Source organism: Litchfieldella rifensis (genome assembly GCF_042646605.1).
Taxonomy (GTDB): Bacteria; Pseudomonadota; Gammaproteobacteria; order Pseudomonadales; family Halomonadaceae; genus Litchfieldella; species Litchfieldella rifensis.
In genome coordinates this window covers 32202-89007 of record NZ_JBHRUG010000019.1, presented here as the reverse complement: position 1 = coordinate 89007, position 56806 = coordinate 32202, and the positions used below count along the sequence as shown (strand labels likewise).

53 protein-coding genes and 1 other RNA gene (1 of these 54 running past the window's edge) are annotated in these 56806 nt (G+C 62.7%); 29 read left to right on the top strand and 25 right to left on the bottom strand.

Annotated features, from left to right (window positions below):
- The 5 genes from ACFOEV_RS09745 to argC form a co-directional block, all read right to left on the bottom strand.
- Positions 1–28 carry the 5' end (the start) of an amino acid ABC transporter ATP-binding protein gene (locus tag ACFOEV_RS09745; RefSeq protein ID WP_386773330.1) on the bottom strand. It extends 746 nt beyond the left edge of the window, so the window shows 28 of its 774 coding nt (coding positions 1–28); its start codon is at positions 26–28; its stop codon lies off the left edge, out of view.
- 9 nt (positions 29–37) lie between these two features.
- A complete protein-coding gene (locus tag ACFOEV_RS09740) occupies positions 38–709 on the bottom strand; it encodes an amino acid ABC transporter permease (protein WP_386773328.1) in 672 nt (223 codons plus the stop codon).
- 110 nt (positions 710–819) lie between these two features.
- Positions 820–1602: a transporter substrate-binding domain-containing protein gene (locus ACFOEV_RS09735; protein ID WP_386773326.1), complete on the bottom strand. Its 783-nt coding sequence runs from the start codon at positions 1600–1602 to the stop codon at positions 820–822.
- A gap of 121 nt (positions 1603–1723) precedes the next feature.
- Complete coding sequence (gene erpA / locus ACFOEV_RS09730) at positions 1724–2092, bottom strand: iron-sulfur cluster insertion protein ErpA (protein WP_386773324.1); 369 nt, start codon at positions 2090–2092, stop codon at positions 1724–1726.
- Positions 2093–2192: 100 nt separating this feature from the next.
- Positions 2193–3227, bottom strand: coding sequence for an N-acetyl-gamma-glutamyl-phosphate reductase (gene argC, locus ACFOEV_RS09725; RefSeq protein ID WP_386773322.1), 1035 nt, complete (start codon positions 3225–3227; stop codon positions 2193–2195).
- 137 nt (positions 3228–3364) lie between these two features.
- On the opposite strand from argC, the gene ACFOEV_RS09720 reads away from it, so the two are divergent.
- The 6 genes from ACFOEV_RS09720 (at position 3365) to ACFOEV_RS09695 (ending at position 10051) form a co-directional block, all read left to right on the top strand.
- Entirely contained in the window at positions 3365–5116 is a 1752-nt protein-coding gene (locus tag ACFOEV_RS09720) for a chloride channel protein (protein WP_386773320.1), read from the top strand.
- Between the two features lie 58 nt (positions 5117–5174).
- A complete protein-coding gene (hemJ, locus tag ACFOEV_RS09715) occupies positions 5175–5606 on the top strand; it encodes a protoporphyrinogen oxidase HemJ (RefSeq protein ID WP_386773317.1) in 432 nt (143 codons plus the stop codon).
- Positions 5607–5626: 20 nt separating this feature from the next.
- Positions 5627–6448, top strand: a complete 822-nt coding sequence (gene thiD, locus ACFOEV_RS09710) for a bifunctional hydroxymethylpyrimidine kinase/phosphomethylpyrimidine kinase (RefSeq protein WP_386773315.1) — start codon at positions 5627–5629, stop codon at positions 6446–6448.
- Positions 6445–7134 carry a thiamine phosphate synthase gene (gene thiE / locus ACFOEV_RS09705; RefSeq protein ID WP_386773313.1) on the top strand — a complete coding sequence of 230 codons (690 nt, stop codon included), beginning with the start codon at positions 6445–6447 and terminating at the stop codon, positions 7132–7134. The genes thiD and thiE overlap by 4 nt, the downstream gene beginning before the upstream one ends.
- Before the next feature lie 74 nt (positions 7135–7208).
- On the top strand, positions 7209–8498 hold the full coding sequence (gene hemL, locus ACFOEV_RS09700) for a glutamate-1-semialdehyde 2,1-aminomutase (protein ID WP_386773311.1): 1290 nt from the start codon (positions 7209–7211) through the stop codon (positions 8496–8498).
- Between the two features lie 11 nt (positions 8499–8509).
- A complete protein-coding gene (locus ACFOEV_RS09695) occupies positions 8510–10051 on the top strand; it encodes a bifunctional aminoglycoside phosphotransferase/ATP-binding protein (RefSeq protein WP_386773309.1) in 1542 nt (513 codons plus the stop codon).
- 42 nt (positions 10052–10093) lie between these two features.
- Here ACFOEV_RS09695 and ACFOEV_RS09690 read toward each other — a convergent pair whose 3' ends face one another.
- Positions 10094–10768 (bottom strand): LuxR C-terminal-related transcriptional regulator, encoded by a 675-nt coding sequence (locus tag ACFOEV_RS09690; RefSeq protein WP_386773307.1) that lies wholly within the window; start codon positions 10766–10768, stop codon positions 10094–10096.
- Positions 10769–11165: 397 nt separating this feature from the next.
- Between ACFOEV_RS09690 and rdgB the strand changes: the two genes are divergently transcribed.
- The 4 genes from rdgB (at position 11166) to ACFOEV_RS09670 (ending at position 14567) form a co-directional block, all read left to right on the top strand.
- Entirely contained in the window at positions 11166–11765 is a 600-nt protein-coding gene (gene rdgB, locus ACFOEV_RS09685) for an RdgB/HAM1 family non-canonical purine NTP pyrophosphatase (protein ID WP_386773305.1), read from the top strand.
- Positions 11762–12928 (top strand): radical SAM family heme chaperone HemW, encoded by a 1167-nt coding sequence (gene hemW / locus ACFOEV_RS09680; protein WP_386773304.1) that lies wholly within the window; start codon positions 11762–11764, stop codon positions 12926–12928. Before rdgB ends, hemW begins: the two co-directional genes overlap by 4 nt.
- 45 nt (positions 12929–12973) lie before the next feature.
- Positions 12974–13648: an OmpA family protein gene (locus tag ACFOEV_RS09675; RefSeq protein WP_386773302.1), complete on the top strand. Its 675-nt coding sequence runs from the start codon at positions 12974–12976 to the stop codon at positions 13646–13648.
- Between the two features lie 67 nt (positions 13649–13715).
- Entirely contained in the window at positions 13716–14567 is an 852-nt protein-coding gene (locus tag ACFOEV_RS09670) for a 23S rRNA (adenine(2030)-N(6))-methyltransferase RlmJ (RefSeq protein WP_386773300.1), read from the top strand.
- Positions 14568–14574: 7 nt separating this feature from the next.
- Here ACFOEV_RS09670 and mnmE read toward each other — a convergent pair whose 3' ends face one another.
- The 4 genes from mnmE to rpmH form a co-directional block, all read right to left on the bottom strand.
- On the bottom strand, positions 14575–15948 hold the full coding sequence (gene mnmE, locus ACFOEV_RS09665) for a tRNA uridine-5-carboxymethylaminomethyl(34) synthesis GTPase MnmE (RefSeq protein ID WP_386773298.1): 1374 nt from the start codon (positions 15946–15948) through the stop codon (positions 14575–14577).
- Positions 15949–16050: 102 nt separating this feature from the next.
- A complete protein-coding gene (gene yidC, locus ACFOEV_RS09660) occupies positions 16051–17742 on the bottom strand; it encodes a membrane protein insertase YidC (RefSeq protein ID WP_386773296.1) in 1692 nt (563 codons plus the stop codon).
- 96 nt (positions 17743–17838) lie between these two features.
- Positions 17839–18216, bottom strand: coding sequence for a ribonuclease P protein component (gene rnpA / locus ACFOEV_RS09655; protein WP_386773294.1), 378 nt, complete (start codon positions 18214–18216; stop codon positions 17839–17841).
- 13 nt (positions 18217–18229) lie between these two features.
- On the bottom strand, positions 18230–18364 hold the full coding sequence (gene rpmH, locus ACFOEV_RS09650) for a 50S ribosomal protein L34 (protein ID WP_010626003.1): 135 nt from the start codon (positions 18362–18364) through the stop codon (positions 18230–18232).
- Positions 18365–18932: 568 nt separating this feature from the next.
- Here rpmH and dnaA point away from each other — a divergent pair.
- The 6 genes from dnaA to ACFOEV_RS09620 all read left to right on the top strand — a co-directional run bounded on the left by dnaA (position 18933) and on the right by ACFOEV_RS09620 (position 26787).
- A complete protein-coding gene (gene dnaA / locus ACFOEV_RS09645) occupies positions 18933–20411 on the top strand; it encodes a chromosomal replication initiator protein DnaA (RefSeq protein ID WP_386773291.1) in 1479 nt (492 codons plus the stop codon).
- 78 nt (positions 20412–20489) lie between these two features.
- Entirely contained in the window at positions 20490–21593 is a 1104-nt protein-coding gene (dnaN, locus tag ACFOEV_RS09640) for a DNA polymerase III subunit beta (protein WP_386773289.1), read from the top strand.
- A gap of 86 nt (positions 21594–21679) precedes the next feature.
- A complete protein-coding gene (gene recF / locus ACFOEV_RS09635; RefSeq protein ID WP_386773287.1) occupies positions 21680–22783 on the top strand; it encodes a DNA replication/repair protein RecF in 1104 nt (367 codons plus the stop codon).
- A 3-nt stretch (positions 22784–22786) separates the two neighbouring features.
- Entirely contained in the window at positions 22787–25207 is a 2421-nt protein-coding gene (gene gyrB, locus ACFOEV_RS09630) for a DNA topoisomerase (ATP-hydrolyzing) subunit B (protein WP_386773286.1), read from the top strand.
- A 165-nt stretch (positions 25208–25372) separates the two neighbouring features.
- Positions 25373–26071: a transposase gene (locus ACFOEV_RS09625; protein WP_386773284.1), complete on the top strand. Its 699-nt coding sequence runs from the start codon at positions 25373–25375 to the stop codon at positions 26069–26071.
- Entirely contained in the window at positions 26071–26787 is a 717-nt protein-coding gene (locus ACFOEV_RS09620) for a transposase (protein WP_386773282.1), read from the top strand. The genes ACFOEV_RS09625 and ACFOEV_RS09620 overlap by 1 nt, the downstream gene beginning before the upstream one ends.
- Before the next feature lie 141 nt (positions 26788–26928).
- On the opposite strand, the gene gmhB is transcribed toward ACFOEV_RS09620, so the two are convergent.
- From gmhB to glyQ, 4 genes are all read right to left on the bottom strand, one after another.
- The gene (gene gmhB / locus ACFOEV_RS09615) at positions 26929–27492 is read right to left on the bottom strand and encodes a D-glycero-beta-D-manno-heptose 1,7-bisphosphate 7-phosphatase (RefSeq protein WP_386773280.1); all 564 of its coding nucleotides are present in this window, start codon (positions 27490–27492) and stop codon (positions 26929–26931) included.
- Positions 27493–27581: 89 nt separating this feature from the next.
- Positions 27582–27890, bottom strand: a complete 309-nt coding sequence (locus tag ACFOEV_RS09610) for a hypothetical protein (RefSeq protein WP_386773278.1) — start codon at positions 27888–27890, stop codon at positions 27582–27584.
- A gap of 210 nt (positions 27891–28100) precedes the next feature.
- The gene (glyS, locus tag ACFOEV_RS09605; protein ID WP_386773276.1) at positions 28101–30167 is read right to left on the bottom strand and encodes a glycine--tRNA ligase subunit beta; all 2067 of its coding nucleotides are present in this window, start codon (positions 30165–30167) and stop codon (positions 28101–28103) included.
- A 2-nt stretch (positions 30168–30169) separates the two neighbouring features.
- Positions 30170–31117: a glycine--tRNA ligase subunit alpha gene (gene glyQ / locus ACFOEV_RS09600; RefSeq protein WP_386773274.1), complete on the bottom strand. Its 948-nt coding sequence runs from the start codon at positions 31115–31117 to the stop codon at positions 30170–30172.
- 158 nt (positions 31118–31275) lie between these two features.
- Between glyQ and rfaD the strand changes: the two genes are divergently transcribed.
- Both rfaD and waaF read left to right on the top strand, forming a co-directional pair.
- The gene (gene rfaD, locus ACFOEV_RS09595; RefSeq protein ID WP_386773272.1) at positions 31276–32232 is read left to right on the top strand and encodes an ADP-glyceromanno-heptose 6-epimerase; all 957 of its coding nucleotides are present in this window, start codon (positions 31276–31278) and stop codon (positions 32230–32232) included.
- Positions 32225–33256 carry a lipopolysaccharide heptosyltransferase II gene (gene waaF, locus ACFOEV_RS09590; protein WP_386773270.1) on the top strand — a complete coding sequence of 344 codons (1032 nt, stop codon included), beginning with the start codon at positions 32225–32227 and terminating at the stop codon, positions 33254–33256. The genes rfaD and waaF overlap by 8 nt, the downstream gene beginning before the upstream one ends.
- Here the strand turns inward: waaF and ACFOEV_RS09585 are convergent.
- The 3 genes from ACFOEV_RS09585 to ACFOEV_RS09575 all read right to left on the bottom strand — a co-directional run bounded on the left by ACFOEV_RS09585 (position 33253) and on the right by ACFOEV_RS09575 (position 36846).
- Complete coding sequence (locus ACFOEV_RS09585) at positions 33253–34920, bottom strand: sulfatase-like hydrolase/transferase (protein WP_386773268.1); 1668 nt, start codon at positions 34918–34920, stop codon at positions 33253–33255. The genes waaF and ACFOEV_RS09585 overlap by 4 nt on opposite strands.
- Positions 34921–34993: 73 nt before the next feature.
- Positions 34994–35758, bottom strand: coding sequence for a glycosyltransferase family 2 protein (locus tag ACFOEV_RS09580; protein WP_386773266.1), 765 nt, complete (start codon positions 35756–35758; stop codon positions 34994–34996).
- Entirely contained in the window at positions 35755–36846 is a 1092-nt protein-coding gene (locus ACFOEV_RS09575; RefSeq protein WP_386773264.1) for a glycosyltransferase family 9 protein, read from the bottom strand. Before ACFOEV_RS09575 ends, ACFOEV_RS09580 begins: the two co-directional genes overlap by 4 nt.
- Positions 36847–36888: 42 nt before the next feature.
- Here ACFOEV_RS09575 and ACFOEV_RS09570 point away from each other — a divergent pair, with 42 nt between their 5' ends.
- A complete protein-coding gene (locus ACFOEV_RS09570) occupies positions 36889–38019 on the top strand; it encodes a glycosyltransferase family 4 protein (protein WP_386773262.1) in 1131 nt (376 codons plus the stop codon).
- Here ACFOEV_RS09570 and ACFOEV_RS09565 read toward each other — a convergent pair.
- The gene (locus tag ACFOEV_RS09565) at positions 38011–38721 is read right to left on the bottom strand and encodes a 3-deoxy-D-manno-octulosonic acid kinase (RefSeq protein WP_386773260.1); all 711 of its coding nucleotides are present in this window, start codon (positions 38719–38721) and stop codon (positions 38011–38013) included. The genes ACFOEV_RS09570 and ACFOEV_RS09565 overlap by 9 nt on opposite strands.
- Between ACFOEV_RS09565 and ACFOEV_RS09560 the strand changes: the two genes are divergently transcribed.
- The 3 genes from ACFOEV_RS09560 to waaA are packed head-to-tail and all read left to right on the top strand — an operon-like array spanning position 38720 to position 42538.
- Complete coding sequence (locus ACFOEV_RS09560; RefSeq protein WP_386773258.1) at positions 38720–39805, top strand: glycosyltransferase family 9 protein; 1086 nt, start codon at positions 38720–38722, stop codon at positions 39803–39805. The genes ACFOEV_RS09565 and ACFOEV_RS09560 overlap by 2 nt on opposite strands.
- The gene (gene hldE, locus ACFOEV_RS09555) at positions 39795–41225 is read left to right on the top strand and encodes a bifunctional D-glycero-beta-D-manno-heptose-7-phosphate kinase/D-glycero-beta-D-manno-heptose 1-phosphate adenylyltransferase HldE (protein WP_386773256.1); all 1431 of its coding nucleotides are present in this window, start codon (positions 39795–39797) and stop codon (positions 41223–41225) included. Before ACFOEV_RS09560 ends, hldE begins: the two co-directional genes overlap by 11 nt.
- Positions 41225–42538 (top strand): lipid IV(A) 3-deoxy-D-manno-octulosonic acid transferase, encoded by a 1314-nt coding sequence (gene waaA, locus ACFOEV_RS09550; RefSeq protein WP_386773255.1) that lies wholly within the window; start codon positions 41225–41227, stop codon positions 42536–42538. Before hldE ends, waaA begins: the two co-directional genes overlap by 1 nt.
- Before the next feature lie 4 nt (positions 42539–42542).
- Here waaA and rpiA read toward each other — a convergent pair whose 3' ends face one another.
- Positions 42543–43214, bottom strand: coding sequence for a ribose-5-phosphate isomerase RpiA (gene rpiA / locus ACFOEV_RS09545; protein WP_386773253.1), 672 nt, complete (start codon positions 43212–43214; stop codon positions 42543–42545).
- A gap of 199 nt (positions 43215–43413) precedes the next feature.
- On the opposite strand from rpiA, the gene ilvA reads away from it, so the two are divergent.
- Entirely contained in the window at positions 43414–44928 is a 1515-nt protein-coding gene (gene ilvA / locus ACFOEV_RS09540) for a threonine ammonia-lyase, biosynthetic (protein ID WP_386773251.1), read from the top strand.
- 368 nt (positions 44929–45296) lie between these two features.
- Here the strand turns inward: ilvA and ACFOEV_RS09535 are convergent, their stop codons facing one another.
- The 3 genes from ACFOEV_RS09535 to ACFOEV_RS09525 form a co-directional block, all read right to left on the bottom strand.
- Positions 45297–45899 carry a 5-formyltetrahydrofolate cyclo-ligase gene (locus ACFOEV_RS09535; protein WP_386773868.1) on the bottom strand — a complete coding sequence of 201 codons (603 nt, stop codon included), beginning with the start codon at positions 45897–45899 and terminating at the stop codon, positions 45297–45299.
- A 66-nt stretch (positions 45900–45965) separates the two neighbouring features.
- Positions 45966–46150: non-coding RNA, 6S RNA (ssrS, locus tag ACFOEV_RS09530), on the bottom strand.
- Positions 46151–46199: 49 nt separating this feature from the next.
- Positions 46200–46502 carry a cell division protein ZapA gene (locus ACFOEV_RS09525; RefSeq protein ID WP_386773249.1) on the bottom strand — a complete coding sequence of 101 codons (303 nt, stop codon included), beginning with the start codon at positions 46500–46502 and terminating at the stop codon, positions 46200–46202.
- A gap of 256 nt (positions 46503–46758) precedes the next feature.
- Here ACFOEV_RS09525 and ACFOEV_RS09520 point away from each other — a divergent pair, with 256 nt between their 5' ends.
- From ACFOEV_RS09520 to ACFOEV_RS09505, 4 genes are all read left to right on the top strand, one after another.
- Complete coding sequence (locus ACFOEV_RS09520) at positions 46759–47325, top strand: UPF0149 family protein (RefSeq protein ID WP_386773247.1); 567 nt, start codon at positions 46759–46761, stop codon at positions 47323–47325.
- A gap of 9 nt (positions 47326–47334) precedes the next feature.
- Positions 47335–48672 (top strand): Xaa-Pro aminopeptidase, encoded by a 1338-nt coding sequence (pepP, locus tag ACFOEV_RS09515; RefSeq protein WP_386773245.1) that lies wholly within the window; start codon positions 47335–47337, stop codon positions 48670–48672.
- Between the two features lie 112 nt (positions 48673–48784).
- On the top strand, positions 48785–49990 hold the full coding sequence (gene ubiH, locus ACFOEV_RS09510) for a 2-octaprenyl-6-methoxyphenyl hydroxylase (RefSeq protein WP_386773243.1): 1206 nt from the start codon (positions 48785–48787) through the stop codon (positions 49988–49990).
- 116 nt (positions 49991–50106) lie between these two features.
- A complete protein-coding gene (locus ACFOEV_RS09505) occupies positions 50107–51324 on the top strand; it encodes a UbiH/UbiF/VisC/COQ6 family ubiquinone biosynthesis hydroxylase (RefSeq protein ID WP_386773242.1) in 1218 nt (405 codons plus the stop codon).
- 72 nt (positions 51325–51396) lie between these two features.
- On the opposite strand, the gene ACFOEV_RS09500 is transcribed toward ACFOEV_RS09505, so the two are convergent.
- The 3 genes from ACFOEV_RS09500 to gpmI form a co-directional block, all read right to left on the bottom strand.
- Positions 51397–52680, bottom strand: coding sequence for a S41 family peptidase (locus tag ACFOEV_RS09500; RefSeq protein WP_386773240.1), 1284 nt, complete (start codon positions 52678–52680; stop codon positions 51397–51399).
- A 101-nt stretch (positions 52681–52781) separates the two neighbouring features.
- Positions 52782–53924, bottom strand: a complete 1143-nt coding sequence (locus ACFOEV_RS09495; RefSeq protein ID WP_386773238.1) for a murein hydrolase activator EnvC family protein — start codon at positions 53922–53924, stop codon at positions 52782–52784.
- Between the two features lie 21 nt (positions 53925–53945).
- Positions 53946–55520 carry a 2,3-bisphosphoglycerate-independent phosphoglycerate mutase gene (gpmI, locus tag ACFOEV_RS09490; protein ID WP_386773236.1) on the bottom strand — a complete coding sequence of 525 codons (1575 nt, stop codon included), beginning with the start codon at positions 55518–55520 and terminating at the stop codon, positions 53946–53948.
- A gap of 291 nt (positions 55521–55811) precedes the next feature.
- On the opposite strand from gpmI, the gene ACFOEV_RS09485 reads away from it, so the two are divergent.
- Together ACFOEV_RS09485 and secB are read left to right on the top strand one after the other, a co-directional pair.
- A complete protein-coding gene (locus tag ACFOEV_RS09485; RefSeq protein WP_386773234.1) occupies positions 55812–56234 on the top strand; it encodes a rhodanese-like domain-containing protein in 423 nt (140 codons plus the stop codon).
- A gap of 45 nt (positions 56235–56279) precedes the next feature.
- A complete protein-coding gene (secB, locus tag ACFOEV_RS09480; RefSeq protein ID WP_386773233.1) occupies positions 56280–56792 on the top strand; it encodes a protein-export chaperone SecB in 513 nt (170 codons plus the stop codon).
- The last annotated feature ends 14 nt before the right edge of the window (positions 56793–56806 follow it).

Sequence of the window (56806 nt, the reverse complement as noted above, 5' to 3'; positions counted from 1 at the left end):
TTTCTGAAGCTGACTTGGGTTGGCTCATGAGGTTTCCCTATTGTCCGACCAGGCCCTTGCGTTCCAGCGTACGCAGGACGAGAGAAAGGCTCCAGGTGATGGCCAGATACAGCAATGCCACCATCAGATAGACCTCGAGGGCGGTGAAGGTGGTGGCGATATAGACCTGGCCTTGGCGGACCAACTCACCGACACCGATGACCGAGAACAGCGAGGTGTCCTTGATACTGATGATGGCCTGGTTGCCCAGCGGCGGTATCATGCGCCGCAAGGCTTGCGGCCAGATGATGTAACGGAAGGCTTGGGTACGCGAGAGTCCCAGCGACAGGCCGGCTTCGCGCTGACCGCGCTCGATGGACTCCACCCCGCCACGCACGATTTCCGAGATATAGGCCCCCGAATTGACGGCGATCGCAGCGATGCCTGCCACCAGGGCGTTGATGGGACCGCCGAGGATCTGCGGCAGGCCGTAGAAGATGAACAGCACCTGCACCAGCACCGGGGTGCCGCGAAAGACCTCGATATAAAAGCCTGCCGGTAGCCGTAACCAGTGGAGGGGGCTGATCCGTAACAGGCCGAAGATGATACCGATCACGAAACCGATGGCCAGGCCACCGAAGGAAATCAATAGAGTATAGGGAATCCCCGGCAGTAGATGGGGAATCGAAGCCAGGGCGGCTGCCCAGTCGAATTCAAAGGTCACGTCCACGTGAAAATCTCCCGCTGCGACGAGTCAGGCATGCGCTGTCTGCGTATCGGTGGGACACACAGCAGCGGGGCCGGGTGTGAAGACCCGACCCCGCGCGTTGTGCCAAGGGATTATTCGTCGTCAGGGGCACTGCCGAACCATTTGGCATGGATCTCGTCGTAGGTGCCGTCCTCGCGCATGGAGGCCAGGGCCTCGTTGGTGGGTTCCACCCATTCGCTGCCCTTGTGGAAGACAATGCCATATTGTTGCCCCTCGTAGAGAGGACCTACCACCTTGGTGCGGCCTTCCCCGCGGGTCTGGGCAAAGTAGCTGACATTGGGAGCATCGTAGAAGACGGCATCGACACTGCCGCCGAGCAGCGCCATGAACATGTCGCTGGTCCCTGGATAGGGCGTGATGTCGGTATCCCCACCGAACTGTTCCTGCAGGAAGTCGTGGCTGGTGGAGCCGATCTTGGTGGCGATACTCATGCCCTCCAGATCCTCGATGGTCTCGACGCTGTCGTTGTCGGCACGCACCAGGATCTTCAGACCACTATCATAGTAGGGGTCGGAGTAGTCGACGATTTTGGCACGCTCTTCGGTGATGGTAATGCCCGCGATGGCGATTTCCTGATTACCGGTCTGCACGGCCGGGATGATGCCGTTGAAGTCCATGGTTTCGAGATTGATCTCGAAACCGGCACGCTTGGCAACCTCGCGGATGATGTCCATGTCGAAACCGACCATCTCACCGGTTTCCTGGTCCATCATTTCGAAGGGAACGAAGCTCGGGTCGGTGACGACATTGACCACTGGCTTGTCGGCGAGAACCTGCGCTGACAGCCCAAGCCCCAGCACCAGGCACGCCAGCAGCGAAGCGGTCTTGATGGTATTTTCGATCACTAGTCTCATTGGCTTCCCCACTAGATATAGTGTTTATCGTCTCGCCTTTAACCATGGCGAGTCCGGGGGAAAGCGTCAAGTTGGGGGTGCTGCGCGGGACATTAGAGGGAAACCATGGCCCAAGCGAGGCTCAGACCATGAACGAGGCACCACAACCGCAGGTGGTGGTGGCATTGGGGTTCTTGATCACGAAGCGCGCTCCGGCGAGGCCTTCCTCGAAGTCCACGGTGGAGCCGACCAGGTACTGGTAGGACAACGGGTCCACGACCATGGCAACGTCGTTGAATTCGATCAGCGTATCGTCGTCGCTGGTGTCGTCGGCGAAGTCGAAGCCGTATTGAAAGCCCGAGCAGCCGCCGCCGGTCACGTAGACGCGCAGCTTGAGGGCGGCATTGCCCTCCTCGGCGATCAATGCGCGCAGCCGCCCCTGCGCGCTGTCGGTCAACAGCATCGGTTTGGGCGTGAAGGAGGCTGGCTCGAAGGATTCGGCACTGCTCATCGGAGAGCTCCCGGGTGTTGGGAAATGTTCAATAACCATATTATCCGCAAACCCCAGCAAAAGGGTCAACTTTATGCCGGGGTCATGTGTCGATTCGGAATCAGGGCAACAGGGCCGGGGCCTGAAGACCAGCCATCTCGTCGAAGTCGAACATCAGGTTGAGATTCTGTATCGCTTGGCCCGACGCCCCCTTGACCAGATTGTCGATCACCGCCAGGACCACCACCGTGTCACCATCGCCAGGACGGTGCACGGCGAGGCGGCAAATGTCCGAGCCTTTGACGCTGCGAGTCTCGGGGTGGCTGCCGGCCGGCATCACGTCGACCGCCGGCTCGTCGGCGAAGCGCTTCTCGAACAGCGCTTGCAGGTCGCCCGGCTCGCTGGTGAGGCGACCGTAGAGGGTGGCGTGGATGCCACGAATCATCGGCGTCAGATGGGGCACGAAGGTCAGCCCCACCGCTTGACCGGCCGCCTGACTCAGCCCCTGGCGGATTTCCGGCAGGTGACGATGACCACTGGCGCCGTAGGCTTTCATCGACTCGCTGGCTTCGGCCAGCAACGAGGCGACCTTGGCGCCGCGCCCGGCACCGGTGACGCCGGACTTGCAGTCGGCGATGATGTGCTCGTTGTCGATCAACCGCTGCTCCAGCAGCGGCAGCAAGCCAAGCTGGACGGCGGTAGGGTAGCAGCCCGGTACGGCGATCAGCCGCGCCTGGCGAATCGCATCGCGATTGACCTCGGGCAGGCCGTAGACCGCGGCGTCGAGCAGTTCGGGGGCACCATGCGGCTGGCCATACCAGTGCGCCCATTCCCGGGCATCGCGGAGACGAAAGTCGGCGGACAGGTCGATGACCCGCGTACCACGCTCGATCAGTTCCCCGGCCAGGGCATGGGCCACGCCATGCGGAGTGGCGAAGAAGACGGCGTCACAGGCGGCGAGACGAGCCGGGTCCGGCTCGGAGAATGCCAGGCCGGGATAATGACCGCGCAGGTTGGGATAGAGTTCGTCGACCGCCAGCCCCGTCTCGGAACGCGAGGTGATCACGTCGACGTCGACCTCGGGATGGCTTGCCAGCAGGCGCAGCAGTTCGACGCCGGTATACCCGGTGCCGCCGACGATACCTACCTTGATCACGATGGACTCCTTCAGATGGCCGGTTGAGACGTGGTTCGTTCCGATATGATACACCTTAAATAGGGGTGATATCTTCTCGCACGCTTGACCTCTCGCCGAGTCTCGAGCGGCGCCGACTTCCACAAGGATGCGGTATCGTGCCACGACTACGCTTGCCCGATCTGAGCCTGGAGCGCTTTCGCCGCCAGCTCGCCAACGTCGATGCCCTGCCCCAGTTATGCGTCCTGGGGCTGGCCTCCGGGGTGGTCACCGGCAGCCTGATGGTGGGCTTTCGTCTGCTGCTCGATCTGGGTGCTCTGGTGTTCATGCCCGAGGGCGACCCCGAAGCCTTCGAGGCGCTCCTCCCCTGGGCCAGGGCCAGCCTGCCACTGGTGGCGGTGGCGATGATCGGCCTCTGGCTGTGGCGTCAGCCCCCGGCGGCGCGCAAGCTGGGCATCGGTCATGTCATCGAGCGCCTGACCTATCATCAGGGCAGGTTTCCCCTGCGCAACTGGATCAACCAGTGGTGGGTCGGTGTCGTCTCGGTTCTCGGCGGCTTGTCCGCCGGTCGCGAGGGGCCGGCCATCCATCTGGGCGCCGCGGCGTCCAGCGGGCTGGGCCAGCAACTGCGTCTGCCGCACAACAGCTTGCGGGTGCTGGTGGCTTGCGGCACGGCGGCGGGCATCTCGGCATCGTTCAATACGCCCATCGCCGGGGTCATCTTCGCCATGGAAGTGGTGATGATGGAGTACACCATCGCCGGGTTCATGCCGGTGATCCTGGCCTCGACCATGAGCGCCTTGGTGGCGCAACTGGTATACGGCACCGAACCGGCCTTCCGGGTCCCCAGCGTGACGCTGGGCTCGTTGTTCAATCTGCCATGGATCGTGGTCACGGCGCTGGTGATCGGCCTGTTGGCCGGGGCTTTCATCCATGTGGCCAAGAGCGGCGAACGTCTGGCGGCCTGGCCGGTGTGGGGAAAACTGGCGGCGGTGGGTATCGCGACTGCCGCGGTGGCGTGGTGGTATCCCGAGGTGCAAGGCATCGGTTACGACACCCTGGCGGCGTCCCTGGCCGGCGATCTGGCGGTGGATGTGCTGCTGGCGCTGGTGGTCGCCAAGCTGTTGCTCACTGCCTTCACCGTGGCGTGTGGCGTGCCCATCGGCATCATCGGGCCGGTATTGGTGGTGGGAGCCACGGCGGGTGCCCTGAGCGGCATACTGGGGGGCTGGATCTGGCCCCAGGTGTCGGCCGATCCGGGATTGTTCGCCATGCTGGGCATGGCGGCGATGATGGGAGCGGTGCTCCAGGCGCCGCTGGCGGCGTTGATGGCCCTGCTGGAACTCACTCATCATCCCGATATCATCCTGCCCGGGATGCTGGCGGTGGTGATCTCCAGTCTCACGGCCAGGCAGCTTTGTCGCTGCCAGGGCTTCTTCATCACCCTGACGCGCCATGGCCTGCACCCCTTGCAGCAGCCCCTGATGCAGGCATTGTCGCGCGTCTCGGTGCCGGCGGTCATGGAGCGCAACCTGGTGAAAACCCGGCGCCTGATCAGCCGTGACGAAGCGCAGGCGCTGCTGGATGGCAAGCCCACCTGGATCGTGATCGTGCGTTCCAGCGACGATGCGCCGACCCTGGCGCTCAAGGCCGCCGACCTGGCCCGGGCGCTGCTCGATGAGTCGCTATGGGAGAACGAGGAACGGTTGGATCTGCTCGAGGTGCCCGGCCAGCGACTGGAGATGGCGCCCATCCATTTGCAGGCTACCCTGACCGAAGCCTTCGAGCGCTTGAACAACCAGGCCGTGGATGCGTTGTATGTGGAAAACACCTCGACGCCGATGATGCGGCGAATTTCCGGTATCATCACCCGTGATGCCATCGAGAACTACTATCGTTATAAGCCATGAACGGTGGGGCGACCCATGACCTCGTGGGCGTTCGTCCGATTTCGACCGAGGAGCGGGAATGTATCCATGGATCAAGGCGTTGCATCTGGTTTTCGTGGTGACCTGGTTTGCCGCGCTGTTCTACTTGCCACGCCTGTTCGTCTATCACGCCATGGCTCGGGACAAGGACGACCAACAGGCCATCGACTACTTCCGGGTCATGGAACGCAAGCTTTACCGTGGGATCATGCTGCCGTCGATGATCGGCGTGCTGGTGTTCGGACTGTGGTTGTTGTCGATGGTGCCGGGTTTCATGAGTCAGGGCTGGTTGCATGCCAAGCTGGCACTGGTGGTATTGCTGATCGGCTATCATCATGTCTGTCTGGCCTATATGAAAAAACTGGCGGTGGGAGATTGCCACAAATCCCATGTGTTCTTTCGCTGGTTCAATGAGGCACCGGTCATCGCCTTGCTGGCGATCGTCATTCTCGCTGTGGTCAAACCGTTCTGATGGGGGGCGAGTGGCTGACGATGCGACATTTGCCTGTGGTACTGGTGTTGTCGGGTCATGACCCGACCGGCGGCGCCGGCCTGGTGGCCGATGCCGAGGCGGTCGGCACCTGTGGTGGCTGGCCACTGACCGTGCCGACGGCGCTGACGGCGCAGAGCTGTCACGATGTGAGGGCGGTGATGCCGTGCCGAGGCGACGACATGCGCGCGATGGTCGCCGCGCTGGCCGAGTTCGAGGTCGCTGCCATCAAGGTCGGCTTGATCGCGAGTCTCGAGTCGCTGGACGCCGTGGTGGATATCGTCCGTCGCTATCCCGGCGTGCCGCTGGTTGTCGATCCGGTGCTGAAGGCCGGTGGCGGCAAGGAGTTGTCGACCCTGGAACTACGCGATGCCTTTTGCGAGCGACTGTTACCGCTGGTGGATATCCTCACCCCCAACCGGCTGGAACTGGCGCGTTTATCGGGAGAAGTGGTGGACAACGACACCGATCGGGCCGTGGCCTTGCTGTCGTTGGGCTGCCAGGCGGTGTTGGTCACCGGGACCGACGCCCCCCGGGAAGACACGCTGCCCGATCAGGTTGTCCACACCCTGCATACTCCGGACAATGGACGTCAGTGGCACTGGCCACGCCTTGCCGGCAGCTTTCATGGCTCGGGCTGTACGCTGGCCGCGGCGTTGGCTGCTCGGCTAGCGGCTGGCGAGAGCCTGGTCCAGGCCTGCGAGCAGGCCCAGGATTATACCTGGCAGTCGCTCAAGCATGGTTGGCGTCCCGGCTCCGGCCAGGCGTTGCCGCGGCGCCTGTGGCGTCATCCCGATCTCGCCAACCAACAGGATTCATCATGAACCATCACGACTGGACCCGTGGGGTCTATGCCATCACCGATGCCGAGTTGCTCCCCGACGATGCGCGGCTGTTCGCGGGTAGCGAGAGTGCATTGCGCGGCGGCCTGGCGTTGCTGCAGTATCGTGACAAGTCGACGGATGACGGCAAGCGCTGGCGTCAGGCGGGTGCCTTGGCGGCGTTGTGTCGGGATTACGGCGTGCCGTTGATCGTCAATGACGACACCGCCCTGGCGCTGCGTTTGCGCCGGGCCGGTCACGACAATGTCGGTCTGCACCTGGGCCAGGGCGACGGTGAGCTGGCCGTGTCACGCCAGCAGCTCGGTCCTCACGCCATCATCGGTGCGACCTGCCATGGGCGATTGGATCTGGCCGAGCGGGCCGTGCGTGAAGGGGCGAGCTATCTGGCCTTCGGGCGTTTCTTTGCCTCCAGCACCAAGCCCGGCGCGCCCCCGGCCGCGTTGTCGCTGCTCGCCGAGGCCGCCGTGTTCGGCCTGCCGCGGGTCGCGATCGGCGGTATCGGGCGTGACAATATTCTCTTGGCACGACGCGCCGGGGCGGAGCTGTTGGCCTGCGTGCATGCCGTGTTCGGTGGCGAGGATATCGAAGCCCGGGTGAAGGAGTTGAATCGACGCCTCGCGCAGGAACCGGGGCCAATAGCGGCGACTCATAGCTTATCCACAGGCTAGCCACGCCAAGTTATCCGCATTGTCCAAAGAGTTATCCACAACCTGTTTTTATCCTTGAGACGCAAGAGGCTTCCATGATCACTTCCGCACAGCTCTTCGAACAGGCTTGTCGTCACATCCCCGGTGGGGTCAATTCGCCGGTGCGCGCCTTCAAGGGTCTGGAGCGGCCGCCGGTATTCATCGAGCGTGCCCAGGGTGCCTATCTGTTCGATGTCGAGGGCAAGCGCTATGTCGATTATGTGGGGTCCTGGGGGCCGATGATCACCGGTCATGCCGACCCGGATGTCCTCCGCGCCGTTCGCGAGCGCCTCGACAACGGCTTGTCCTTCGGCACGCCGACGGCCATCGAGACCACCATGGCCGACCTGATCTGCGAGATCATTCCCAGTATCGAACTGGTGCGCATGGTCAATTCCGGCACCGAGGCCACCATGTCGGCGATTCGCCTGGCACGCGGCTATACCGGTCGCGACAAGATCGTCAAGTTCGAGGGTAACTACCACGGCCATTCGGATTCGCTGCTGGTCAAGGCCGGTTCCGGTGCCCTGACCCATGGCGAGCCCAGTTCGCCGGGGGTGCCGGCGGCGCTGGCCGAACATACCGTGACCCTGGCCTACAACGATATCGAGGCGGTGGAGGAATGCTTCGCGCAGATCGGCGACGAGGTGGCTTGCATCATCGTCGAGCCGGTGGCCGGCAACATGAACTGCATTCCACCGGTGCCCGGTTTCCTGGAAGGTTTGCGCCGGGTCTGCAACGAGTACGGCAGCGTGTTGATCTTCGATGAGGTCATGACCGGCTTCCGTGTGGCCCTGGGCGGCGCTCAGGCGCACTTTGGCGTGCATCCCGACCTGACTTGCCTGGGCAAGATCGTCGGCGGCGGCATGCCGGTGGGGGCCTTCGGCGGCAAGCGCGAGATCATGTCGCATATCTCACCGCTGGGACCGGTCTACCAGGCGGGTACCCTGGCCGGTAACCCGCTGGCCATGGCGGCGGGTATCGCGCTGCTGTCCAAGATTCGTGAACCCCACTTCCACGATGCCCTGACGAGTCGAGTCGAGACGCTGTGCTCGGGGTTGCGGGAGCGGGCCGAGGCAGCGGACGTGGATATGATCACCCAGTCCGCCGGGGGCATGTTCGGGTTGTTCTTCACGGCGCAATCGCGTGTGGATAACTTCGCCCAGGCGACGGCCTGCGATGCGGCTGCCTTCCGACGCTTCTTTTCGGCGATGCTCGATCAGGGGGTCTACCTGGCGCCTTCGGCATACGAGGCCGGCTTCATGTCCAGCGCGCATGCCCCGGAGGACATCCAGGCAACCCTCGATGGTGCCGAGAAGGCGTTCGCGATCCTGAGCCGGGCCTGAGAGCCGCTATCGTGAACGAGGCGCTGATCAGGGCACTCCAGGATCCTGGCTGCTACGACCATCCGGTGAACGGGGTCGAGATCCGCGAGACGCATGTTTCGTGGATCGTGCTTACCGGTGACTACGCCTACAAGATCAAGAAGCCACTGGATTTCGGCCGTTTCCTCGACGCCTCGACCCTGGAGCGGCGACGCCGACTCTGCGAGCAGGAGGTACGTCTCAACCGGCGTCTGGCACCGCACCTGTATCTGGCGGCGGTACCGATCTCCGGCACGTCCCGGAAACCGCGCATGGGAGATGCCAGTGCTCCCATCGAATATGCCGTCAAGATGCGTCAGTTCAGCGATCGTCACCTGTTCAGCAATCTACAGCGCAGTGGTGAGCTGTCGTTCGAGCTGATCGACGACTTGATCGACCAGTTGGTGGTCTTTCACGAGCAAGCCGCAAGGGTCGAGGAGGACAGTCCGCTAGGCACCGCCGACACGGTGCTTGGCATCGTGGTCAGGGAATTCGCATTGATCATGCAGCGCCTGCAGGACGCCACCGATCGACAGCGCCTGCAGGGGGTGGCGTTAAGGGTCGAGGAAGCCCATACGCGCTTGTACGACACCTTCGAACGGCGCCATCGCGAGGGTTTCGTGCGCGAGACGCATGGCGATATCCACCTGGGCAATGCCGTGCGTCATGAAGGACGCACTCTGATGTTCGACGGCGTCGAGTTCAACGACGAATTACGCTGGAGCGATGTCGGTTGCGATCTGGCCTGCCTGTTGATGGATCTCGAGGCCAAGGGCGAGGTGGCCTTCGCCAACCATGCGCTGAATCGCTACCTGGAATTGTCGGGTGACTACGAACTGGTGCGCCTGCTTGGCTTTTACAAGCTGTACCATGCCGTGGCACGTGCCAAGGTCACGATGCTGCGCGACCCGCAACCGGATCTCGCCGAATATCATCATTATCTGACGCTGGCCGAGCGCTACGCCGACTTCCAGTTTCCGTATCTGGTCATCGGCATCGGTGTCGCGGGCAGCGGCAAGAGCCGTTTCACCGGCGAGATGGTGCGTCGCCTGGGAAGCGTACGCGTGCGCTCCGATGTCGAGCGCAAGCGTTTGCACGGATTTTCTCCACAGGTCGATAGTTCCCGACAGGGTGTGGATATCTATACGCCGGAGACGACCCGCCGTACCTACTGGCAGTTGGCGAAACTCACCGGGGTACTGTTGGAATCCGGGTTGCCGGTGTGTATCGATGCCACATGCCTGCGTCGCGAGCAACGGGATCTGCTGCGTCACCAGGCCGAGGCACGGGGTCTGCCGGTGCTGATGGTCAGCTTCGAGGCCGATGACGCCACACTCAGAAGGCGCATAGAAAAGCGAGCCCGGCGTGGTGGCGATTCCTCGGAAGCCAGCCTGGCGGTACTCGAACGCCAACTCGCCAATCGCGAGCCCTTCTCCGATGACGAGCGACGCCAGCTGGTGCATCTGGATACGACAGCAGACAATGCCGCCGCGACCCTGGTGGAACTGATCCGCCAGCATATGCGCCTGGCATGAGCCGTTGGTGTTGCTCCTTTTTCGTCGCCGCCTGATTCGTTATCAATTGTGCTGTTTATGTCTGCTCAGGTTGGGGGGAATTGCCACCAGATTGTGACGTGCCCAGTTCATGGCCTGGATTCGGTTGTGGACCTTGATTTTGCGGAAGATGTTATAAAGATGCGATTTCACGGTGTGCTCACTGACGAATAGCCGATCGGCAATCTCGGAATTCGAGGCTCCCGAGCCCAGCAGGCCGATGATTTCAAGCTCACGATGGGTCAAGCCACACACGGGACGGTAGGCATTGCGCTGTTGGCGACGGTAGAAATCGATGAGTCGCGTCATCAGGGTTCGCGACATCCAGAGATCGCCTTCCAGTAGCTTGCTGATGCCCTTGCAGATCAACATCAGGTCGTCACTGCGGTAGAAGACTCCCTGCAGATGCAAGGTGGCCAGCACATCGGCCGAGTGGTCCTCGTCCCGGAGGTTGAAGGCGGCCATGGCGATGTTGTCATGATCGACGACCTTCGCTTGCCATGCCTGCATGGTATCGTCATCGACGTGATCTGCATCGAGCAGCAGTACGGCTCGATCCTGCTTGATTTCCTCGATGTCGTCGTGTGGCGCAACCGCTGTCACCGGGCAGTCGAGCTGCTCGTGGATGTAATCGATGAAGAGTTGTGATTGTGGGTTGCTATCTGTCACCAGTAGCACCATCCCTTTTCCTTGGCCCATGAGGTCTGCTCCCCACTTATGATGCGCTACAGGTTGTTGGTATGATGTACATAGAGAAACTACCTCATAAGCGTTGACCCTGAATGCAGTTTTGTAAAGTTGAGTTACAGACATATTCTTGTGCGGACTACTCGGCACGATCGGTTGGTAACGGAGTTTTGATTTAATAATGGGTAAAAACAATAAGTTACTTTGTGGTTGGCTGCTGGGTATTACACTAGGTTATGCCTATTGACTAGTAAATTCATCACAGCCTCAATGTATTAGAATTGTTAACTAGTACTTTTGGATTAGTCGAACAGCTCTTTTCTGATGTAATACAACCGACTGATTTATCAACTTTTTCTTTCTGTGGCGACAAAGTAGAATGTCCTATCCCTTGAACCAGGAACGTGAGATGCCGACGACACACCCCTTGGTGTTGGCGAGCGGCAATCCCGGTAAGCTGCGTGAATTTCATGACCTCCTGACCCCGTTGGGCTTTGCCGTTCGCCCACAGGGGGACTACGCCGTGCCCGAGGTCGAAGAAACCGGCAAGACCTTTGTCGAGAATGCGCTCCTCAAGGCACGAGAGGCCTGCCGTGTCAGCGGTCTGCCGTCCTTGGCCGATGATTCAGGGCTGGAAGTCGACGCCTTGAATGGGGCGCCCGGCATCCATTCGGCACGCTTTGCCGGTGAACCCCGCAGTGATGAAGCCAACAATCGCAAGCTGCTGGAAGCGCTTGCCGAGATCGCCGAAGGCGAGCGTCGGGCGCGCTACTGGTGCGTGCTGGTGTATCTGCGTCATGCTGACGACCCTGTCCCGCTGATCGTCCAGTGCGCCTGGGAAGGTGAGATTCTCGCCCATCCACGCGGGGAAGGGGGGTTCGGTTACGATCCACTGTTCTGGATTCCCGAGTGTGGCATGAGTGCGGCCGAGCTGTCCGCCGAGGAAAAGAATCGCTTGAGCCACCGCGGTCGGGCCATGCAGGCGCTGGTAGAGCGACTCGCCATATGACATTGCCGCCGCTGTCGCTCTATGTCCATGTGCCCTGGTGTGTGCGCAAGTGTCCCTATTGCGATTTCAATTCCCACGGCGTGGGTCATGGGGCGGAGCTCCCTGAGCGGGCCTACCTGGCAGCCCTGCTCGCCGATCTCGACGATGACCTGTCGCTGGCCCAGGGGCGGGAGCTGATCAGCGTGTTCATCGGCGGCGGTACGCCGAGCCTGATGTCGCCATGGTTCTACGATCGCTTGTTCACGGCGCTGGCCGAGCGGTTACCCCTGGCTCGCGATATCGAGATCACCCTGGAAGCCAATCCTGGCACCGTCGAGCAGGAGCGGTTCACTGGCTACCGGGCGGCGGGGATCAATCGTCTGTCGCTGGGCGTGCAGAGCTTCCAATCGACTCAGCTCGCCGCCCTGGGGCGCATCCATGGCGGAGAAGAGGCGCGGCTGGCCGTGCATAGTGCACGATGCGCCGGCTTCGATAACCTCAACCTCGATCTGATGCATGGCCTGCCCGGGCAGGATCTCGAACTGGCGCTGGCCGACCTCGACATGGCTCTGGCGCTGTCGCCGGAACACCTCTCCTGGTACCAGCTGACACTGGAACCCAACACCGAATTCCATGCCCATCCGCCGGGATTGCCCGAAGACGACATCTTGTGGGATATCCAGGATGCAGGGCACGAGCGCCTGGAAGACGCCGGTTTCACGCGTTATGAAATCTCGGCCTATTCACGGGCGGGCCGGCAGTCGCGCCATAACCTGAACTACTGGGCATTTGGCGATTATCTCGGGATCGGCGCCGGGGCGCATGGCAAGATCAGTACGTTCGGTGACGGTGGTCGCCTGCGTATCGAGCGACGCTGGAAGAGCCGGCAGCCCGAGGCCTATCTGCGCCGTCGCAACGATCCCCGTGGCTTTGTCGCCGGGCATACCGAAGTGAGTGACACTGACCTGCCGCTGGAATTTGCCATGAACGCCCTGCGGCTGGTCGAGGGGGTACCGCTTCAGCAGTGGCGGACCCATACAGGGCGAGCGCCCCAGGCACTGCAGCAGCGCCTGGTCGAAGCACGCAAAAGAGGACTTCTTGTGGAAGATGCCGCGCGACTGCAAGCATCTCCCCGAGGTCTATTATTCTTGAACGAACTCCTGGCCATGCTCGACGAAGACTGAGGTCAGGGCGTTTATGATCCCGTGAATCCAAGGAGCGGCAACACAATGCCCAAGACATTTCGACTGATCTATCCACTCGCGGCAGCGATGTTGCTGGTGGGATGCGCCACCAGCGATCCCTATGGTGGCCAGACCCAACGCAGCAAGACGCTGACCGGAGCCGGTATCGGCGCTGCCGTGGGGGCAGCGGCCGGGGCACTCAGCGGCAGTGGATCCACCAGCCGGCGTGATCGCGCCCTGATCGGTGCAGCCGTGGGGGCTGCCGCGGGCGGCGGTATCGGGGCCTATATGGATCGCCAGGAAGCACAACTACGTGAACGCATGCAGGGCACCGGCATCGAGGTCGATCGCCAGGGTGACGATATCGTGCTCAATATGCCCAGCAGTGTGACTTTCGGGTTCGACTCCAGTGAGTTGACTCCCAGCGCGCGTTCCGCGCTCAATGATGTCTCGGCAGTTCTCACCGAATATCACGAGACCCGCGTCAATATCGCCGGTCACACCGACAGCACCGGTTCGGCTGATTATAACCAGCGCCTGTCGGAACGCCGCGCCGCGGCGGTAGGCAATTATCTGGCGCAGAATGGGGTTCAACGCCAGCGCCTGAGCATGATGGGCTATGGGCTGACCCAACCCGTGGCCAGCAACGATACCGAAGCCGGTCGGGCGCAGAACCGTCGCGTCGAGATCACCCTGACGCCGATGCAACAGCAGATGTAAACTCGGCCAGGCCAACGTGACCCGCGGGCTCTCACAGGCCTCGCGGGTCTTTTTATGGAATCTGACAATGCTTGCCTATCAACATGCCTATCATGCCGGCAATTTCGCCGACGTTCACAAGCATTTGACGCTGTTTTCCGTCATCCAATATCTTTTACGTAAAAACTCGCCTATTACATATGTCGATACCCATGCGGGTCGGGGACGCTACCCTCTGGGGACGGTAGAGACTCGGAAGCTCATGGAGTATCGTACGGGTGTCGTCCCGCTATGGCAGGCACGCCATGAGCTAGCCACTGCCAACACCTTGCTCGAGGCATGGCTCGATCGCCTGCAGGAGGCTCAGGACGCGCAAAGCGCGCGCCTGACACACTACCCTGGCTCCCCCTGGTGGCTGGCGCATGAGCTGCGACCCCAGGACCGCCTCAGCCTGTTCGAACTGCATCCCGGCGAGCATCGCCATCTAGAGGCCCAGGCGCTGCCGACGAATGCACGACGCGTCCATGGCGATGGTCTGGCAGGGTTGGCCAGAATGCTGCCGGTCGCCACGCCGCGCTTATGCGTGCTGATCGACCCTAGCTACGAACGCAAGGACGAATACCAGGAGGTCGTCACGGCCCTGTGTCGCCTGGCAGGCAAGGCACGTCATGGCGTGGTGCTGGTGTGGTATCCCCTGTTGCCGGCCGGCCGCCACCGTGAGTTGCTCGCCTCGCTGCGTGACAGCGGCCTGCGCAAACTCTGGCAGAGCGAGTTGCAGCTTGCCGAGCCGAGCGACACTCATGGCATGTATGGCAGCGGGATGCTGGTGCTCAATCCCCCCTGGGGGCTCGGGGAGACGCTGGCAGCGGCGATGGCCGAGGTCACGCCACGCCTGGGACCCGCGGCCCGTCATCGCAGCGGCTGGTGGGTGGAGGAGTAGGGTGGCGCTACTTGCCGATGCAAAAGCTGCCGAAGATCTCCCCGAGCAGATCGTCGGCGCTGAATTCACCAGTGATTTCGCCCAGGGCTTGTTGGGCATCGCGCAGATCTTCGGCGAGCAATTCGCCGGCACCATAGCCTTGTAGCTGCACCTCCCCGTTAGTGAGCGCTCGCTGCGATCGATCCAGGGCATCCAGATGGCGGCGGCGTGCCGAGAAGCGCCCCTCCGTGGTAGCCGAGAAGCCCATCACCGCCTTGAGGTGCTCCTTGAGGTTATCCACACCCGCACCGGTCTTGGCGGAGAGACGCAGGATCGGGGGGGTTGTGGATAAGTCAAGGCCAGCCGGTTCGTGGCTGGTATCGATCTTGTTGCGTACCAGGGTCAAGCGCGAGGGATCGGGAAGCCGAGTGACAAAATCCGGCCATATCGCCACAGGGTCGGTGGCCTGGGTCGTGACGGCATCGACCAGCAGCAGGACGCGATCGGCCTTTTCGATCTCGGCCCAGGCGCGAGCCACCCCGATCTTCTCCACCGCATCCGGGGTATCCCTCAGTCCCGCGGTATCGATGATATGCAGCGGCATGCCGTCGATATGGATATGCTCGCGCAGGACATCACGGGTCGTGCCTTCCACCGCGGTGACGATGGCGGTGTCCTGCTCGGTCAATGCATTGAGCAGGCTGGACTTGCCGGCGTTGGGACGTCCTGCGATCACCACGTTCATGCCCTCACGCATCAGCGCCCCCTGACCGGCGGCGTCACGCACCCTGCCCAGCTCCTCGCTCACGCTCTCGAGCATGGCGGCGACCTTGCCATCGGCCAGGAAGTCGATCTCCTCTTCGGGGAAGTCGATGGCCGCCTCGACGTACATGCGCAGCTCGATCAATCGCTGTACCAGCGCCTCGACCCGCCGCGAGAACTCGCCCTGGAGCGAGCGCAGCGCGTTCTCGGCGGCGGCTCTAGAGCTTGCGTCGATCAGGTCGGCGATGGCCTCGGCCTGCGCCAGATCGAGCTTGTCGTTGAGGAAGGCGCGTTCGGAGAACTCGCCGGGACGGGCCAGGCGAGCTCCCAACTGCACGCACCGTTCCAGAAGCAGGTCCATGATCACCGGGCCACCATGGCCCTGCAGTTCCAGCACGTCTTCGCCGGTGAAGGAATGAGGACCCTCGAAGAGCAGGGCAATGCCCTCATCGATGAGGCCGTCCGCACCGCTGAATGGTCCATAGTGGGCCTGACGTGGTACGGGACAGCGACCGAGTACCGAGGTGGCGATATCCCGGCAGCCGGGCCCGGAGACGCGGATGATGCTCACCCCACCACGTCCGGGGGGAGTGGCCAGCGCGGCGATGGTGTCCTGCGTGTAGAGTGGATGATGCGACATGGCACGAATCCCTGCTCGGGTATGGTAGGCATTGTCCGGGTGGCGGACCACAAACGCCAGACCCCCGCGGGGCGGGGGTCTGGAGAGACGGTGCGGGTGGGGTCAGTGTTTGCTCTTGGCGCCCTTGCCGATACTCGGGTCGTTCTCGATCTGGCGCGTGATGATCCATTGCTGGAAGATCGAGATGACATTGTTGACCACCCAGTAGATAACCAGGCCGGCCGGGAACCACAGGAAGAAGAAGGTGAAGACGACCGGCAGCATCTTCATGATCTTGGCCTGCATGGGGTCCGGCGGCGTCGGATTGAGCAATTGCTGTACGAACATCGAGGCACCCATCAGGATCGGCAGGATGAAGTATGGGTCCTTCACTGACAGGTCCTGGATCCAGAACACGAAAGGCGCGTGACGCAATTCCACGGATTCCAGCAGCATCCAGTACAGGGCGATGAACACCGGCATCTGCACCAGGATCGGCAGGCAGCCCCCCAGAGGATTGATCTTCTCCTTCTGGTAGAACTTCATCATCTCCTGTGACATTTTCTGACGGTCGTCGCCGTACTGCTCCTTGAGGCGTTGCATCTCCGGCCCCAGCTTGCGCATCCGGGCCATCGACTTGTAGGCCTTGGCAGACAGCGGGAACAGGGCCAGCTTGACCAATACGGTCAGCACCACGATCGACCAGCCCCAATTGCCCAAGACATCATGGATCTTGTCGAGCAACCAGAACAGCGGATTGGCCAGGAACCATAACCAGCCGAAGTCGACGGTCAATTCAAGATGAGGCGCCACGGCTTCCAGGCGTTCCTGAACCTTGGGACCCATGTACAGCGTGGCAGCCAGCGTGCTCTCTCCCTCGGCGGCGATAGTGTGCGTGGGGCCGGCGAAGGCGGCCACGTTGCGCCCGCGCGAGTCGGTGGTGGCGTAGTAGAGGTTCTGCTGGTTCTGGGGGGGAGCCCAGGCGGTGGCGAAATAGTGCTGGATGATGGCGACCCAGCCGCCTTCCACATCGCGATTGTTGAAGGTGCCCTTCTGGATTTCCTCGAAGTCGACCTTCTCGTAGTGAGACTCCGGCGACGAATAGGCGGCTCCCAGATAGGACTTCATGCCCATCGCCACACCACTGGTCGGATCGGGGCTGTCATCCCGGGCCAGTTGCCCGATGAAGCGTGCCGTGACCGGCTCGTCGCGATTATTGGCCAGGTAATAGTTGACGTCGACGGCATACTCGCCGCGATGGAAGGTGAAGCGCTTGACGACATCGACTCCGTTGACCTCTGCGCTCAGGTCGATGGTCAAGGTGTCTTGACCTTCCTCGAGCCGGTATTCGGTGTGCTCCGCGGCGAAAGCGACGCGCCCCTGATGGCCTTCGAGTTGCAGCCCGGATTTGGCCACATAGCTGCGAGCGTCGCTGTCGGAGAGCAGCACGAAGGGCCGTTCGGAGTCCAGGGTCAGCTTATGTTGCGGCAAGGCGGCATACACGACATCGCCACCCTGCGGGTCGATCCTTACATCGAGCACATCGGTGGCCACGGCGATCAGATCACGACTGCTGGCCGCGGGGGAGGGCTCGCCGGGCAGGCCCTCCTCGATGGCACCCGAGTCACGGGGCGTTGTCGGGACCGCCAGCTGGTCGTCGGACGAGGGATCGCTGGTACGAGGGCTGTCATCGGTTGTGATAGTAGGAGCTGCCGGTTCAGGAGCTACCTGACCGTAGTCCTGATTCCACTGTACGACCAGCAAGTAGGCCAGTACCGCAAGCGGAATCAATAGCAGAAGTCGTTTTACGTCCATGAGGGGCCTGCCCGGTGGGTAATGAACTGACTGACGGCATAGTGCATGAGCGAAATGGCACACGAAAGCCTGCCGAGGCAGGCCGCTCGCGCCCTGTCAGGAGGCTTTGATCGACTGCTTGCGAACGTCTTTTTCCAGACGCCGCCACATGCCGTAGAGCTGGCGATGCAGGGTGTCGTTGTCCAGTTCATGTACGCCACGCCGGGCCAGGACAACGACGTCCACAGCGGGTAGGCGATGCTGCTGGAGACGAAAGGACTCGCGAATGAGGCGCTTCAGACGATTGCGGTCGACGGCACGACGCACATTCTTCTTGCTGATCACCAGTCCGACTCGCGGATGGTCCAAGTTGTTGCTGCAGGCCAGTGCCAGCAGCCCTTTGCCATGAACCTTGTATGCAGCCTGGTCGAAGACGTGTCGGTAATCCCCGGGCGTCAGCAGCCGCAGACACCGGGGAAAGCCCTGACAGGACACACGCAATCCGAGATCAGGCGCTCAGACGCTTGCGGCCCTTGGCGCGGCGGCGCGCCAGAACGGCACGACCATTCTTGGTGGCCATGCGCGCACGAAAACCGTGCACACGCTTGCGCTTGAGAACGCTGGGTTGAAAGGTGCGTTTCATAACGATTGATTCCCACGTGGTTAATTTGGACTTAACGTCAACCTAGAGGCGCCCTGGCTCCGGCGGGGAACCCGGGGGTATTCGGCTCAAGACCGGGAATTCTAGAGAATTCGCCGGCCGGGTGCAATTTTTCCGTCGACATTCCTTGGGCATGAGAGGGAAATGCCTGCGCGGATCGCGATGGGGAGGGGGGCGCGCTCGGCGGCGAGGTGAGCATGCCTACGGTGATGAGATTAATTATTATCATCAGTGTTTTTTAGATGCTGTTGTTATTAAAACTGGGGATAATGTTTGTGGATAACTACTTTAAATTCATCTAAAACAACAAGATATTCTTATTCGAATTGTGTGGGAAAGACGAGGATATCAGCTGGACTCACTGGGGATAGCCGGGTAAGGGAGGGAAGGTTTCTCCACAGGCTTGAATGGGTGCCGCATTCGGTCAAGTGTTTTTTCACTCGTTGGCGAAGAGTTTTCCACAGCCTGATGCGGGCGTTTCGACATGTGGATAACCTGCTGCTTGAGGGATACAATGGTCGGTCTTTCGTTAATCGGATGGTGAGGTCGCGTGTCGGTCGCTCTTTGGCAACAATGTCTGGATTACCTGCAGGACGAGCTGAATTCTCAACAGTTCAATACCTGGATCCGCCCTTTGCAGGCGGAGGAGGGCGAGTCCAACGAACTGTGCCTGCTAGCGCCCAATCGCTTTGTCAGGGACTGGGTCAATGACAAGTATATACAGCGCATCAATGAGCTGTTGCGTGAGTTGGCCCCTGCCAAACCGCCCAAGGTGTCGCTGGCCGTGGGTAGCCGGCGTGCCGCACCATCGCCGCAGCCACGTGAACTAGGCAATCCCGTGTCGGCGAGTCCACGTCAGTCCGGCGCTCCGGCCGTACATACGCCACCGCGCGGTGACTATACCGACGAACGGGAAATCGGCCAGCTACGCGACGAAGGGTCGCGCTCTGCGTCCAGCCGTTCGGGGACGAGTGAGCGCCAGGTGCAAGTTGAAGGCAGTCTCAAGCACCAGAGCGGTCTGAATCCCAATTTCACTTTCGAGACCTTCGTCGAGGGCAAGTCCAACCAGTTGGCCAGAGCGGCGTCGCGTCAAGTCTCGGAAAATCCGGGTGGCGCCTACAACCCCTTGTTCCTGTACGGCGGTGTCGGTCTGGGTAAGACCCACCTGATGCATGCGGTAGGCAACCAGCTTGCCAGCCGGCGCGATAATGCCAAGGTTGTGTATCTGCATTCCGAGCGATTCGTCGCCGACATGGTCAAGGCCTTGCAGCTCAACGCCATCAACGACTTCAAGCGCTTCTATCGCAGTGTCGATGCTTTACTGATCGACGATATCCAGTTCTTTGCCGGCAAGGAGCGCTCTCAGGAGGAGTTCTTCCATACCTTCAATGCGCTGCTCGAGGGCGGCCAGCAGATGATCCTGACGTCTGACCGTTACCCCAAGGAAATCAATGGGGTAGAAGAGCGTCTCAAGTCGCGTTTCGGATGGGGATTGACGGTGGCGATCGAGCCGCCGGAGCTGGAGACTCGGGTGGCTATCCTGATGAAGAAGGCCGATCAGGCCAAGGTCGACCTGCCTCACGATGCGGCTTTCTTCATCGCTCAGAAGATCCGTTCCAATGTGCGTGAGCTGGAAGGCGCACTGAAGAAAGTGATTGCCGACTCCCATTTCATGGGCAAGCCGATCACTCAGGATTTCATTCGGGAGTCGCTGAAGGATCTGCTGGCGCTTCAGGATAAGCAGGTCGGCGTCGACAATATTCAGCGCACGGTGGCCGAATATTACAAGATCAAGCTGGCGGATTTGCTCTCCAAGCGCCGCTCGCGTTCCGTCGCGCGCCCGCGCCAGGTAGCCATGGCCTTGGCCAAGGAACTGACCAATCACAGCCTGCCGGAAATTGGTGATGCCTTCGGTGGTCGCGACCACACTACCGTCTTGCATGCCTGTCGCAAGGTGAAGGCCCTACAGGAAGAGAGCGCGGATATCCGTGAAGATTACAAGAATCTGCTGCGATTGCTGACGAGCTGACGGCAAGCAACCCGCTGCCGAGTGGCTGATGGCAGCCCCAAATGATTGCATCGAACTCAGGACAAAAGTGGAGCCCTCATGAAATTTTCCATCTCTCGCGAAGCCCTGCTGCGTCCCCTGACGCTGGTTGCCGGTGTAGTCGAGCGTCGTCAGACATTGCCGGTGCTGTCCAATGTGCTGATCGAAGTGCAGGATGCGCAACTGGCGTTGACCGGCACCGATCTGGAAGTGGAGTTGATCGGGCGTACGGCGCCGACCCAGGTCGATGAACCGGGGTCGGCCACAGTGCCGGCGCGTAAGCTGATGGATATCTGTAAGTCGTTGCCCGACCAGTCCGAGATCAGTTTTGCCCTGGAAGATGGGCGTGCAGTGCTGCGCAGTGGGCGTTCACGCTTCACCCTGTCGACGTTACCGGTGGCCGAGTTCCCCAATATCGAGGACGGTCAAGGTAGTGTCGAGCTGAGCCTGCCGCGAGGAACGCTCAAGCATCTGATCGATGCCACCTCTTTCGCCATGGCTCAGCAGGACGTGCGCTATTACCTGAACGGCATGTTGTTGGAGCTGCGTTCGAATCTCGTGCGTACCGTGGCCACCGATGGCCACCGTCTGGCGGTGTGCTCGCGGCCGGCGGATATCGAGGTGGAGCCGGCCCAGAAGCTGATTGTCCCGCGCAAGGGGGTGCTGGAGTTGGGGCGTCTGCTCGATGACAGTGACGAACCAGTCAGTCTGACGTTGGGTGCCAGTCATGTCCGTGCCCATACGGGCGAGTTCACTTTCACCTCCAAGCTGGTCGATGGCAAGTTCCCCGACTATGAGCGTGTGGTGCCGCGCGGCGGGGACAAGGTCTTCATTGCGGACCGTGCCGAATTGCGACAGGTGTTGTCGCGGACCTCGATCCTATCCAACGAGAAGTACCGTGGGGTGCGCCTGCAACTCGAGGAGGGCAACCTGCAGGTCATGGCCAACAATCCCGAACAGGAAGAAGCCGAGGAGAATGTCGCCATCGAGTACTCCGGGGCGAGTCTGGAGATCGGTTTCAACGTCAGTTATCTGATTGATGTGCTGAGCGTGCTGGGCGAAGATCGCGTACAGATGACGCTCGCCGACCCCAACAGCAGTGCCTTGATGGAAGAGCCCGGCGGTGGCGATGCCATGTACGTCGTCATGCCGATGCGGCTATAAGCGGCTCCTCCCCACACCCGGCATTGCAGCCCTTCTGTTTTCCATTCGATGCGGCACTCATCCTGGGTGCCGCGGGATCCTCGATTATGACCCTCGACCGCTTGAGTTTCATGGGGTTACGCAATCTAACCCATCTGGAAATGCGGCCACGGGCAGGGGTCAACGTGATCGTAGGCGCCAACGGCAGTGGCAAGACCAGCCTACTCGAAGGCATTCATGTCCTGGGCATGGGGCGCTCTTTCCGTACCCAGCAGCTCAAGCATGCGATTGCTCATGAGGCCCAAGGGATGACGTTGCACGGGCGCCTGGCCGGCGACCCGCCAATCCCGCTGGGCATTCGTCGTCAGCGCGATAGCAGTGAGCTTGAAATGCGCATGGCGGGGGAGCGCGTCACGCGTGTTGCGCAACTGGTCGAAGCGCTTCCTTTGCAGCTTATCAACCCTGATGCATTTCGTTTGATCGAAGGCTCTCCCGCCGCCAGACGCGAATTTCTCGATTGGGGTGTGTTTCACGTGAAACACGATTTCCTGTCGATCTGGAAGCGTGTGCGCCGCGCCTTGAAACATCGGAATGCCCTGCTCAGGCATGGTAGAATTGACGAACGCTCCTTGGGAGTATGGGAAGGCGAGTTGGTGCACTGGAGCGAGCAGCTCGACGAGTTGCGACGCGACTATATGGAAGCGTTTCTGCCGGTGTTCGAGGAGACGTTGAGGGAGCTTCTACCATTGCCGGATTTGTCGCTGCGCTACTCGCGTGGGTGGGATCGTCAGCGGTCGTTGGCAGAGGTGTTGCTCCAGGGCCGAGACACCGATCGGCAGATGGGATTTACCCAGCAGGGCCCTCAGCGTGCTGATCTGCGCATTCGCCTCCAACGGCGACCAGCCGTAGAAGTATTGTCTCGTGGTCAGCAGAAACTGGTGGTCAGTGCGATGAAGCTGGCCCAGGGACGTCTGTTGGAGCAAGCCACGGCGCGTACCTGTGTGTATTTGATCGACGATCTGCCCGCTGAGCTCGACGAACGGCATCGCCATGTCTTTTGCCGTTGGCTGGAGTGGATGCGCTGTCAGGTATTTATCACCAGTGTCGAACCGGGGGCTCTCGATGGAGCGTGGCAACCGGATACGCCAGTCGCGATGTTTCACGTGAAACATGGGCGTCTCGACACAATGAAAGACTTCACGACGGAGTAGTCAATGAGCGAACAAGCTTACGACTCATCGAGTATCAAGGTTCTCAAGGGCCTGGATGCAGTACGCAAGCGTCCCGGGATGTACATTGGCGATACCGATGACGGGACGGGTCTGCACCACATGGTGTTCGAGCTGGTGGACAACTCCATCGATGAAGCCCTGGCGGGGTATTGCAGCGAGGTTCGTGTCATCATTCACCCGGATGAGTCGGTAACCGTCAGCGATAATGGACGCGGTGTGCCTACCGATATTCATGAGGAAGAAGGCGTTTCGGCCGCGGAAGTCATCATGACGGTGCTGCATGCCGGTGGCAAATTCGATGACAATTCCTACAAGGTCTCGGGCGGGCTGCATGGCGTTGGGGTCTCGGTCGTCAATGCGCTATCGGAAGAATTGAAACTGACCATCTGGCGCGCTGGCGAGGTCTTCGAACAGATCTACCACCATGGTGTGCCGGAAGCGCCACTGGCGGTGGTGGGCAAGACCGAGAAGAGTGGCACCCGTGTGCATTTCAAGCCGTCGCCGGAGACCTTCGGTAACATCGAATTCCATTACGATATCCTCGCCAAGCGTCTGAGAGAACTCTCGTTCTTGAATTCCGGGGTGGCGATCCGTCTGCTTGACGAGCGTAGCGGCAAGGAGGAGCTCTTCCATTACGAGGGGGGGCTGAAGGCATTCGTCGACCACCTCAATACCAACAAGTCGACCCTCAATCCGGTCTTTCACTTCAACTCCGAGCGCGAAGACGGCACCAGCGTTGAAATCGCAATGCAGTGGAACGACACCTTCGCCGAAAATATCTTCTGTTATACCAACAATATTCCGCAGCGCGACGGCGGAACGCATCTGGCAGGGTTCCGCGCGGCATTGACGCGCACGCTGAACAGTTACATCGAGGCCGAAGGACTGCTCAAGAAGGCCAAGGTCAACACCTCCGGCGACGATGCGCGTGAGGGCTTGACGGCGATCATTTCGGTGAAAGTGCCTGATCCCAAATTTTCCTCGCAAACCAAGGAAAAGCTGGTGTCGTCCGAGGTCAAGACTGCCGTCGAACAGGAAATGGGGCGGCTATTCTCGGAGTATCTGGTCGAGCGCCCCAATGAGGCCAAGGCGATCGTCAACAAGATGCTCGAGGCGGCACGCGCCCGGGAAGCGGCTCGCAAGGCTCGCGACATGACGCGCCGCAAAGGGGCGCTCGATATCGCCGGCCTGCCGGGCAAGCTGGCCGACTGTCAGGAGAAGGATCCCAGTCTGTCGGAACTGTATCTGGTCGAGGGTGACTCAGCAGGCGGCAGTGCCAAGCAGGGACGCGATCGGCGCACCCAAGCCATCTTGCCGCTCAAGGGCAAGATTCTGAATGTCGAGAAGGCTCGTTTCGACAAGATGCTGTCCTCTGCCGAAGTCGGCACCCTGATCACGGCACTGGGGTGTGGTATCGGTCGCGAGGAATTCAACCCGGATAAGCTACGCTATCACTCGATCATCATCATGACCGATGCCGATGTCGATGGCTCTCACATCCGTACGCTGCTGCTGACGTTCTTTTTCCGTCAGATGTCGCAACTGATAGAACGCGGTCATGTGTTTATCGCCCAGCCACCACTGTACAAGATCAAGCGTGGCAAGCAGGAAAGCTATCTCAAGGACGAACAGGCACTGATCGACTACCTGACGACCACGGCGCTGGATGGTGCGCGGCTCTATGTCAACCCGGATGCCCCTGGCATTGCCGGTGAGCAGCTCGAGTCGTTGGTCAATCAGTACCGTGACGTCATGAATCGCATCGACCGCTTGTCGCGCGTCTACCCCAATGAGGTGTTGCGCAAGATCGTTCATGCGGCCAGCCTGGATGGGGAGCAGAGCCTCAAGGATCGTGTCACCATGCAGAACTGGATCGACTATCTGCAGGGTGAAATGGATGCCCTGGTCGCCTATGAAGGCGGTCCGCGCTATACCTTTCAGCTGCACGAGGATACCGAGCGTGGCTTGTTCCTGCCGGGGGTCTCACTGACGGCTCACGGCGTGACCACGGACTATGTGTGGGGCATGGATTTCTTCCGCAGTGCCGACTATCGCGCCATGGCCCAGCTCGGCGAAACCTTGGAAGGCCTGTTGGAAGAGGGGGCCTATGTCGCTCGCGGCGAGCGCCAGCAGCCCATCGCCACTTTCTACGATGCCTTGGAGTGGCTGATGAAGGAGGCCCAGCGCGGCTTCTCGATCCAGCGCTACAAGGGGTTGGGCGAGATGAACCCCGATCAGCTGTGGGAGACCACCATGGACCCGACTACCCGCCGCATGCTGCGGGTCTCTATCGAAGACGCGGTGGCGGCCGACATGATGTTCAACACCCTGATGGGGGATGAAGTCGAACCACGCCGGGATTTCATCGAGCGTTTCGCTCTAGTGGCTAACCTGGACGTGTAAAGAGGTAGGCGTGTGAACGCGACCGCTCGCTTGATGTTTCACGTGAAACATTCAAGTGGGTTGTAAGAGGGGAGGCCCAAAAAAGCCGGCAAATCGAGGCTGTGTGAAAACAGCCTTCTAAGCTGGCAAGATAGTCGTGAACTCATCCGTTCACGGCTATTTTTTATGCGCCACCTGCAAGGACAGCCCCGCAGCCAAACGTCACTGCTCCCGCCCAGTATCGAAGAGTATGTACCGGAAGATCACCCGGTTCGGGTGATCGATGCCTTTGTGGACTCCTTGGACGTGGTCGAACTGGGTTTCGACAAGGCGCATACGGCGGCCACCGGCCGGCGTCCCTACCATCCGGGTGATTTGCTCAAGCTCTATCTCTACGCCTACCTCAACCAGACCAGCAGTAGCCGGCGCCTGGAAAAGGAATGCCACCGCAACTTGGAAGTCCTGTGGCTGATGAAGCAGCTGGCGCCGGACTTCAAGACGATTGCCGACTTCCGCAAGGACAACGGCCAGGCGATAAAGCGGGTGTACCGCCAGTTCGTCCTGTTCTGCAAGCAAGCCGGACTGGTCAGCGGGCCCCTGGTCGCCATTGATGGCAGCAAGTTCAAGGCGGCGGCGAGCAAGGACCAGGCGGTGACCCGCAAGCAGCTGGAAAAGCAACTGGGTCAGTTGGAGCAGAAGATCGCCCGTTATCTGGGCGAGCTGGCCAAGTCGGATCAGCAGACGGAGACCGACCTGGATCGGGACAAGGTGAACGACGCCCTGGCTTACTTGCATTCCCATAAATCCGAACTCCAGGATGAACTCAAGGCGCTGGTGGATAACGATCAATCCAGACCTGCCGGACCGAGCCGGACGCCCGGCTGATGAAATCCGGGCGCGAAGGCATGGTGGTGGGGTATAACGCCCAGAACGCCGTCGATGCTGAGTACCAACTGGTGGTGCATCATGAGCTGACCCAGGCGAGGACTGACAACCAGCAACGGGAACCGGTGACCGCGGCGGCCACTCAGGAGGCTTTGGAGGGCGAACTGGAAACCGTCGTGGCCGATGCGGGTTATTCTAATGGAGAGCAGATCAAGGGCAGCCAGGAGAAGGGAGTGGACGTCGCCGTCCCGCCGAACAGGGCAGTCAACAACCAGGGGGCAGGCGAGTTCTTCCAAAAAAGCGACTTTACCTACTTGGCGGAGGAGGATGCCTATCGCTGCCCGGCGGGTAAATTGCTGCACCACAAGACGATCAACACCCGGCAGCGGATGCACCTATACGCTCGCACCGGCTGCAGCGTGTGTCCGTTACAGGCTCGCTGCACAACGGCGGACCGACGCTGGGTGACCCGCCACTTCCATGAAGAGGCGCTGAGGCAGGCACAGGCGAAGGCGACACCCGAACGAATGATCCACCGCATGGCGACTGTGGAGCCTACCTTCGCGACCTTGAAGCGCTTACTGAATAAGGGACGACTGACCTGCTGGGGGCTCTCTTCCGCCCATAGCGAATACAGTCTGGGCGTACTGAGCTACAACCTGATGCGGGCGATCAATATTCTTGGCGTCAAGGGGCTGCTGGCAAGGCTCGGTTGAGCCTTCAGAGCCCCCAACTCTTGGCAACTCTATCATCACTTCAACGAAAATTGCCCCGAAGATGACTCCGGGGCATTTTTTGTTCGCCGCCTCTGAGGCTGTGGGAGGGGTTATCACACAGCCTCAAGTCGCCGGCTTTTTCTATTCCGTAGTGGCTAGCAACCACGTTGTGAATGCAGCGAGATCATCGAAGACCGGTGCGCTCACCAAAGGCTCCTCCTGCTGGCGTTGTTCCGTTTCCAGGCCCTTCCCCGTACGCACCAGCGCGACACGGCAGCCCACGGCATTGCCGGCCTGCAGATCACGTAGGCTGTCGCCAACCAACCAGGCTTCGTGCAGGCTCTCCAGGCCAAGCCGCTGCTGGATCTCCAACAGCAGCCCCGGTTTGGGCTTGCGGCAGTCGCACTGATCATCGGGGCCGTGCGGGCAGTAGGCGATAGCCGAGATGGCGCCGCCGGTTGCTGCTACAAGCTGGTGCAGGCGTTCGTGCATTTCGGCCAGCGTATTCTCGTCATAATAGCCGCGGGCGATTCCCGACTGATTGGTGGCCACGGTGACCGTCCAACCGGCTCGGCAGAGTTGGCCGATAGCCGCGATGGCTTGGGGATAAGGAACCCATTCGTCGAGTGACTTGATGTAATTGTCCGAATCCAGATTGATCACCCCGTCACGATCGAGAATCACGAGCTTGGGAGCAATGGGCATGAGCGGGAAAGTCCTGTTGGTTTGGAAAACAACGGATTAATGGAGGCGAGTCCTTGGTCTAGTGTTTCACGTGAAACACTACTGCACCATCACTGCGATACCCGCAGCAGTGCCTGGGCAATGCTCAGCCATTCGGCATCGAAATCGAGATCATTGTCGGGCATCTCGCGTCCGGCATTGCGGTACCAGTAGCTGGCATTGTTCAGGTCACCTTCCCAGCGATGCAGGTGGGCGTGCAGCCAAGCGGCGTCGGGGCCGGATAGTGCAGCGACCCGATCATGGGCTCGTGCCCATTCCCCCTTGCCAGCCCACCACAGCGCAGTGAGGAGTGGCGATAACCCATCGGGTGGGGAGGGGTGTTCCAAACTGTCACGAAAACCAGCCAAGACGTCATTCATGAGAAGCCTCCCGGGAAAGTGGTAAAGAGCAATACAAGAAGCATGACGCATATGAGCGGATCGGTAAAAGCCTCTTGAGCTAGCTTGACGACCGACTCGAAAGGCAACAGATCGACGGCGGATCCTGCTGTTGTTCCACGTGAAACACTCGTCCATGAAAAAGGGCCGGCTGTGAAGCCGGCCCTTGCATGTTGCATCAAAGGTGCGTGGCTACTGCTGTAGTTCGGCGATATCCGCCACTTCGAGGAACAAGGCTTGCAGGCTAGCCAACAGGGCCAGGCGGTTACGTCGTACGGCCTGGTCGTCGACCACGACCATGACATCGTCGAAGAAGCGGTCCACCGGCTCGCGCAGGCCAGCTAGGATGTCCAGTGCCTCGCTGTAGCGCGCGGCAAGGAACAGCGGCGCGACCGCGTCGCGACAGGCCTCAAGGGCTCCCGCCAACGCCTTCTCGGCATCCTCCTGCAGCAGTTTGCTGTCGACGGCCGTGCTGCCGGCATGCTGCTCCTTGGCGAGGATGTTCGAGACACGCTTGTTGGCGGCAGCCAAGGCGGCGGCTTCCTCGCGCTGGCTGAAAGCATGCACGGCACGCACGCGTCGTGCAAAATCCAGCGGCTTGGTGACCGGACGGGCTCGCACGGCAAGATAGACTTCGACACCGATTCCCTCGTCCTGGGTCCAGGCGCGCAAGCGCTCGAGCATATAGTCGAGTACGGCATCGACCAAGCCTTCGGCCTTGGGAAGATCCCGGTGCTGCTCGGCTGCCAGCGTGAGTAGTTCACGCAGGTCGAGGTCCAGTTCGCCCTTGATCAGGATATTGAGCACGCCGATAGCGGCACGACGCAGGGCGAAAGGATCCTTGGTACCGGTGGGGCGCTGACCAATACCGAAGATGCCGGTCAGCGTGTCCAGGCGGTCGGCGAGGGCCAGGGCCAGGCCGGTACGGGTCTGAGGGATGGCATCGCCGGCGAAGCGTGGCAGGTACTGCTCGTAGAGCGCCTGAGCGACATCTTCTGGTTCGCCATCGTGGCGGGCGTAGTAGCAGCCCATGATGCCCTGCAGCTCGGGGAACTCCAGTACCATCTCGGTAACCAGGTCGCACTTGGCGAGCTGGGCGGCGCGCTCGGCATGCGTAACATCGCCATCGATACCTTCGGCGATGTGACAGGCGACGACGGCGCTACGGCTCGCCTTGTCCGCCAGGGTGCCGAGTTGCTGCTGGAAGACCACGCTGGCCAGCCCCTTGCGGCGTGAGTCCAGTGGCGTCTTGCGGTCGGTGTCATAGAAGAAGGCCGCATCCGCCAGGCGCGGACGAATGACCTTCTCGTTGCCATGGATGACCTGCTGCGGATCCTGGCTGTCGATATTCGCGATGGTGATGAACAGCGGCTTCAGGCGACCCTGGTCGTCGAGCAGGTGGAAGTACTTTTGATTGGCCTTCATCGACGAGATCAGGCATTCCGGCGGCACTGCGAGAAAGCGTTCATCGAAGCTGCCGGTCAGCGCTACCGGCCATTCGACGAGGCCGCTGACCTCGACCAGCAGTTCCTCGTCGATCACCGCAGTGGCCTCATAGCACTCGGCCTCGGCCAAGACCTGCTCGCGAATGCGCTCCCGGCGACGATCGCGATCGGCCAGCACATAGGCCTCTTCCAGTGCCGCCAGGTAGTCGTCCGCATGGCGCAGCTCGATGGCTGCCGGCGCATGGAAGCGGTGGCCGTAGGTGATGCGAGAGGCCGTGAGCCCCAGGGCTTCTGCCTCGACGACCTTGTCGCCATAGAGCATGACAAGCCAGTGCACGGGGCGTGAGAATTCGGTCCGCGAGGCTCCCCAGCGCATGTTCTTGGGCACCGGCAGGGCGGCGATGGCTCGGGTGACGATGTCCGGTAGCAGCGTTGTGGTCGCCTCGCCGCGTTGCTGCTCGCGATAGCCGAGCCAGGTGCCCTTGTCGGTCTCCAGGTGGATCAGGTCATCCACGCTGACGCCGCAGGAACGAGCGAAGCCTTCGGCAGCCTTGGTCGGCGCTCCGTCCTTGAAGGCGGCGGCGAGCGCCGGGCCACGACGCTCGACCTCACGGTCGGGTTGCTTGTCGGCCAGTTGCGTGATCTGCACTGCCAGGCGTCGCGGCGTGGCATAGGCATGCATGCTGCCGAAGGGGACCTCGGCGGCGAGCAGACCGCCACCGAGACTCTGTGCCAGTGCGTCAGAGAGAGAGTCGATAGCGGTGGGTGGCAGTTCCTCGACACCGAGTTCGAGCAGAAAGGTGGTGGATGCCATGCTCAAGCGTCTCCCTGTTCGGCAAGCAATTCGGCACGCAAGGCTTCGGGAGCCATGGGGAAACCGGCCGCCTTGCGTGAGTCGTAGTAGGCGTGAGCCACGTCACGGGCCATGGTCCGCACGCGCAGGATATAGCGCTGGCGCTCGGTCACCGAGATGGCGTGACGGGCATCGAGCAAGTTGAAGGTGTGCGAAGCCTTGAGCACCATCTCGTAGGCGGGCAGCGGCAGACCAGCCTTGAGCAGCTTGCCGCATTCGCGCTCTTGATGGTCGAAGGCGGCGAACAGGGTCGTGACATCGGCATATTCGAAATTATAGGTCGATTGTTCACGTTCGTTCTGCAGGTAGACGTCGCCATAGGTGACCCGGGTGCCGTCCGGCGCGAGGGTCCACACCAGGTCATAGACGCTGTCGACGTCCTGCAGGTACATGGCGATGCGCTCGAGGCCGTAGGTCAGCTCGCCGGTGACCGGGAAGCATTCGATCCCTCCGGCCTGCTGGAAGTAGGTGAACTGGGTCACCTCCATGCCATTGAGCCAGACTTCCCAGCCCAGCCCCCAGGCACCCAGCGTCGGCGATTCCCAGTTGTCTTCGACGAAACGGATATCATGGACCAGCGGGTCGAGGCCCAGGCGTTCCAGGGAACCCAGGTACAGGTCCTGCAGGTCGGAGGGAGAGGGTTTCATCACTACCTGGAACTGGTAATAGTGCTGCAGGCGGTTGGGATTCTCGCCGTAGCGCCCGTCGGTGGGACGACGTGATGGTTGCACGTACGCCGCATTCCAGGTTTCCGGGCCGATGGCGCGCAGGAATGTGGCCGGATGGAAAGTGCCGGCCCCGACTTCCATGTCCAGAGGTTGCATGATCACGCAGCCCTTTTCGGCCCAATATTGCTGCAGGGCGAGGATCAGGCCCTGGAAGGTTGTCACGTCAGGCGTCGACTGTGTCATTGGTGAAGCACCGTTGGCCCATGAATTCAAGAACCGCCAAGTATACAATTACCTGGTAATCGGTTATAGGCACGAGGTGGAATGTATGTGAAGACATTCCATGGCATGACAGCGAGGGCCAACTCCATGGCTGCGGAGCTACCTAAAGGGGAACAGACATGATCGTAGTGACAGGCGGTGCCGGCTTCATCGGTGCGAATCTGGTCAAGGCGCTCAATGCCCGTGGCCACCAGGATGTGATGGTGGTCGATGATCTGAGCGATGGCACCAAGTTCGTCAACCTGGCCGACTGCGCTCTGGGCGACTACCTGGACAAGGACGACTTTCTGATGCGCGTCGAGGCCGAACTGCGTGGTGAAGATGGCGCTCTGCCACCGATCGACGCAATCTTCCACGAGGGAGCCTGCTCGGACACCACCGAGTGGGATGGTCGATTCATGCTCGAGAACAACTTCGAGTATTCCAAGGTGTTGCTGCAATATTGCCAGCGCAAGGGCATTCCCTTCCTGTATGCCTCCTCGGCAGCGACTTATGGCGGCAGCGACGTGTTCGTCGAGGCCCCCGAGCACGAGAAGCCATTGAACGTCTACGGCTACTCCAAGCTGTTGTTCGATCAATATGTGCGTGCACGCTGGAACGAGTTCACCAGCCAGGTGGTGGGGTTCCGCTATTTCAATGTCTACGGCCCGCGCGAACAGCACAAGGGCAAGATGGCGAGCGTGGCCTACCACCACCACACGCAGGTGAGTGCCGGCGAGAACCCCAAGCTGTTCGGTGCCTGGGACGGCTTCGAGGCCGGCATGCAGAGTCGCGACTTCGTCTATGTCGGCGATGTGGTCGACGTCAACCTGTGGTTCCTCGATCATCCCGAGCTTTCGGGCATCTTCAATCTGGGGACCGGGCGTGCCGAGCCGTTCAAGACCATCGCCGAGACGGTGCTCGGCTACTATGGTAAGGGGACCATCGATTTCATCGATTTCCCCGACGAACTCAAGGGACGTTACCAGAGCTATACCCGTGCCGATATCTCGCACCTGCGCGACGCCGGTTACCGCGCCGAGTTCAAGACCGTGAGCGAAGGGGTGCGCGAGTACCTGGAGTGGCTGAATGGCTGATCCTGCGGGCGCTACCGGCAACGGAGAACGCCTGCTGGTAGTCGGGCCATCCTGGGTCGGTGACATGGTCATGGCACAAAGCCTGTTGAAGACCCTGAAACACCGTGACCCCGGATGCCGGATTGGCGTCGTGGCACCGGCCTGGTCGCAGCCGATCCTCGAACGCATGGCCGAAGTCGACGAGGTGGTGCCGCTGGACGTGGGACATGGCGAGGTGGGCTGGAGCGAGCGGCGCGAAACGGCCCGCAGGTTGCGAGGACGCTACGATCGCGCCATCGTGCTGCCGCGATCCTGGAAGTCGGCCCTGGTGCCGTTCATGGCGCGTATTCCTCATCGAGTCGGGTTCGTCGGCGAGCAACGCTTGGTATTGCTCAATGAACGGCGGCGGCTCGACAAGTCGGTGCTGGATCAGACGGTGAAGCGTTTCGTGTCCCTGGGGTTGCCCGAGGAGCAGGCCGTGAGCGGCGACTTTGCCATTCCTCGTCCGCGGCTGGCGGTGGATCCGGACAACCTGGTCGAACTGCGCCTGGCCTATGGACTGTCATCACGACCGGCGATCGGCATGATGCCCGGCGCTGAATACGGGCCGGCAAAGCAATGGCCGCTGGCCTACTTTCATGAACTCGCGGCGGCGTTGGTGGCCGAGGGCTACGAGGTGCGCGTGCTGGGAGGAAGCAAGGATGTGACCGCCGGCGAGACCATCTGCCAGGACCTGCCGCACGCGGTGAACCTGTGCGGCAGGACACGGTTGGCGGATGCCGTCGATCTGCTGGCCGACTGTTGTCAGGTGATTACCAACGATTCGGGGTTGATGCACGTCGCTGCCGCGGTGGGCACGCGGGTGCATGCCATCTACGGATCTTCATCGCCTACCTATACCCCGCCGTTGACCGCCAATGCGCAGATCCACTATCTGGGGCTTTCCTGCTCTCCCTGCTTCGAGCGCACCTGCCCGCTGGGGCATACCAACTGCCTCAACACCCTGTTGCCCCAGCGCGTGCTGGATGCCATCCACGCTGGTTAGGGGATACCCGAAGCATCGTCATTCACCTCATCGGCGGGTGTCTCGGTCACTTGCTCTGGTGGAGGCTCCTCGGCCTGCCGCTGCGGTGCGAGGCCTTCCCATAGCCGTTGCTGCAAGGCATTTTCCTCACGCAGTCGCCGGTTGATCTCGTCCTCCCCATGGCGCTCGACCAGGGTCTGGGCCGGCGATAGCAGCGATGCCCCGAGTCCGGCACGATGCTGGTTGATGGTGAAGCCCATCGCCTCGAGTATTGTCGGGAACTCATCGAGCGTCGAAGCTTCACGCTGGATGTGGGCCGGAGCCAAGCCATTGCCGATCAAGATGAAGGTGTTTTCGCGTGGGCCTTCGATCAATTGCTCCCAGGCCGAGACCTTTATGGTCAGGTGGTCACTGGCAACGACCACCAGGGTATTGTCGAGCAGACCTTGCTCCTCGAGGCGTGTCAGGAAGTCGCGGGCCAGCCAGGCGCTGCATTTCACCGAGTAGAGGATATCCTCGCCGTCGAATTCGCCTTGGCGCTCCATGCAGGCGCGGGCCGGATAGCCGGTCGGGGCGTGGCCGGCCAGGGTCAGGGCGAACAGCCCCCAGGGCCGTTGCCGGGCATCGAGTTTGCGGATCTCCTCGATGGCCATGTTCAGCAGGCTGTCGTCGTACAGCCCCCAGCTGTTGAGATACTCGGGATCCTCCAGGCGCGGCGCGAGCTCCTCGCGACCATAGACATGATCGAAACCATGGCCGTGGTAGAAAAGCCCCTTGCCGGCGAATTCCTTGCTGGCACCGCCCATGTAAGTCAAGGTATAGCCCTGCTCGCTGAGCAGATCGCCCAGGCAGTCGATCCCGGGTACTACCTCGTCCAGTGGTTCGAACTGACGGTCATGCAGCAGGCCGGCGGGCATCAGCGGGGTGCCGCACTGACTGGCGATCATGCCGGCCATGGTCCAACCGGTATTGTCGATCTGGCGTACCCCTTCGAAAACGATGCCTTTTTCGCCGATGGCATGCAGGTCGGCATAGGCATCGCCGAAGCGTTCCCGGTCGCCATAGGTGCGCTCGATGCTCTCCAGGTAGAGCACCAGCAGGTTGGGTGGCTTGGCGGGGCGCTCGATGATGCGCGGTTCGACATAGCGGCGATCGAACCATTCGCCATCCTCGGTGACGATGGCCGCACCCCGCTGGGTGATGCCGAACAATAGCGGGTTGGTAGCCAGCAGAAACAGCACCAGCACGCGCTCCAACAGCCGCCAGCGATGGTCGTGGCGGACCAGCCAAGTGAAGGATACCAGGCTGAGGAAGGCCGCCAAGGTATAGAACACGGCGGCGCCGATGCGACGTATCCCGCCATGCTCGGCCATGCCGGCCTGCAGGTGGAAGAAGATCGCGCCCAGGTCGACTTCGCCGAAGCTATCGGCCAGGTAGAGATAGACCCACCACAGGGCCAGTGGCAGCAGCGACCAAGGCAGGACACGTTTGGGCGAATGCGGTTGGCGCGGACTTCCCCAGTGGAATTTATGGGCAAGTAGAAGCCAGATAGTTGTTACAACTAAGGTCAGGCTTGATGGTAGCGTCATCAGCGAGATAAGGGCATGACCCAAGCATAGGCCGAGGAATGTCAGGGCCCACCAGCGTGGTTGGCGCAGCCAGGAGGGAATCGGAAACGCGTGCATGCCGAGATCGCTATAGAAGAATCGACGCTTAGCTTAGCAAGCCCGAAAGGGATTGAGCAGGGGGCGACCAGACTCAAGGGTCCGTGTGCCCCCGTTCGTTCTCGTGGAGTTCGTTGAGCTTGGCGTACTTCATGTACGCATGAAACGCCGTTGTGATGGCAACTGTCATGCCATCACTTCCCTGAAACAACCCGCCTTTCAGGATCAACTTGCGAATCGAGGCAGTCAGCGCATGCACGGCCGGACGCCAGGGGGAAGGCTGCATGCCCCTTTCCTTCATGGCCCAGGCGTCACGCGAAGACAGCTGGTCGATGCGCTGTATCCAGTGGGCCAGATCATGATAGGTGAAGTGACGGATATGGGCGGTGGTTTGGGTGATGCGAGGGGCTTGTACGGCCGAATGTGCCTTCTTGGGCAGATAGCCTGCCTGGGTCCGGTTATAGAGACGTACGACGGGGTCCGGGTAAAAGCCGGCCGCGCGGATCCAGTGGCGACCGACAAAATTCTTGCGCCGAAAGCCGAAGGCCTGCTTGGGGTCCCTGAGGTCGAGGGTCTCGATCAGTGCGATGGCATCGGCATCGAGCCGCTCATCGGCATCGAGAGCCAGTATCCAGTCATTCTTGGCGTAAGGAACACCGAAGGCCTTTTGCGGGCCATCGCCAAGATAGGCTTGCTCGATGACCCTGGCCCCCTCGGCCGAAGCGATATTGACGGTATCGTCCCGGCTGAGCGAGTCCACGACGATGACCTCATCACAAACCTGGAACAGCGATTGGACGCAAGCCGCGATATTGTTCTCTTCGTTCAGGGTGATGACGATACCGGTAATAGGCTTCATGAGAAGGTTCCGTGACGGGAGTGGGCGCTCATCAAATCGAGGATAGCTTGCGCCGCTGCCTCGAGGTCGATCCGCGACATGTCGGTTTCGCTGCCATTGCCCGGTGGCGGGCAGAATGCCAGGCGCCTTTCGGCCGCGTTGCAGGTTTGCCAGCGCAATGGGGTCGAGGAACGCTTGGCCGGATAGAAACCGGCAGTCGGAACGTTCAGGCAACCGGCAATGTGCAGCGGACCGGTGGAGCCGGCGATGAACAGGTCCGCTGCCGAGAGGCTGAGGGCGAAATCTTCCAGCCGCGGGCGCGGTGGCGCCACGGCGGCTTCGAGTCCCTGCTTGCGCAGGGTGGCCTGGAGCGCTTGGGCGGCGGCGGCCTCGCCGGGCCCGGCGGTCAGCAACCAGACGGGGCGCTGCGCGGTAGTCGCTTGCCCATCGATGATGGCCGCCAGGGAGGCATACTGGGCCGGGGAGAGATTGACCGCCGAGCCGCCGCTGCCGGCGTGCATGAAGACCCACGGGCGTGCCGGATCCAGCGTGAGTTCCTCGGCCAAGCGACGGCGTTGCTCGTCACGCGCGGTCAGCGGCAGCGGCCAGTACGGCGGGGCGAGCGTGCCGGGAGGCGCCTGGCCCAGCCTGTCCAGCAGGGCTTCGGCGAGCTCGAGGTTGTACTGGTATTCGGGCTTTCGCGAGCGTGACCTGCGCTGCACGATGCGATGGTTGTAGAATACCTGCGCCCATTTGGTGGCCGGAGCCAGCCGCAGCGGAATGCCTGCCCGCCAGCCCAGCCATCCCACCCGCGGCGTCGAGTACAGCGTCAGCAAGGCGTCGAAGCGCTTCCCGCGCAGCGTGGTGAGCAGGTGGCGCTGGGCCGTGCGATCGCGCACGGTGCCCGGGTCGAGGAGCACCGCATCGATCCACGGACAGGCATGGGCCAACGGGGCGGTATATCCCGGTACCAGGACGCTGATATGGTTATCGGGATCGGCCCGCTTGAGGCAGGCCAGGGCCGGCCAGGCGAGCATGAAGTCGCCCAGCTTGTCGTTGCGAACCACCAGAATACGTCGTGTGCCGGGGGACGTCTTGGCTTGTGTCATCGAGGCTCCCGAGCCCCCACTGCGCTGGAAAAGGAGTTAGCCTTGTCACACAAGGTCTTACACGTCTGCCTCTCGAGCGGTTGGGGCGGTCTGGAAATGTATCCGTCGCGGATTATACCCGAGCTGGCGCGTCAAGGGTGGCAAGGCCACGGACTCGCGCTGGCGGGCTCCCGGGTCGCCGAAAGCCTGCGCGACGCCGGCATCGAGCCGTTGACGGTCGCTTCCCGCCGCCAGGCGCTGTTCGCGGTGACGAGGATACTGCGTTATCTCAAGCGCCACGACATCCGGGTGGTGCATTGCCACAAATCCAGCGACTTGCGCCTGGCCGCCCTGTTGAAGACCTTGCGCCCCGGACTGCGGCTGTTCTTCACCGACCATATGGGGGTGACGCGCCCCAAGAAGGATCCCTATCACCGCTGGGCTTATGGCAAGCTGACCCGGCTGTTTTCAATCAGCGAGGCAACGTACGAGCGCAATCTCGGTGCCTTTCCCCTGCCCCCGGAGCGGATTCGCCGCCTCTATTTGGGCATCGATCCCGCTCCCTATGCCCCGAGGCTGGACCAGGCCGAACGCGAGGCATTGCGTCAAGAGCTGGGCATCCCGCACGAGGCAGTCGCCATTGGCCTCCCGGGCCGCCTGACGCCGGGCAAGGGACAGGATCTATGGCTGAGGGCCCTCGGCGAACTTCGCGACCGCCGTCCCGAGGTGCGATTCCACGGCGTGCTGATCGGGGGAACACGCGCCGACGATGGGGCCGACGAGGCCTATGTCAAAGCGCTCGAACAACGGGTGGCGGCACTGGGATTGGCGAGCCTGGTGACCTTTGCCGGCTTTCGATGCGATCTGCCTCGGGTGTTCGAGGCATTGGAAATCGTCTGTATCCCGTCGCGCAACGAAGCCTTCGGGTTGACGGTGATCGAGGCCATGGCCGCCGGCAAGGCGGTGATCGGCACCGATAGCGGCGCGATTCCGGAGTTGCTGGAAGGCAGTAACGGTCGCCTGGCCGCCCTGGACGATGCGGGTTCCTGGGCGATCGCCATGGCGGAACTGGCCACCGACGATACGCTGCGCGAGCGGTTGGGAGCCAGCGCGCGGCAACGCGTGCTCACGGAATTTTCGCTGGCGGCGCATGTCGCGGCGCTGATCGCCGAATATGAGGACCGGTCAGGCTGAGGCAGGGCCTTGGTAGCCGCGGCGAATCGCCGCCATGGCTTCCGCGGCGCCGAACTTCGCCAGCGAGCGCTCGAGCCGCTCGAGGTTGGCTTCGCGCCAGGTGCCGGGACGACGCAGGCGACAGCGGTCCAGGTCGATCAGCCACAGGCGCTCGTCGGCATCGACGAGCAGGTTGCGGGCATTGAGGTCGACATGGTCGAGGCCGGCATCGTGGAAACGGCGAATGGTGGCACCGACGCGGGCCAGCAAGGTGTCGTCGGCTCGCTCGAGGCGTTCGGCCAGGGCCTGGGTGCCGGGCAAGCGCACCGTGATCAGCGCTGCCTCGTAGGTCAGCCCATGACGCCATACGCAGGCCCCGATGGGCCTGGGAACCGGCAGGCCCTGGTCGTACAAGCGGGCAGTCAGGCGCAATTCGCGAAAGGCGCGGCTCCGTTCTGCGCCAAGCCACAGGTAGCGCGATTCGCTGACACGGGCCGCCAGACCCCCGCGCCGATAGGGGCGCAGCACCCAATGCTCGTCGCCGGTCTCGATGAACAAGCTCGCCCCGCGTCCCGGGGCCTCGCCGGTTACCGCCCCTCGTACCCGCCAGAAGTCGGGACGGAAGGTTTCCGGCCCGATTTGTGGGCCCGCATTGGCGTCACATACACTGTGCGCATCATATAGAATGAAAACCTTTCCCCTTTGGAACCTTGTCAATCGCATGAAGCATCCTCTGCCCGCCCATCCCGAGCACATCTGCGTGCTGCGACTTTCCGCGCTGGGCGACGTCTGCAATCTGGTCCCCACCATACGGGCCCTGCAGCAACAATGGCCCCAGGTGCGTATCACCTGGATCATCGGCAAGGGCGAGCACAGTCTACTGGCCGGGTTGTCCGGGGTCGAGTTCGTGGTCTATGACAAGGGCACGGGGCTGGCCGGGATGCGCGAACTATGGCGACAGCTCGAGGACACCCGCTTCGATGTGCTGTTGCATATGCAGCAGTCGCTACGGGCCAGCATGCTCTCACTGGGACTCAAGGCCAAGGCGCGGATCGGTTACGACAAGGCTCGTGCCAAGGATTGGCAGCACTGGTTTACCCGCTATCACCTCGCCCCGCACCCTCGCGCCCATGTGCTGCAATCGTTCATGGACTTCGCCCGACGGCTGGGCGTCGATCCGGCCATTACCTCGGGACGTCCCCAGTGGGGGCTGGCGATTCCCGAGGAGGCCTACCACGAGGCGCGGCATCTGGTCGGCGAGGCATCCTACCTGCTGATCAGCCCCTGTGCCAATCCGCGGCTACGCAACTTCCGCAACTGGTCGGCCGAAGGTTATGCCGCTGTCATCGACCATGCCTGGACCCAGTATGGCCTGAAAGCCGTGCTTACCGGCGGTGGCTCCACCAAGGAGCGCGAGATGGCCGCACGCATCGCCGCTCTAGTGCCACAAGAGGCGCTCATCGACACCACCGGTGGCGTGTCCCTGAAGGGGTTGCTGGCGCTGATCGAGCGCGCGCGGGTGGCGATCACCCCCGATTCCGGGCCGGCACACATGGCCAATGCCCTGGGCACCCCGACCATCGGTCTCTATGCCACTACCAACCTCGATCGAGCGGGCCCCTACCTATGGCGACACCTGGCCGTGAACCGTTATCCCGAGGCGGTACGTACCTACCTGCACAAGGAGGTCGACGAGATACCCTGGGGGCAGCGCGTGCGGCACCCCGATGCCATGTCACTGATTGATGCCGAGGACGTCATCGCACGTCTGGATACCCTGCTATCGGAGTCTGCAGATGAAGCTTGATCTTACCGCCCTGGAACAGGCCCGCCTGCTGGTGGTGGGCGATGTGATGCTCGATCGCTACTGGCATGGCGGCACCTGGCGGATCTCGCCCGAGGCCCCCGTGCCGGTGGTCAAGGTCGGTGAGGCCGAGGACCGTCCCGGCGGTGCCGCCAACGTGGCGCTGAACATCGCCGCCCTGGGAGCCCATGCCGCACTGGCAGGTCTGGTCGGCAACGACGCCAATGCCGACCTGCTGACGGCACGCCTGGAAGACGCCGACGTGAGGACGCATTTCCAGCGTAGCGGCGAGGTCCCCACCATCACCAAGTTGCGGGTGATGAGCCGCAACCAGCAGCTGATTCGACTCGACTTCGAGGTGGGACTCGGTGACGTCGACACCCGCGGCCTGATAACGTGCGTCGAGCAGGCCCTGCCCGAGGCCGACCTGGTGATCCTGTCCGACTACGGCAAGGGCACCCTCAACCGGGTCGAGGCGCTGATCGCCATGGTTCGCGCCGCGGGGAAACGGGTACTGGTCGATCCCAAGGGCGGCGACTTCGGCAAGTATCGCGGCGCCAGCGTGATGACCCCCAACCTCACCGAGTTCGAGGCCGTGGTCGGCCCCTGTCGCGATGACGAGGAACTCGCCGTCAAGGGCGAGGTCCTGCGTGCCGAGCTGGATCTCGAAGCGCTGCTGATCACCCGCAGCGAGAAGGGCATGACGCTGATCCGCGAAGACCACGCACCCCTGCACCTGCCGACCCGCGCTCGCGAGGTGTTCGACGTCACCGGTGCCGGCGATACCGTGATCGGGGTGCTGGGCCTGGCACTGGCTGCCGGCCATGGTTTCCCCGAGGCGATGACACTGGCCAACCTCGCCGCCGGCCTGGTGGTGGCCAAGCCGGGCACCGCGACACTGTCGATCGCCGAGCTCTACACCGCTTTGCATGGCGACAAGCTGGCCGAGTTCGGCGTCATCGCGGAGGCCTCGCTGGTCGAGGCGGTACGCGCCGCCCAGGCCCGGGGCGAGCGGGTGGTGATGACCAATGGCTGCTTCGATATTCTGCATGCCGGGCATGTGGCCTATCTCGAGCATGCCCGACAGCTTGGCGACCGACTGGTCGTGGCGGTCAACGACGACGCCTCCATTGCCCGTCTCAAGGGCCCCAAGCGGCCGATCAATCCGTTGCATCGGCGCATGCAGGTGCTGTCCGGCCTGGGTGCCGTGGACTGGGTGGTGCCCTTCGCCGAGGACACGCCGGCACGGCTGATCGAGGCGGTGCTGCCCGACGTGCTGGTCAAGGGAGGCGACTACCGCCCCGAAGACATCGCCGGTGGCGAGGCGGTCATTGCCCATGGTGGCGAGGTCAAGGTGCTGGGCTTCGAGGACGGCGTCTCGACCACGGCGATGATTTCCACCATCCTCGATCGTGAGCGCTGATGGCCGAGCGTGACACTCGTCGCCATGACTGGGCGCGCTGGCTGTATTCGGCGACGTTGTATGCGCTGTCACCCCTGATCTGGCGTCGCGTCTGGCGCGAGCGAATGCTGACTCACCCGCGTCGCCAGCGGCTAGGACTGATCGCCCCTACGCCTGCCGAAGAGCGAGTGGTATGGCTGCACTGCGCGTCGGTAGGTGAAGTGCTGGCGGCGAGGCCGTTGATCGAGGCACTGGTCGCGCGTTATCCGGCCCATCGCCTGGTCGTCACCACCATGACCGCGACCGGGGCCGAACGCGTCCACGCCCTGGCCGATAGCCTCGCCAACCAGGGCGATAGCGGCGAAGTGAGCCATTACTTCGTGCCGCTGGACTTCCCCGGCGCAGCAAACCGCTTCGTGCGGCGACTGCGCCCCGAGCTGGCACTGATCTTCGAAACCGAACTGTGGCCCAACCTGCTGCATGCCTGTGAACGCTGCGCTGTGCCGGTGGTAGTGGTCAACGGCCGGCTTTCGCCGCGTGCCTACGCGGGATATTGCAAGCTGCGCCCACTGATGCGTGATGCCCTCGCCCGCCTCGCCTGGCTGGCGGCCAAATCATCGGCCGATGCCGAACGCTTCATAGCGCTGGGCATGGCCCCTGGCAGGCTGACCGTGGTTGGCTCACTCAAGTATGATCTGGCCATAGGTGACGGCGACTTCAGGCGAAGTGAGCGCTTACGCACCCGGCTGGGCGAGCGACCGATATGGGTCGCCGGTTCGACCCACCCCGGTGAGGACGAACAACTGCTCGAGGCCCATGCTCAACTGCGCGAGTCCTACCCTGCCGCCCTGTTGATCCTGGTGCCTCGCCATCCTCAGCGCTTCGATGCCGTGGGTGAGCTATGCCGCGAGAGGGGCATGAAACTGGCGCGACGCTCCCGAGACGAACTGCCCGAGGCCGATACGGCGGTCTACCTGGGGGATACCATGGGTGAGCTGTTGGACTTCTATGGTGCGTCCGACATCGCCTTCGTCGGTGGCAGTCTGGTACCGATCGGCGGCCACAACCTGCTCGAGCCGGCCGCCATGGGAGTGCCGGTGGTCACGGGGCCGGCGCTCGCCAACTTCAGCGACGTGGCCGAGACGCTGCGCGAGGCGGGGGCCTTGGTCGAGGTCGCGGATGGCGACTCGTTGGCGCGGGAACTCGTGCGGCTGTTTGGTGATGGTCTGGAACGCCAGCGCCTGTCCCGTGCGGGACAGGCGGTAGTGACCGCCAATCGGGGGGCATTGGGCAGGACACTGGAAGGCCTGGAGCGCTATCTGCAGGCGAAGTGAGCGCTTACTTCTCGAGGCGTTCAACACCGCCTTCGGTGCCCAGCAACAGCACATCGGCACCGCGTGCGGCGAACAGGCCGTTGGTGACCACGCCAACGATGGCGTTGAGTCGAGCCTCCATGGCCACGGGGTCGTCGATCAGGAAGCCGTAGCAGTCGAGGATCTGGTTGCCGTTGTCGGTGACCACTCCCTCGCGATAGACCGGGTCGGCTCCCAGCTTGACCAACTCCCGGGCCACGTAGGAACGGGCCATGGGAATCACCTCCACCGGTAACGGGAACCCGCCCAGGGTGGTGACGTGCTTGGAGGCATCGGCGATACAGATGAAGCGCTCGGCGCAGGCAGCGACGATCTTCTCCCGGGTCAGTGCGGCACCGCCGCCCTTGATCATCTCCAATCGCGGATTGATCTCGTCGGCGCCATCGATATAGAACGGCACCGTGCCGACATGGTTGAGCTCGAAGACCTCGATGCCATGCCCTTGCAGGCGTTCGGCGGTGGCCTGGGAACTGGCCACGGCGCCCTGGAAGTCGTTGCGCAGGGCGGCCAGTCGATCGATGAACAGGTTGGCAGTGGAGCCGGTACCGACGCCGATCACGGTATCGCGGTCGAGCCGGCGGCGGATTTCGTCGATGGCGGCGGCGGCGACCGCGTCCTTGAGTGCGTCTTGGGTCATGAGGGACTCGTGGTTGAGTGAGCGAGAGGAAAAGGGCAGCCCCATTATAGGCCAGTGGCGGCTGTGTGTAGATGATGAGCCTCTGCGCCAACCGCGATGGTACTGGACGTAGCCGCTACCGGTCTGTTACCAATAGGAGTTTTTTCAATCTGTCGTTGATCGCACGGTGCGATGCCGTGCCCTGCCCTTGGACATCAGGATGCTCGAAGATACTGTCAAGAAGATACTCCAGGCCCGGGTCTATGATGCGGCCCGGGAAACGCCGATTTCATCGGCATCCTTTCTGTCCCGTCGTCTCCACAACCAGATTCTGATCAAGCGCGAGGATCTGCAGCCGGTCTACTCGTTCAAGATCCGCGGCGCCTACAACAAGATGGTGCAGTTGAGCGATGCACAGAAGGCCAAAGGCGTGATCACCGCCTCGGCGGGCAATCACGCCCAGGGCGTGGCCATGGCGGCCAAGCTGATAGGGGTCAAGGCGGTGATCGTGATGCCGCGCATCACGCCGGAGATCAAGGTCCAGGCCGTGCGTGCCCGGGGCGCCAAAGTGGTGCTCAAGGGCGACGCCTTTTCCGCCGCGGCGGCGCATGTCCAGGAGTTGATCGCCGAGCACGGCTATACCTATATCCCGCCTTTCGACGATATCGACGTGATCGCCGGTCAGGGCTCCATCGGCGTCGAGATCCTGCGCCAGCACAGTGGTCGGCTGGATGCCGTCTTCGTACCCGTGGGCGGTGGCGGCCTGATCGCCGGGGTGGCGGCCTATATCAAGTATCTGCGACCGGACGTCAAGGTGATCGGGGTCGAGTCCGAGGACAGCGCTTGTTTCAAGGCCGCGCTCGAGGCCGGTGAGCGGGTGATCCTCGATCAGGTCGGTGTCTTCGCCGAGGGGGTGGCCGTGGCGCAGGTCGGCGAGGTGCCCTTCGCTCTGGCCCGCGATCTGGTGGACGACGTCATCACCGTCAATGCCGATGAGATGTGTGCGGCCGTCAAGGACATCTTCGATGATACCCGGGCGGTGTCCGAGACTTCCGGCGCCCTGTCGCTGGCCGGCTTGAAGAAGTACATCCAGCAGACCGGTGCCAAGGGCGAGACGCTGCTGTGCATCAATTCCGGCGCCAACACCAATTTCGATCGCCTGCAGCATATCGCCGAGCGAACCGAGCTCGGCGAGCAGCGCGAGGCGATCCTCGCAGTGACCATTCCCGAGCGCCCGGGCAGCTTCAAGAAGTTCTGCAAGACCATCGGCAGACGCATGGTCACCGAGTTCAACTACCGCTATGCCGATCCCGAGCATGCGCATATCTTCGTCGGCGTGCAGGTCAAACCAGGCGGTGAGGATCGGGGGGCAGTGATCGAAAAGCTGGAGGCCGAAGATTACCCGGTGGTGGATCTGACCGACGATGAACTGGCCAAGCTGCATATCCGCCACCTGGGAGGTGGGCGGCCCAAGGAGCACTTCGAAGAAGAGGTCTACCGCTTCGAATTCCCCGAGCGGCCGGGCGCTTTGATGAATTTCCTCACTCATCTGCCGGCCAACTGGAATATCTCACTGTTCCACTACCGCAATCACGGGGCGGCCTATGGCCGGGTACTGGTGGGCATGCAGGTACCCAACGGCGATCGGGTCCATGTCGAGGAATATTTCGACAAGATCGGCTATCGCTACTGGAAAGAGTCCGACAATCCGGCCTATCGGTTGTTCATGGCTTGAATCGTGCGGGGGAGTGAGTGCCAACTTACGCCAGACCCGGGAGATGGCAAGCGTTTCTTTATGTAAACGAACGCTGATTGATATTGTCATTCCTTTATCTGAAGCCTATAGTCGGGCAAGTCGCCAAGGGGCGACACCTAGCGTCGTTTTTTGTAACAACAAGCTCTGCGGAGTAGGCAATGAAACGTAAGCCCGATCTGGTCATGGCACTGGTGCTGGTTTTCGGCATTGGCGTGGTGGCAACCGGATACGCTCAAGCCCTGGCGGGCAGCTAGCCGGCATGTCGCCCGGCGTTGGCCGATACTCCTCGGTAGCGCCATGACCAGACAGCCGCCAACCGGCAGATGAGCGTTCATCTGCCGGTTTTTTCATGGGCGGATGAGGCGCGCGTCGCTGACGATGGCGTTGAGGGGCACGTCCCAGGAGGCGGTGGGCAGTTCACGGACGTGCTGGATCTCGTGAGCCACACCGATCAGCCGGGGACGCGGGCCGAGCCGCTGCGTGAAGGCGAAGGTGCGGTCGTAGAAACCGCCGCCCATGCCCATGCGCTGGCCTCGGGCATCGAAACCGACGAGCGGCAGCAATACCAGATCCAGTGCCCAGGCCGGCAAACGCCGGGCACGGTGCGCGCCATGGCGAGTGTCGGGCTCGGCGATGCCGAAACGGTTGCGCTTCATCGGTGTCGCGGGCTGGTAACGTACGAACCACAGGCGATTGTGGGTCAGGGGTTGCAAGACCGGTAGATAGACCCGCACGTTACGGCGCCGGAACCAGGCGATCAGCGGCGTGACATCGATTTCGCCGTCGTTGGGGAGGTAGAGGGCCACCCGATGGGCATGACGGACTTCCGGCATTAGCCGTAGCCGGCGACACAGGGCCTGGGAAGCCTGCCGCTGTTCGGATGCACTGAGACGCCGTCTGCGGCGTCTCAGAGTACGACGCAATGCCTGGCGTCGCGCTGCCTCGGGCATATCCGCCCACTCGGCGGGGATGTCGAAGGGTATGGTATCAGGCATGGCTCGCCGCGGTGTAATGAAGAGTTCCCCAGAGTGCCGCTGTCATTCTGGCCCTTGAACCCATTGGTTCAAGGTGGGTGGCCGCAGACAGACCGTCAGGCTTTCCGTCGCACGGACATGCACACGGGCCTGTCTAGCATTTGGCCCCCTGGGTACTGCGCATAGGCTCGAGGGACGATAATGACTGGCGCACACTCCAGGGAACAATCTTCATCCTAACAGAGCGAGCCGGCAGGCCAAAGCGCTAAGCGACGATTAGCCTTGCCTCGACGTGCCGGCCAGGGCCTGGTCCAGGCGCTCGCTCAGCCGTGCCAGGCTGGCCTCGCTGTCCTTGCGTTCTTCGAGGGTCTGCAGTAACTCGTGGGTGATATTGAGCGCGGCCATGATCGCGATCTTCTCGGCGCCCAACACCTTGCCACGGGCATGGATGCCGTGCATGGCGCGATCGAGATAGCGAGCGGCACGCTTGAGTTGCTCCTGCTCTTCCGGAGGGCAGGCGATGACATAACTGCGCCCGAGTAGCGTGATTTCGGTGGTCGATCGAGAGTCATCGGTCATGACGGGCTCCTGGCGGGACAAGCGTCGTTCACAGCTTGGTCCCTGCGTTAGGCTAGAGTGGTCCGCGCTCGCCGACGACTCGCCCAACGCCTAGAATGTCGAGGTGTCGGATCACTATAAGAGAGCCGTTCACAAGCGGTCAACGCACCCGGCCCCCCGGTGCCGACGCGTCACATGGCGGCCACGTACCGAACACGGTCGCCCCGCCCCGGCGGCACAGCAGCCGGGAATCATCATAGGACCCACGGAATGTTGCATGTCATTGATCAACGAGCATCTCGACTTTTCCACCATCGCTGATGTTTTCCTGCGGCATGGCAGTTTGCAATCGCCGGCTTTCCTCGACGGTCGCCTCGCCGCCGAACTGGCCCTGCACGATCTCTCCGCCGAGGCCTGGCTCGAGGAGGTGTGCGCTTCCTTGGGCGTCGAGCAACCCGAGGATCCACAGAGTGCCGAGATTCTGCTCGGCTGGCGCCGCCAGAGTCTGGCGGCGCTGGCGGCGGCTGAGCTGAATTATGAGCCCCTGCTGCCCGACGAGATGTTCTCGCTCGCCGAGCGGGCCCGTGGCTTGCAGGAATGGGCCCTGGGCTGGCTGGAGGTGGTGAACGCCACCGCCGCCGCCACCCGTGACGCCTGGTCGGCCAGCTTGCGCGAGGCCCTCGAGGATCTCGAGACGCTGGCGAGCCTGGACGTCGAACTCGAAGACAGCAGCGACAACGAGAGCGACCTCTTCGCCCTGACCGAGCATGCACGGATGGCGGCCATGCTGCTCTATACCGAACAGCATCCCGGCAAGCCGCAGGTCGAGCAGCCCCAAGACTAAGGAGCCCCGATGTCCCGAGACATCCTGCCCCGCCCGGCGCCGATCGCGCTGGAAGAGTACCGCACCCGGCGTCTGGCGCTGATGGCCGCCCTGCCCCCCAACAGTGCCGTACTGCTGCCGTCCGCCAAGCTGGTGACGCGCAGTCGTGACAGCGACTATGCCTTTCGCCAGAACAGCGATTTCCATTACCTGACCGGGTTTCCCGAGCCGGATGCCCTGCTGCTGCTGCTGCCCGGCCGTGAGGGGGGCGAGACGCTGTTGTTCTGCCAGGACAAGGATCCGGCCCTGGAGGCCTGGACCGGCATTCGCCTGGGCGCGGCCGGTGCCGTGGAGCGGTTCGGCATCGACGAGGCCTTCGAGAATGCCCAGCGTGACGAGCAACTGCCGGCATTGCTCGATGGTCGTGAAGCGCTGTACCTGCCTCTCGACAGTCGCGAGGCGTTGGCGCTGGCGGAGCGCCTGCGTGGCAAGCTGGTGAGTCGGCAGCGTCGTGGCGCCGTGGCACCGCACGCCTTTGCCGATGTCGGCGACCTCATCCATGCCCAGCGCCTGATCAAGAGCGAGGCCGAGTTGGCCTTGCTACGCCATGCCGGAGAGGTTTCCGCGCGTGCCCATCGTCGCGCCATGCAGGCGGCACGTCCCGGGCTACACGAGTATCACCTGCAGGCCGAACTGGAGCACGAATTCGTCTGGCAGGGCGCCAGTGGTCCGGCCTATGCCAGCATCGTGGGGAGCGGCGCCAACGCCTGTGTGCTGCATTACATCGAGAATCGCGACATCCTGCGCGACGGTGAGTTGGTGCTGATCGATGCGGGTGCCGAGTTCGATCTCTATGCGGGGGATATCACCCGCACCTTTCCGATCAATGGTCGCTTCAGCGCCGCCCAGCGTGCGCTCTACGATGTGGTGCTGGTCGCCCAGGAGCGGGCCATCGCGGCCGTTGCCCCTGGCGTGACGCTGAGCGAGATCCATGACGGTGTGGTGCGCGACCTGACCCGCGGCCTGCTCGAGCTAGGCCTGCTGGAAGGTGAGCTCGAGGCCTGTATCGAGGCCCAGAGCTATCGCCGTTTCTACCTCCATTCCACTTCCCATTGGCTGGGGCTGGACGTGCACGATGTCGGCAGCTATCGCCTCGCTGGCGAGCCTCGTCGTCTGGCCCCGGGCATGGTACTGACGGTTGAGCCGGGGCTGTATATCCCCGATGAAGAAGACATTCCTCCTGCGCTGCGTGGTATCGGCATTCGCATCGAGGATGACGTGGCCGTCACCGTGGAGGGACACGAGGTACTGAGCCGAGCGGTGCCCAAGCGAGCCGAGGATATCGAGGCCCTGATGCTCAACAAGTGAACACTCGCCGTCTTGCTGTTCCGTGGGTTTACGTATTTTACGTAATGCGACTACGGTATGGCATGCTATGGCCCGTGCAGGCCGAGGGTCTGCGATGAAAAGGATAGACGACATGCAGACACGACGGGTGGATATCGCCATCGTCGGTGGTGGGCTGGTCGGGGCCAGCCTCGGTGCGGCTCTGGCGCCCTCGATTGCGCGTCATGGCCTCGACGTGGCGGTGATCGAAGCGGCACCGATGGCCGCCGCTCATGACGTGACCGGGTATCAGCCCAGTTTCGACGCGCGGGCCAGCGCTATCGCCCAGGGGTCGAAGGCGCACTTCGAGCGTCTCGGCGTGTGGGCGGCCATGGCCCGGGAGGCGGAGCCGATTCGCCGCATTCACGTCAGCGAGCGTGGGCGCCTCGGCGTCACCCGGCTGTCCGCGGACGAACTGGGCGTCGACGCGCTGGGCTATGTGATCCCCAATGCCTGGATGGGGCGGATCCTGCACCGTCACCTGGCGACGCAGCCCCTGCATTGGCACTGCCCGGCCAAGGTGGATGACATCGCGGCGATGGCCGGTGGCCACCGCTTGCGGCTTTCCGATGGCAGTTCGCTGGAGGCGGGGTTGACGGTACTGGCCGATGGAGGACGCTCGGGGCTCAAGGAGCGCCTGGGGATTGCCAGCCGTGAAACGCCCTACGCCCAGGTCGCCTTGATCGCCAACCTTGAGGTCAGCCGAGCGCACCAGGGCATGGCCTACGAGCGCTTCACCGACGAGGGGCCCATCGCCCTGCTGCCGCTGGCCGGCAATCGCATGGCACTGATCTGGACCCACCGTGCCGGTGACGAACGGGCGTGCCTGGCGCTCGATAACGGCGATTTCCTGGCCGAGTTGCAGCAGGCCTTCGGCGAGCGGGCCGGGCGCTTCCGCCGTGTCGGCCAGCGCCATGCCTATCCGCTGTCGCTGATCACGGCCGAGGAGTCGGTGCGCCCGGGGCTGGCGGTGCTGGGCAACGCCGCCCATGCCCTGCATCCGGTGGCCGGTCAGGGGTTCAATCTGGCGCTGCGCGGCGTCATGGATCTGGTGGCCGCGCTGGAAGCGGGGCTGGCATACGGTCAGGCGCCGGGGGACATGACCACGCTCGGCGACTTCGAGCGTCGCCGGGAGCACGACCGGCACAACGTGATTCGCTTCAGCGATGGCCTGATCCGGTTGTTCGGTATCGACCACCCGTTGCTTTCGCATGCCCGCGCTGCGGGGCTGGTGGGGCTCAATCTGGCCGGACCGCTGCGGCGCAGCCTGACCAGGCGTGCGATGGGCATGGAGCGTTAGGGACGCACTGACTAAATGCCTGCGCGAGCAAATCGCTGCGTTGCGCGGTGCTGGGAGCGCCACGAATAAGGCAGGCGACAATGCAGAACGATGGAAGAACAGGCGGAGGATGGGGGATGCAGCCCGAGGTGATCGTGGTGGGCGGCGGCATGGTGGGAACGACGCTGGCGGCGCTGCTGGGCGAGGCCGGCGTAGCGGTGTGTGTGCTGGATGCCAGGCCGGGGCCCGTGGACGGGGACGCCGGTCGTGGGCAGCCGGCGATGCGGGTCAGCGCCCTGACGGAAGTGTCGCGTCGCTTGTTCGCCCACCTGGGGGTATGGTCGGCGATGACGGCCCGGCGTGTCACGCCCTATACCGCGATGCAGGTCTGGGATGGGCAAGGCAGTGGCGAGATCCGTTTCGCCGCCGAGCAGGCCGGGGTGCCCACCCTGGGGCATATCGTCGAGAACGACGTCATCCTGGCGGCGTTGGAGGCCCGGCTGGCCGAGCTGCCCGCGGTGGAACAGGTGTTCGACGCCCAGGTAGGCGATCTGCAGCACGATGACCGCGGCCGGCGGGTGACGTTGAAGGACGGCCGTGCCTACTCTGCGCCACTGGTGGTGGCCGCCGATGGCGCCCGCTCACGGCTGCGCACGCTGGCCGGTATCGAGGCCGAAGCGCGCGACACGGGGCATCGGGCGGTGGTGACCACGGTGCGCGTGGCGCTTCCTCACGCAGGGGTGGCGCGTCAGGTCTTCTTGCCCACCGGGCCGCTGGCCTTCCTGCCGTTGACGATGGATGGCGAGGATCGCTACTGCTCGATCGTCTGGTCGACGACGCCCGACGAGGCCGAACGACTGACCGGCCTGACCCGCGAAGCCCTGGGGGTGGCGCTGGAGGAGGCCTTCGAACGCCGCCTGGGCCGCGTCGAGGTCATCGACGCAGCGGTCAGCTTTGCCCTCGCCCAGCGGCATGCCGCCTCTTACGTGTCATCGGGCCTGGCCCTGGTCGGCGACGCGGCCCATAACATTCATCCGCTGGCGGGCCAGGGCGTCAATCTGGGGTTGATGGATGTGGCGGTGCTGGCCGAGGAGTTGCTGCGGGCGCGGTCGCGCGGAGCCGAGCTGGGCGATGTACGCGTCCTGTCGCGCTACGCGCGGCGACGGCGCGGGGACAATGCGGCCATGCTGGCGATGATGGACGGTTTTCGGCTGCTGTTCGGGGCGCGCCACCCGGCATGGCAGCTGGCGCGCAATCTGGGCCTGTCCGGCGTCGATCGCCTGACGCCGCTCAAACGGTTGTTGATGCGACAGGCAATCGGCGAGCGTGGACGCCTGCCCGCCTCCTGCCGCTGAGGCTTTTGCAGAAAGTGGCCCGGGCGGAAAGGCTCGGCAAAACCTCGCGTACCCCGTTTTGCCAACCTTGCTCTAGCCGGCGGGGGTGGCGCGCTGTCCCAGCACGTTCAGCGCCTTGAGCAGGTTGAGCGCTTCGCCAAGCTGGTAGTCTTCGCTCAGGCGTGCGTTGCCTTCTCGCCGTTGACGCTCTTCCCCGTTGCCCTGCAGGTGCCCTTCCAGGTCTGACTCGCGTAGCTGGATATTGCTGTTTTCGGCGACCTCCAGGCGTCCACGCACCACTTCCACATCGGGTTCGATGCCCTGCGCCTGGATCGAACGACCGTTGGGGGTGTAATAGAGCGCGGTGGTCAGCTTGAGCCCGTCGCCGTTGCCGAGCGGCATGACCTGCTGCACCGAGCCCTTGCCGAAGCTGTCGGTGCCCATCACCACGGCGCGACGCTGGTCTTGCAGGGCTCCGGCGACGATTTCCGCCGCCGAGGCGCTGCCGCCGTTGATGAGCACCACCATGGGGACCTCGGGGGCGGCGGTGTCGCGGCTGGCGGAGAAGCGCATGTCGCTGTCGGGCAGGCGCCCTTCGGTATAGACGATCAGGCCGCTGTCGAGGAAGGCGTCGGCCACCGCCACGGCAGCCTGCAGCACGCCGCCGGGGTTGTTGCGCAAGTCGAGTACCAGGCCGTTGAGCGGTGCGTCGCGTTCCAGGCGGGCAATCGCCTCGCGTACCTGATCGCCGGTGCGGTTCTGGAACTGGCTGACACGCAGGTACCCGTAGCGGGGCTCGAGCAGCTCGCTCTTGACGCTCTCGGTGCGAATGATTTCCCGTGTCAGCGTGATCGTGCGCGGCGCCGACTCGCCGTTGCGCAGAATGGTGATGTCGACCTTGGTACCCGGCTCGCCACGCATCAGCGTCACGGCTTCCTGCAGCGACAGGCTGTCGGTGGAGGTGCCGTCGACTCGCAGGATGATATCGCGGGACTGCAAGCCGGCGCGGGCCGCAGGCGTATCGTCGATGGGCGAAATCACCGTCAGTTGCCCGTCTTCCATACCCACCTCGATGCCGATGCCGCCGAACTGGCCTTCGGTGGATTCCCGCAGGCTGTCGAATTCTTCCTGGCCGAGATAGGCCGAGTGGGGGTCGAGTTCGCCCAGCATGCCGCGCATGGCGTTGCGCAGCAGAGTGCTGTCATCGACATCCTCGACATAGGCGCGCTTGATGCGCTCGAAAACCTCGGCGAAGGTCTGGATGTCCTCGATCGGCAATTCGTCGGCCGATGTCTTTGCCTGGGCTTGTACGGGCAGCGCCAAAAACGCCGCTAACAGAAGCCAGACCAGGAAATGTTTGGATGCGGTAACGGGCATGCTGACTCCAGACGCAATGGCGAGAACGGTGAAGCGTGGGCCCAGCATAGCCGCTGAGCCGGGGCATAATCCATAGCCTACCGAGTTATGACCACGAAAGGTCATGGGCGTGCGATCCAGCGTTGGGGATCGATGGGCTCGCCTCCCCGGCGGACCTCGAAATACAGCGCCGGGACGTCGCGCCCACCGCTGACGCCTACCGCCGCGATGGTGTCGCCGCCTTCGACGGCTTCACCGACGCTCACGGCGAAGTGCTGCAGATGGGCATGCAGGGTCATGATCTGATCGCCATGGTCGATGATCAGCAGGTTGCCGAAGCCGCGCATCCAGTCGGCGAACACCACGCGGCCGGCATGTACCGCCTGAACCGGACTGCCTTCGGCCGCGCCGATGACCATCCCGTTGAGGTTGACGCCGCTGCCGTTGCCGAAGGTCGACATCACACGGCCCTGTACTGGCCAGGGGAGTTTGCCCTCAGTGCGCTCGATGGCGGTGGACGGGGGGGGACGCTCGAGCCGGGCCAGTTCTTCCTGTACCTGGCGCAGCAGGCGTTCGGCATGCGCCCGGTCCTGGTTGAGATCCTCCAGCCGTGCCTGTTCGCTGGCATAGCGGGCATCGAGTTCGCTGACCAGCGTCTGACGCTCGGCCATCTGCTCGGCCAGTTCGGCGCTGCGGCGTTGCAGCTCGTCCGACAGGACATCCAGCCGCTCGGCGCGCTCGTCCAGTGCGCGACGGTTGTCGGCAAGCTCGCGATCGAGGCGCTCGAGTTCATCCAGGCGGGCATTGCGAGCGCGGGAGAGGTGGTTGAGGTAGGTCTGCAGCCGATCCAGACGGGAAGGGTCGTCCTGATTGAGCAACAGCTTGAGCTGCGGTGTCAGGCCAAGACGATAGAGCGCGTCGAGCTGGACCTCGAGCGCCGCGATTTGCTCTCGGCGCTCGCCTTCGAGTGAACGGCGCACTCGCTCGAGTCGTTCGACCTCGTCGTCGAGCTGACGACGCTCGGCCTGCAGGGCGTCCAGTCGGCGATGGGTCGTGGCCAGCGAGGTTTCCACCTCGCGCAGGGCCTCTTCGGCCTCGTCACGGGCATCGCGGGTCACGCCCAACCGTTGGGACAGCGCCCGAATCTCGCCACCAATGGCATCGAGACGCTCGCGCGCCTCGCGCTCGCTGGGCTGAGCCGCGAGGGGCGGCGCGACGAGCAGCAGTACACTCAGCGCCACCCCCAGCCATCGGGACTTACTCAAGGCCTGGCTCGCGGATTGCACTCAGGAGTAATCGATCAGTACCCGGCCGGTCATCTCCTGCGGCACCGCTTCGCCCATCATGGTCAGCAGGGTCGGGGCGATGTCGCACAGGCGACCGTCATCGCGCAACTTGGCGGCGCGCTTGCTGACATAGATCAGCGGCACCTCACAGGTCGTGTGGGCGGTCTGGGGGGCGCCGGTCTCGGGGTTGACCATCTGCTCGGCGTTGCCGTGGTCGGCGGTGATCAGGCACTCGCCACCGGTGCGCTCGATGGCTTCCACCACCCGGCCCACGCATTCGTCGACGGCCTCGATGGCCTTGACCGCGGCGTCAAACTTGCCGGTGTGGCCGACCATGTCGCCGTTGGCGTAATTGCACACGATCAGGTCGAACTTGCCGGAATCGATTGCCGCCACCAGCTTGTCGGTGACCTCGAAGGCACTCATCTCGGGCTTCTCGTCGTAGGTCCTGACGTCCTGAGGCGAAGGAATCAGCTCGCGGGTCTCGCCGTCATACTCGGCTTCGCGGCCACCGGAGAAGAAGAACGTCACGTGGGCGTATTTCTCGGTCTCGGCGATGCGCAGTTGGGTCTTGCCGCGCCTCTCCATGATCTCGCCCAGGGTGTTGTGCAGGTTTTCCGGCGGGAAGGCGGCCGGCGCGGGAATATCGGCGGCATACTGGGTCAGCATCACCAGGCCATCGAAGGCGAGTCGTGGCCGCGCCTGTCGTGCGAAACCGGCGAAGTCGTCCTCGACGAAGGCGCGGGTCAGCTCGCGGGCACGGTCGGCGCGGAAGTTCATGAAGATCGCCGCATCGCCATCTTCCATGGTTACGGCTCGTCCAGCGGGGCGCACGCTGGTGGCGGCGACGAACTCATCGGTTTCGTCGCGCTCGTAGGCGGCGGCGAGACCCGCTTCGGCCCGCTCGACGACATGTTTACCCTCGCCCTGGGTGAGCAGGCGATAGGCTTTCTCGACGCGATCCCAGCGGTTGTCGCGGTCCATCGCGAAGTAGCGGCCGATCAACGAGGCGACGAAGCCGTTGTTCTCGCCGACGAGTTCGGCGAGCCTGGCATTGACGCGCTCGATCGAGGCCCGGGCGCTCTTGGGGGCGGTGTCACGGCCGTCGAGGAAGGCGTGCAGGTAGATGCGCTTGGCACCGCGTGTGGCGGCCAGCTCGGCCATGGCCAGGATGTGGTCCTCATGGCTGTGCACGCCACCGGGCGATAGCAGACCCAGCAGATGCACGGCCTTGCCCGCCTCGACGGCGGCATCGATGGGCGCCGTGAGCACGACATTGTTGGCCAACTCGCCATCCTCGATGGCCTTGGTGATGCGGGTGAAGTCCTGGTAGACGATGCGTCCGGCGCCAAGGTTCATATGGCCGACCTCGGAGTTGCCCATCTGCCCATCGGGCAGGCCGACGTACTTGCCGTCGGTATGGATCAGGCTGCTGGGAAAGTCGCGGGTCAGGCGATCCATCACCGGCGTGTTGGCGGCGGCGATGGCGTTGGATGCGGTGTCTTCGTTATGGCCGTAGCCATCGAGAATGATCAACGCCACCGGACGGGGGGCGGTGCTTTGGGCATCGGACATGCTGTTGGCCTCGTTGTTTAAGCGTCGACAGGACCCGGTGCCAGAGGGAAAATGGTGACCGGGGTCGCGACTCACGGCTCCTTGGGGCATCATATCGCACAGCAGCACCGACGTCAGCCGGGAGCTGGCCTGACCACCGTGGCGAGACTGGACGGCATGGTCGCCATGGCCTGGCCGGACGCGATACTCGCGCTCGTGTATACTGGGCGCCGCCCGAGGCAACGCGCCGCACCCCACGGGCGCGCTGTTGTCCCTGTATGGAGTGGTTTTCAACAAGAGTTATCCGGACCCATGATCGATCAGCTGTTCGAATTCGTGCAGAACCACCCGCTGCTGGTGGGGGCTTTCCTGCTGGTGCTGGCCGCCTGGATCGCCTATGAAGTGAGAAGCAGTAGCCGCAGTGGCGTGACCTCCAGCGAGGCCACCCAATTGATCAATCGCGAAGACGCGGTGGTCGTCGATATTCGTGACGCGGGCGACTTCAAGGAAGGTCATATTGCCGGGGCCCGGAATATCCCCCAGAGTCGTCTCGATGCTCGCTTGAGTGAACTGGAAAAACTCAAGGACAAGCCTTTGATCGTGGTATGCAAGCACGGTCAGGCCTCTGGAATCGCCCTTGGCAAGCTGGCCAAGGCCGGATTCGAGCGCGCTTTCAAGCTCAAGGGCGGCATGGCCCAGTGGCAGGCGGATGGCTTGCCGTTGGTCAAGAAGTGACCACGCCAGACACCCATTCTCTACAAGGTTTCAAGGATCTACAGCATGGCGGAAGACAACAACCAAAGCGCAGGTAGCAACACTCAAGGCGCGGCGTCTGACCAGCAGAAGCCGCAACTGCAGTTTTCCCTGCAGCGTATCTATGTCAAGGACATCTCCTTCGAGTCGCCGAACGCTCCGCAGGTGTTCCAGCAACCGTTCAAGCCCAAGGTCGGTCTCGACCTGAACACCACCAGCAGCCAGGTCGGCGAGGGCCTCTACGAGGTGGTGGTCAAGGTCACCGCCCAGGTGTCGCACAGCGAGACCAATAACACCTCGTTCCTGGTCGAGGTCGAGCAGGCGGGCATGTTCCGCATCGCCGGCATCGAAGGTGAGCAGCTCGAGCACACCCTGGGGGCCTTCTGCCCCAACGTGCTATTCCCCTATGCGCGTGAGTGCATCGACAACCTGGTCAACCGCGGCGGTTTCCCGCCGCTGATGCTGGCGCCGGTCAACTTCGAGGCGATGTACGCCCAGAAGAAGCAGCGCGAGGCCCAGAGCACCGAGACCACTCAGTAAGCGGGAAAGATTGC

Bases quoted from the DNA above. Each gene is read 5' to 3' on its own strand.
- dnaN (WP_386773289.1), top strand. From the start codon at position 20,490: ATGAAATTTTCCATCTCTCGCGAAGCCCTGCTGCGTCCCCTGACGCTG.
- ACFOEV_RS09505 (WP_386773242.1), top strand. From the start codon at position 50,107: ATGCAGCCCGAGGTGATCGTGGTGGGCGGCGGCATGGTGGGAACGACG.
- yidC (WP_386773296.1), bottom strand. From the start codon at position 17,742: ATGGACGTAAAACGACTTCTGCTATTGATTCCGCTTGCGGTACTGGCC.
- gmhB (WP_386773280.1), bottom strand. From the start codon at position 27,492: ATGCCCATTGCTCCCAAGCTCGTGATTCTCGATCGTGACGGGGTGATC.
- ACFOEV_RS09485 (WP_386773234.1), top strand. From the start codon at position 55,812: ATGATCGATCAGCTGTTCGAATTCGTGCAGAACCACCCGCTGCTGGTG.
- rfaD (WP_386773272.1), top strand. From the start codon at position 31,276: ATGATCGTAGTGACAGGCGGTGCCGGCTTCATCGGTGCGAATCTGGTC.
- glyS (WP_386773276.1), bottom strand. From the start codon at position 30,167: ATGGCATCCACCACCTTTCTGCTCGAACTCGGTGTCGAGGAACTGCCA.
- ACFOEV_RS09620 (WP_386773282.1), top strand. From the start codon at position 26,071: ATGAAATCCGGGCGCGAAGGCATGGTGGTGGGGTATAACGCCCAGAAC.
- erpA (WP_386773324.1), bottom strand. From the start codon at position 2,092: ATGAGCAGTGCCGAATCCTTCGAGCCAGCCTCCTTCACGCCCAAACCG.
- ACFOEV_RS09500 (WP_386773240.1), bottom strand. From the start codon at position 52,680: ATGCCCGTTACCGCATCCAAACATTTCCTGGTCTGGCTTCTGTTAGCG.
- ACFOEV_RS09525 (WP_386773249.1), bottom strand. From the start codon at position 46,502: ATGACCGATGACTCTCGATCGACCACCGAAATCACGCTACTCGGGCGC.
- ACFOEV_RS09690 (WP_386773307.1), bottom strand. From the start codon at position 10,768: ATGGGCCAAGGAAAAGGGATGGTGCTACTGGTGACAGATAGCAACCCA.
- ACFOEV_RS09675 (WP_386773302.1), top strand. From the start codon at position 12,974: ATGCCCAAGACATTTCGACTGATCTATCCACTCGCGGCAGCGATGTTG.
- rdgB (WP_386773305.1), top strand. From the start codon at position 11,166: ATGCCGACGACACACCCCTTGGTGTTGGCGAGCGGCAATCCCGGTAAG.
- gyrB (WP_386773286.1), top strand. From the start codon at position 22,787: ATGAGCGAACAAGCTTACGACTCATCGAGTATCAAGGTTCTCAAGGGC.
- secB (WP_386773233.1), top strand. From the start codon at position 56,280: ATGGCGGAAGACAACAACCAAAGCGCAGGTAGCAACACTCAAGGCGCG.
- rpmH (WP_010626003.1), bottom strand. From the start codon at position 18,364: ATGAAACGCACCTTTCAACCCAGCGTTCTCAAGCGCAAGCGTGTGCAC.
- ACFOEV_RS09580 (WP_386773266.1), bottom strand. From the start codon at position 35,758: ATGAAGCCTATTACCGGTATCGTCATCACCCTGAACGAAGAGAACAAT.
- gpmI (WP_386773236.1), bottom strand. From the start codon at position 55,520: ATGTCCGATGCCCAAAGCACCGCCCCCCGTCCGGTGGCGTTGATCATT.
- ACFOEV_RS09735 (WP_386773326.1), bottom strand. From the start codon at position 1,602: ATGAGACTAGTGATCGAAAATACCATCAAGACCGCTTCGCTGCTGGCG.
- ACFOEV_RS09625 (WP_386773284.1), top strand. From the start codon at position 25,373: ATGCGCCACCTGCAAGGACAGCCCCGCAGCCAAACGTCACTGCTCCCG.
- ACFOEV_RS09535 (WP_386773868.1), bottom strand. From the start codon at position 45,899: ATGCCCGAGGCAGCGCGACGCCAGGCATTGCGTCGTACTCTGAGACGC.
- thiE (WP_386773313.1), top strand. From the start codon at position 6,445: ATGAACCATCACGACTGGACCCGTGGGGTCTATGCCATCACCGATGCC.
- ACFOEV_RS09560 (WP_386773258.1), top strand. From the start codon at position 38,720: ATGAAGCATCCTCTGCCCGCCCATCCCGAGCACATCTGCGTGCTGCGA.
- ACFOEV_RS09565 (WP_386773260.1), bottom strand. From the start codon at position 38,721: ATGCGATTGACAAGGTTCCAAAGGGGAAAGGTTTTCATTCTATATGAT.
- ACFOEV_RS09610 (WP_386773278.1), bottom strand. From the start codon at position 27,890: ATGAATGACGTCTTGGCTGGTTTTCGTGACAGTTTGGAACACCCCTCC.
- hemW (WP_386773304.1), top strand. From the start codon at position 11,762: ATGACATTGCCGCCGCTGTCGCTCTATGTCCATGTGCCCTGGTGTGTG.
- waaF (WP_386773270.1), top strand. From the start codon at position 32,225: ATGGCTGATCCTGCGGGCGCTACCGGCAACGGAGAACGCCTGCTGGTA.
- ACFOEV_RS09575 (WP_386773264.1), bottom strand. From the start codon at position 36,846: ATGACACAAGCCAAGACGTCCCCCGGCACACGACGTATTCTGGTGGTT.
- ubiH (WP_386773243.1), top strand. From the start codon at position 48,785: ATGCAGACACGACGGGTGGATATCGCCATCGTCGGTGGTGGGCTGGTC.
- pepP (WP_386773245.1), top strand. From the start codon at position 47,335: ATGTCCCGAGACATCCTGCCCCGCCCGGCGCCGATCGCGCTGGAAGAG.
- hemL (WP_386773311.1), top strand. From the start codon at position 7,209: ATGATCACTTCCGCACAGCTCTTCGAACAGGCTTGTCGTCACATCCCC.
- ACFOEV_RS09520 (WP_386773247.1), top strand. From the start codon at position 46,759: ATGTCATTGATCAACGAGCATCTCGACTTTTCCACCATCGCTGATGTT.
- hemJ (WP_386773317.1), top strand. From the start codon at position 5,175: ATGTATCCATGGATCAAGGCGTTGCATCTGGTTTTCGTGGTGACCTGG.
- mnmE (WP_386773298.1), bottom strand. From the start codon at position 15,948: ATGTCGCATCATCCACTCTACACGCAGGACACCATCGCCGCGCTGGCC.
- thiD (WP_386773315.1), top strand. From the start codon at position 5,627: ATGCGACATTTGCCTGTGGTACTGGTGTTGTCGGGTCATGACCCGACC.
- rpiA (WP_386773253.1), bottom strand. From the start codon at position 43,214: ATGACCCAAGACGCACTCAAGGACGCGGTCGCCGCCGCCGCCATCGAC.
- hldE (WP_386773256.1), top strand. From the start codon at position 39,795: ATGAAGCTTGATCTTACCGCCCTGGAACAGGCCCGCCTGCTGGTGGTG.
- ilvA (WP_386773251.1), top strand. From the start codon at position 43,414: ATGCTCGAAGATACTGTCAAGAAGATACTCCAGGCCCGGGTCTATGAT.
- ACFOEV_RS09585 (WP_386773268.1), bottom strand. From the start codon at position 34,920: ATGCACGCGTTTCCGATTCCCTCCTGGCTGCGCCAACCACGCTGGTGG.
- ACFOEV_RS09670 (WP_386773300.1), top strand. From the start codon at position 13,716: ATGCTTGCCTATCAACATGCCTATCATGCCGGCAATTTCGCCGACGTT.
- waaA (WP_386773255.1), top strand. From the start codon at position 41,225: ATGGCCGAGCGTGACACTCGTCGCCATGACTGGGCGCGCTGGCTGTAT.
- recF (WP_386773287.1), top strand. From the start codon at position 21,680: ATGACCCTCGACCGCTTGAGTTTCATGGGGTTACGCAATCTAACCCAT.
- glyQ (WP_386773274.1), bottom strand. From the start codon at position 31,117: ATGACACAGTCGACGCCTGACGTGACAACCTTCCAGGGCCTGATCCTC.